Here is a 57671-nt window from a genome sequence, read left to right on the forward strand (position 1 = left end):
AGGTTGGTCATGGCCCAGCTCGGATGGTGACTGAAGATGAGCGCGACGTCGTCCGCGTGGGTTTTCAGAGTCCGCTCCAGCCAGGCCAGCTGCCGGTTGCCGACGGACCCGCGGTAGTCGCCACCGCGGTCGGTGGTGTCGAGGCTGATGCCGACGACCCCGTCGGCGATCCGGAAGAGGTAGTCCAGTGAGCCGCTGTCGAGGTTGTCGCGAGTGTATCCGTGGCCGACGGGTCCCGCACCGGTGTACGCCGGGTCCAGATGCGCGGCGACGTACGCGTGCGGGCTCACGGGGGCGCGGCGCTCGTCGGCTGTGACGGTGCGGGCCTTGCCCTTGTAGCGCTTCCATGCGGCACGGAAGCGCGCGCCCGTGGGGTCGCCCCGGCGCAGCGACTGGTAGACGGCGCCGGCCTCGGAGGCGGGCAGCGCGAACAGCTTGCGCGAGCCGGTGGCGATGTCGGCGAAGAAGCCGCCGGACGCCGAGTAGGAGCCGCCGAAGAGCCGGTCGTGGTTGCCGACGGTGGAATACCACGGAACGGCCAGGCCGGGGCTGCTCACCTCGCGGATCGCGGCCTCCAGGAAGCCGTCCAGACGCGGGAATCCCACCCGCTTGTCGATGTCGCGCATGCCGGAGTCGGGCTGCCAGTACAGGCCCAGGCCGGAGTCCTGCACGCCCTCGTACCCGCTCGGGTCACCGGTGTTGGGAGTGAAGCGGCCACCGGTCATCGCGGTCAGAAACCACTCCAGCTCGATCCGGGAGTTGTTGTCGGTGTTGTCGCCGGTGGTCATGACGAAACCGATGGGCGCCCGGGTGACCGGGCCGCGGCGCAGGGCGTTGACCTGTTCGATCAGGGAGACCGCTCCGACGGCGGTCAGCGCCTCCTGCGGACGCCAGAAACCCAGGTCTCCCGCCCGCAGGAACTCATAACGCTGCGGACTCTGCACGTCGGTGATGTGCAGGTCGGTGAACTGAACGAAGCAGGCGAGCGCCGTACGGCGTTCGGCCCTGCCCTTCTTGGCCCCGGCCAGTTCGGTACGCGTCACCCGCCGCCACCCGGGCCCGTCGGCGAGCCTGCGGTAGCCGGTCGCGCCGCGCGGCCTGGCGACGGTCCGGACCGTGGTCATGGGCGCCGTGACCGAGGGCGCCGCGGTCAGGGAGGCGGCCGGAGCGGAGGCCAGTGCGACCTCCAGCGCGACACCCGACGTAGTCATAGCGGAGGCGAGCAGGAAAGAACGGCGGCTGAGGGCGGGATCCATGATGCTCCCCGGTGGTGGCGTCGAGGCGAACGTCCACCGGGGATGTTTGACACCGGGAATGACTCCCGGCCGAACAGGAAAGAAACGCCGAACAGCTATCTATGGCACAGCCGGACTGCGTGCGGTACGGACACCCGGCGGCAGGCGACCGGACGTCTGCCGCTTTCCCGCCGTTCAGAAGGGCGCAGAACTCCGCTCCTCCCGGCCGGCGCGGTCACGCGGTGGCGCAGATCGCTCGCGACTGGAAGATCGCATCCTGTGTGTCAGAGCCGTTGTAGAAGAGCGCTTGCCAGGTGGTGTCTCCGCCGGACACGCTCGCGAGGTTCGAGAAGGAGAACGGCGGCCCCGGAACCTCGACAAAGGCCCAGCCGCCGCCCACCACCCGCTTCCCCGCGGGGCACTCGGCGACGGCGACGCAGAAGTCATTGGGCATGCAGGTGGTGGGCGGTCCTGTGACGGTCTCGTAGCCGGACACCCCCGCAGGTCCGGGTGGGCCGGCCGACCCCGGAGCACCGGGAGTGCCGGGAGTCCCGGGATCCCCCTTGGCCCCCTTCGGGCCCTGAGGACCACGCGGGCCCTGAGGACCACGTGGTCCCTGAGGTCCCCGTGTGCCTGCACGACCCCCGGGACCCCGCCGGCCCGCGTCATGGTGATCACCCCTGGGGCCCCGGCGACCCTGTTGCAACTGCCGGTCGTTGATCAGTGTGTCGTTCAGTTCGTTCTGATTCGTCTGGGGACTCACCCGCGAGTCGGTCGCCTGCCGGTTGTCAGGCGCCGCCACTGCGCCCGTCTGCACCTTCTGGACCGGCGCCAGGATGTGCGTGAGGTCCCGCATCAGGTTCTGGCTCTGGGCCTGATTCCCCTGGCCGTGCTGCCGCTGCTTGTTCTTGTTCTTCCCCGCGGGGGCAGGTCTCGGGACCGGAGACGTGGCGGTGGGAGGAAGCGTCGGGCGGTTGGAAACGGGGCGGCCGGCCATCGTGGCCCTCGCGGAGACGCCCCCCACGGTCACGACGCCGACGGTCAACACCACGCCGAGCATGGCGTTCCCGGCAAGGTTGCTGGGCCTGCGCAACTGACTCCCCCTGAATCACTGGTGCAAGCAAGACAAACTCGCCCTCAACAAGCGGAAATGCCAGAACGAGGGCTGATCTTGCGTCATCCTGATTCCTCGGCCACCCGGAAGGGAGACGGGACACGGCCGCTTTTACCTTGTCGGTTGCTGAATAGGTGTAGACGTCGCCGAATTCAGATCACCGATGCTCGGAATCTCCCATTGCTTCCGCAATGACGTAGTACGCATACTTGTCTGCGGGTTGCATCGAGGCGAGGGTTCCGGCTACACGCGTTGTTCGCCACCATGCGCCGGGCGACGCCAAGTACGTTCACAGGTACACGTAGAAGGCGGCGGGAGCACTGGCCCCACCGGCCGAGCCCACGGTCACACCGGCCGTCCCCGCGCCGCCTGGCGCCGTGGCCACGATCTGTGTGTCGGAGACGATCGAGAAGGGCGCCGGGGCTCCGCCGAAGTGCACATCGGTCGCGTAGGTGAAGCCGGAGCCGATGACGGTGACGAGATTGCCGCCGGTCACGGGCCCCTGCGCCGGGGACAGCGTCATGACCGTCGGCATGACGACGTAGGTGTAGGAGGTGAGCTCGCTCGTCGCGCTCGTTCCCCCAGGCGCGACGACCGTGACGTCGACGGTTCCCGCACCTGCGGGCGCCGTGCAGGCCAGCTGCGTGTCGGTCACCACCACGAAGACGGCCTGCACCGCTCCGAACCGGACGGCGGTGGCTCCTGACAGACCGATGCCGGTGACGACCACGGGCGTGCCGCCGGCGAGCGGGCCCTGGCCGGGTGCCACCCCCGCGACGAAGGGGATGGGGGCACTCGCGGCGGTGTAACAGTACGGCAGGGGGATGCTCACGCCTCCGGGCGTGGTGACCGCGACGAGCACAGGGCCCATGCCCGCCGGCGCGGTGGCGGTGATCTGCGTCGAAGAGTTCGTCGTGTACGAGGCGGACAGTGCCCCGAACCGCACCTGGGTGGCGCCGGTGAGACCGCTGCCGGTGATCGTCACCGTCGTGCCACCGGCTACCGGTCCCTCCCGGGGGCTCAGCGAGGTGATGACCGGCGCCGGTGCGTTCACGTAGGTGAACGGGACGAGCTGCTGGCTCGTCCCGCCGGACGCCGTGACGGTCACGCTGACGGTTCCGGCTCCCATAGGCGATATCGCGGTGAGCGTGGTGGTGGATACCACGTTCACGCCGACCGCCTGGGCGCCGCCGAATCGGACGGCGCCGACGTTCACGAATCCGCTGCCGGTGACGGTCACGGGGGTGCCGCCGACGGTCGATCCGGAGCTGGGCGTCACGCCGGTGACGACCGGAGCCATGACCTCACGTCCTTTCGATGCGGGCGCGTGCCCTGACCGGACGACGCCGGTCAAGGCACGCGTCTGTTCCAGGGAGGCCGCGAAGAGCCGCCCGCCGTACCCGGGACGGCGGCGGCGACTATGCGTACGTGAACGTCGCCGGCGCGCTGGGCCCGCCCGGAGTCGTCACGACGACGTCGGCCGCACCGACGGGATTGGTCGGGGCGAAGGCGAGGATCTGCGTGTCGGAGTTGATGGTGAAGTCGGCCTCGACGCCGGCGAACGTCACGCTCATCGCCGATCCGACGAAGCCCGTCCCTGTGATGATCACCTGGGTGCCGACGGTGCCGGTGATCGGGTCCAGAGCGGTGATCGTGGGCGTGTCGAAGAGGAGGGCGGCGTTGGGAAGGGTGAACGATCCGCCCGACGTGCGCACCTCGAGGTTCAGCGACTGGAACCAGGGCGGTGCCCCGAGCGGAGTGACGGGGGCGGGCGTCGCGACGATGGAGGCGTCGGAGGTGATGGGCAGTGCGAGTGTGGCGTCGGTCCCGGAGAACCGGACGCGGTTGGTCGTGAGCAGGGTCTCGCCGGTGATCGTGACGCCGTCCGGCGCCTGCGCCGAGTTCTCGGCCGGCGTCAGCGAGGAGACGAACGGCGAGTCGATGTAGTAGAAGGGCAGCGAGTTGCTCGTCCCGCTCGGGGCGACGACGCTGACACTCACCGGGCCACATCCGGAGGGGAGGGTGCAGGTCACGGCCGTGCCGCCGGGGTTGGCGGTCGCCGGGACCGTCCGCGAGCCGATCTTGGCCGCGGTGGCGCCGGTCATGCCGGTGCCGTTGATCGTGAGGGTCTGGCCGTAACTGCCCTGGTTGGTGCCTTGCGGGGCCGCGCTGAGCGAGGTGATGACGGGTGCCATGGGCTTTCCTTTCTCTTTTCGCCGGCACTATCGGCGCATGACGACGCGTGAGTGAACTCTTCGAGTCGGCGAGGCGCCGGCCACGGGCCGGTGGGCGCGTTCCGGGCGCCGGCGATTCGAGCCGCCGGATGTCGAGGAACACGTGGGCGCGGGGCCGGGCGTATTCGAGGGCGAGACGGAGCAGCGCCTCAGAATCGGATCGTGTATCGCGCGGCACGGGCCAGTGGGACGCCCGCCGGATCGGCCGCCTCAGGAGAGAAGCTCTGTCAGGCTCTGAAGAAGCGCGGAGAATTCCGCACTGAATATGATCGAGCGTCTTACTGTCACTGCCGATTGAACGCTCGGCGACAGGGCCTGTAAAGAGGGGGTGGCCACAAATAATGCCAGGTAATAAGACCCTGACGCGACCGGGTATTACATATGGATTGAATTACCGCCACGTCGGATTTTTCATCATATCGGGGCATCACGCGCTGCATCCGGCAGCCACCCGCCACCGGTCCCCTGCTACGCATCCCCCGAATCTCGAAGGCCCTCCACCGCCCTGGTGTCGCGCCACCAGTTCGGCCAGGCGTCCACGAGATAGACGACGAACGGGATCCACCACACCAGGTCGTTGGTGACCACGAGGATGCCGGAGGAAATCGGCCACTGGCCCGAGGAGAAGAGCCACAGCCAGCCGAGCGGGCCGAAAATCTTGCCCGCCAGCCCCACGGCCGCGATCAGGAAGCCTCGCTCGGGCCGCAACGCCACGTCCAGATAGAGCACGCCGTAAAGCGCCAGGACCATGCCCAGGGTCGTGAAGATCTGCGGATGGTTCTGGAGCGGCATCCCCGCGAACCGGAAAAGCCACTGCGCGTCCAGGGCCGCGTACGCGCCCCAGGCGATGTTGTAGGCCCCGGCGGCGGCGAAGACGGCCCGGTGCAGGCGCCGGCGTCTCACAACGGATTCCGGCCGGTCCACCCCGTGTTGGCTCGTCATCCCCGGCACACCCCTCACTTGTGATCACGACATGCTTGGCCGCGTCCGCGCCGCCGTCTCATCTCCTGTCGAGGTCCGGCCGGAACTCGTGCACCACTTCGATGAGGCCGGAGATGTGCGCGTTGAATTCGTCCAGTTCCTCGGCGGGCACCCACAGTTCGAGAATCGTCTCCCCGCCGACCTGCCGTATCGCATAACGAGCCAGGAACTCAGTGGAAACCCGAAAACACGTCACGTAGCCCACTCCGTGGCGGGGAGCATTCCAGTCGCGCGCGATCCTGATCGCGTAGTCCTCGTTGAGCACGGGATAGAAAATGGGCTGCTCAGGCAGCCGCGGCGGCCACACCCGCCACCCGGACCGCCGGACCAGTTCCAACTCCTCCGGCCCGGTCGGCCGCCACAAGGTCGTCAGTCCGCCCGGCACATTCATCCCTCCTCGCGGCCCTCAATTTAACCGATCCGACCGGGGAAAGCACCTTAAATATGGCTCAAGCGTCAGCAGTCGCCGGAAATGACACGTGGTGCCCTGCCGGGCCGGAAGCTCGGGTGGGTTCCGAGGCATCCTTCGACCCTGATCGAAAGAGTTGGCGCATAGGGTTTCCGCATCCATGGAAACGACCATTCCGAGGAGTAGCCGGATGACGAACCAGTACGCCGATGCGACTGTCGAGCACGTTTTCCAGGCCTGGGATGAGGCCTTGGGGGCCAAGGACCTGGATGCGGCGATGGCTCTGTATCACGAGGACGCCACCCTGGAGAGCCCACTGGTGTGTTACCTGCTCGGCGTCGAGGAGGGGGTGATCCGCGGTCGTGACGAGCTCCGCCGGTTCGTCGAGCGGGTCTTCGCCCACCACCCGCCGCAGCGACGCCGCTTCCGCACCGGCTTCCTGTCGGACGGGACGACCTTGACTTGGGAGTATCCCCGCCAGACGCCCGATGGCGAGCAGATGGACATCGTCGAGGTCATGGAGATTCGCGACGGGCTGATCCAGCACCACCGGGTGTATTGGGGGTGGTTCGGCGTCAATATGATCACAAATGGCATGCTTCCCCGTTAGCAGAAATCGTCAGGTCCGGACAGCCCGAAGCCGGCACCGGCGAACGAGTATGGGAAGGCCATCCTGCATGACAGGATCGAATCATGGACGAGAAGGCCGAAGGGCAACTGCGTGTTATCCGCAGGGTCGTCGCGGTCATGCAGGCGGCCGACATCCCAGCATGGCTGTTCGGGGGCTGGGGACTCGATGCGAGGATCGGCCGGATCACCCGCGAGCACGGTGACGTGGAATTCTGGGTTGAACGTATTCACGCCGAGCGGTCGAAGGAAATACTCGTGGAAGCCGGCGCCACGGCTCTGACGACTCAACCGCCAGAGGAGTCCTGCGAGTTCGCGCTGGACGATGTGCTCTTCAGCACCGCTTACTTCGACCGGCGGCCGGATGGATCGTTCAGTCCCCTGGGGCGATGGTCCGACTGGCTGTTTCCGCCGGGATCCTTCGGCGATGAGCCCGTGGCACTTCATGGCACGCCGGTGCCGGCCATGAGTGTCTCGGGCATGCTCGCCATGAAAGAGCAGTTCCCGCACCTGCGCAACGGACGGCCATGGCGGCAGAAGGACCTCGCCGATATCGAGATACTCCGGCGGCTGGCCTGCCTCGAAATCGGCGACGAGTAGCCCACCGGCACGCTCATCAAGGGCCGTTCGAATCCGTTGTCGGCGTACGTGCCGACAACGGATTGCGCCGAGGATCTTCATTGATTAGGGGATGATGCTCGGCCATTTGACTATATCGGCCAAATCACTGTTTGTGTGATAAATGTGGTAAACGAGGCCATCCGACTGGGGGACCAGGCCGTCCTGCTCACCCCCGACGACGACCCCAACCGCAAGGGATACTGAACAACCTGAGAAACGCGCTACAGGCCCGGTTCGACCGCACCGAGGACTGAACAACCGCCAGTTCATCGGTGGTGCCCGGCCGCGGCGCGCGCGGTCTCACGCGCCGCGCGGGCGAGCTTCTCGTCGTACGGCCGGCCCAGCTCACGCGCGAGCTCGATGGTGCGGTCGAGCAGCGCCAGCGCCTCGTCATAGCGGCCCGCCGCGCGGCACGTCTCGGCGTAGGTGTGCAGGCAATCGATCTCCAGCTGTACCTCGGCCAGCGGTTCCAGCAGCTCGAAGGCCCGCCGGTGGTGTTCGAGCGCTTTGGCGGGCGAGCCCGTGATCCGCAGCGCGACACCGAGATAGTTGTGGCACCACGCCTGGTTGTGCTGGAGATTGTGCTGCTCGGACAGCCGCAACGCGTCATACAGCGTTCGCAGCGACTCCGCCGGGTCGTCCGGCGCCAGTGCGAGGCCGAGGGTGACCAGCCCGGTGATCCGTGCGGGCCCGTCCGCCAGGGCGACGGATGCCCGGGCGAGTTCCACAGCTTCGCCGCGCCGCCCGAGGTGAAGTGTCACCCATCCGTCGAAGGCCAGCGCCTGGGACCGCCCCGCGTGGCGCCCGATCTTCTCGAACAGCTCGCGTGCCCGGCGGAAGTGCGTCTGTGCCGCTTCGAGGTCACCGAGATCCCGGCGCACCATGCCGATACGCAGGGCCAGGGCGGCCGCGACGTCGTCGTCCGGCCCTGACTGCTCGGCCAGTTCGTAGGCGGACAGCGCCTCGGTGAGACGTCCGGCGGTGGCCCGGACGTATCCGAGGTCCGCGAGCAGCGAAGCCCGCTGCCGGTCGCGGCCGAGACGCCCCGCGGCGGCCGCGGCGGCTTCGAGCAGGCGTGCCTGGTCGTCGGTGCCGCGGTGCCGGAAGAACCAGACCCGCATGGCCTGTGGCAGCTCGGCCACCACCTCGTCCACACCGAGCCGTACGGCGGCGTCGAAGCACGCCACCAGGTTGACGTACTCGAGGTCGAACCAGGCCATGGCCCTCGCCGGATCTCCCGGGGAGGGTTCCTTGCGGTGCGGCGACGGCAGCGCCTGATCGTGGGCGACGGCCTGCGCCAGATAGTGCGTCAGGACCCGGCGCAGGGCGGCTTCGGCCCGCGGCTCCTCGTCGGCGGCGATGTCCGCCGCGTACTGCCGGACCAGATCGTGCATCCGGTAGCGCCCGGGCGAGGGCTCCTGGACCAGGTGGGCGTCGACCAGCTCCTCCAGCGCCGCGTCGGCCCGGTCGGGCGGCATGTCGGTGAGCGCGCCCGCCACCGCCGCGTCGAAGTCGGCCCCAGGAAGCACGCCCAGCAGCCGGAACATGCGGCGCTGGACCGCGTCGAGCTGCTGCAGCGACATGCCGAAGGCGGAGTCGAAGCGGCTGGGGGTGGCGCGCAGCCGCTCGGCCAGTACGGCCACCGTCCAGCCCGGACGGTGGCGAAGCCGCGCGCCCGCCATCCGCAGCGCCAGCGGAAGTCCGCCGCACTGCCGCAGCACCTGACCCACCGCTTCCTCTTCGGTGAGCGAGAGCCCGGCCGCCCGGCCGAACAGGTGTACCGCGTCGTCGTCGGTCAACGGCTCCAGGGACACCGGCGGCACTCCGTCCAGGCTGACCAGCCGGTGCCGGCTGGTCACCAGGACCGCGGACTTCCCCGCGCCCGGAAGCAGTGGGCGCACCTGCTCCGCGTCGACCGCGTTGTCGAGCACGACGAGAATCCGCCTGCGGGACAGCTCCGACCGCCAGAGCGCCGCGCGTTCGGCGGTGCCGGGCGGGGGGTGCGTGACGTCCAACGCGTCCAGCAGCCTGCCCAGCGCGGCGTGCGGCTCCAGTGGCTCCTGACCCGGGGTGAAGCCCTGCAGGTCGAGATAGAGCCCGCCGTCCGGATAGGCGGGGACGAGCCGATGGGCCACATGCACGGCCAGGCTGGTCTTGCCCACGCCCGCCATGCCGTCGATCGCGACCGCGCCAGTGGTGCGCAGCAGTTCCTCGGCCAGCGCGCACTCCGCTTCCCTGCCGGTGAAGTCGAACAGGTCGGCCGGCAGGTCGTTGCGGCGCCGGGCGGGCGCCGCGCCGGCTTCGGCCGCCTCGGCCCACAGCGCGCGCAGGGGCCGGGGATCGCGTCTCACAGCGCGGCACAGCGCCACGACGGCCTCCCACGGCGGCACGAGCTGGCCGGTGAGGTACCGCGACAACGACGAGCTGCTCAGACCCGTCTGGCGGGCAAGGGCACGCAGGCTGAGCCCGCTCAGCTCCTTGATCCTGGCGAGCTGAGCCACCAGTCGCTCCTGGGGGCCGGACACGTGGAACACCGTACCCGTCCCGGCCCACACGGACGGATCGGCGGTACGTTCGCGCTGCTCAGCCGGGTTCCGCGTGTCCCACGGTGTCCCACGGACGATGCGGGCCCCGGCACGCCGATGGTCGTATTGCTCCTGTCGGAAACACCCGCGGCGAAGGAGAAGCGATGTCGACCGAGCGCATGCCGAACCCGGCGGCTTTGATCCCCGGGGCGATGGAGGCCCTGATGGCGGTCAACAAGGCCGTCGCGGGTGCCGGAGTGGACGGCAGGCTGCTGGCGCTGAGCCACCTGCGGGCCAGCCAGATCAACGGCTGCGCCCCATGTGTGGCAGGGGGCGTCCACCAGGCCCAGCGGCACGGGGTGACCGCGGACCAGGTGCACGCCGTCGCCGCGTGGCGGGAGACGCCGTGGTTCAGCGACGAGGAGCGCGCCGCGCTGGCCCTGACCGAGGCCGTGACCAGGCTCGCCGACCAGGCGGACCCGGTGCCGGACCAGGTGTGGGACCTGGCCGCCAAGCACTTCGACCAGAAGGAGCTGGCCGCACTGCTGCTCAACATCGCGATCGCCAACGCCTTCAACCGGCTCAACGTGCCGACCCGCCAGCAGGCGGGCCAGTGGTGACACTGCTCCCGCCCACCACCAACCCCAGCCACTCATCGCAGAGAGAGGACGTCGTCATGTCGAACACCACGAAGACCACCACCGCCAAGGGCCAGAAGTACGACGGGTTCACCGAAGAAGAGCGCGACGCGATGAAGCAGCGCGCCAAGGAGCTGAAGACGAGCGCTCGGCGGGGCGCCAAGACGGCCGACACGGAGAGCGAGGTGCTCGCGAAGATCGCCGAGATGGCGGAGCCCGACCGTGTGATCGCCGAGCGGTTGCACGCCCTGATCAAGGCCAGCGCGCCGGACCTCACGGCGAAGCTGTGGTACGGGATGCCGGCGTACGCCCGCGACGGCAAGATGATCTGCTTCTTCCAGTCCGCGGCGAAGTTCAAGGCCCGCTACGCGACGCTCGGCTTCAGCGACGAGGCGACCCTCGACGAAGGCGCCATGTGGCCGGCCTCGTACGCGCTGACCGAGATCACCGCCGACGTCGAGGCGCGGATCGCGGCGCTCCTGAGGCAGGCGCTGAGCTGAGAAGGGCTATTCGGCAATCGGGCCCAGCCCGAGAACGGCGCGCAGAGTGTTCTCCAGGTCGGTGGCGCGGTCGAAATCGCCGGCATGGCCAGTGAGGAAGGCGAAAGAGTAGCCGGCAGCGGCTCCGGCGTAGTTGCCGCCCAGGCCGCCCATCCCGTAGTCGTCGCCGTCGACGCCGAAGCCCAGCCCCCAGGTCGTCCGCGCCCCGAAAACCGCGTCCGTTCCCGAGCACTGACCGGTGGTGGCCTCGGCGAGCAGGTCGGCTGACAGCAGCCGCGGCAACGCGGAGTAGAACCCGGCGGCCGCACGGGCGGTGCCGTGGCCGTTGACCGCGGGGATCTCGGCGGCCCGCCAGGCGGCCGAGTTGACCACGGCCGGGTCCTGGGCACCGGGCGGATTGCCGATCGCACGGTGGTAGAGGTCGGGTTTGCCGTCCAGTGCGGCAGCCCGGAAGGCCGGGGTCAAGCCGGTCAGCTCGATCGCCCGTGCCTGTTCGGTGGGGCCGAGGCCGATGTGGAAGTCCAGCTCGTGGGGGCCGCAGACCTCCTCGGCGAGAAAGCGGCCGAGCGTCCGCCCGTCAAGGCGCCGGACCAGTTCACCGACGAGGTGCCCGTAGAACAACGCCGACTCGCCGTGCGCGGTGCCCGGCTCCCACGACGGCTCCTGCGCGGCGAGAAGCGCGCACATCCGATCCCAGTCGTAGAAGGTCTCGGTGGGCACCGGTTGGTCCAGCGCCACCACACCGGCCTGGTGCGACAGGACATGGCGTACGGTCGCCGGCGCGGTGAACTCGGGCCAGTAGCGCTGCACCGGAGCGTCCAAATCCAGCACGCCCCGATCCACGAGGAGCAACGCGCAGACCGCCGCGAACGGCTTGGTCACGGAGTAGGGCATGACGATGCTGTCGCGTGACCAGCCGGGCCCGCCCCACAGGTCGACGACCCATCGGCCGTCGACCTGGGCGGCGACCGCCGCCCCCGCTCCTGCGGCCTGCCGCTTCAGCACATCGGCGAACACGTCCCGCACCTGCTCGAAACCCGGTTCCACCGTTCCGTTGATCACGCCCACAAACCTAGTGTCATACGCCTGAAGCTTCGGGCTGAAGGACCCGTGGGACGAGCCCTACCGGGACCTCATCGACGCCGTGACCGCGACCAGCCACCGGCTGAGCGGGCTTCTATCCGCGCCGGCGGCTCTCCCGAAGCCGCAGGGCGATCACGGTGAGCGCCGTCACGAGCGCGATCAGACCCAGCACGACGAGCAGGTTCCGCCCGTAGTCCAGCGGCAGGAGTGAGGGGTTGTCGGCCCGTCGGCCGATGCCCGCGACCATCGGCAGGGCGAGGAAGGACAGCACGGCCGCGACGGTCAGCCCCGCCCGCACCGGCGACGGCTCGCGCAGCCTCCCGGTGGCGACGCCGGTCAGCAGGACCAGGGGCACGAGCACTCCATCGTGCGCCACGATCAACCCGCCGAACCACAGGGCCCAGCCGAGCGGGTCGGTCAGACGAGCGTCCACGACCAGGCCGGCGATCCCGGCCACGACCAGTCCGCCGCCGAGGCCGTACCCCAGCGAACGCGCCACGTTCACGCCGCCACCACCTTCGACACCCACTTGGTCTGCAGCGCGCCCGGCCTGTTCGGCGCGATCAGCCGTACGGGGAAACCGTGGTCGGGCGCGAGCGGCGCGCCGTCGATCCGCAAAGCCAGCAGCGTGAGCGGGTCGTTCCAGTGCGGTGGCCTCACCTCGCTCGACCGGTAGCCCCCGCCCCTCTCCAGCGACTCGACCGTGAGCACGGCGTCCGGCGCGACACCTGCCAGGGCGGCGAGGTCGCGCAACCGGATGCCCGACCATTCGGCCTCGGTGCTCCAGCCCTCCACGCAGGCGATCGGCAGCCGGACGGTGTGCTGCGGGAGCCGCAGCAGGTCGTCGTACGCGAGGGACAGCGGCGTGCGCACCGCGCCGGTCAGGGTGAGCCGGTATCCGGGATCGTGGATCACCGCGGTCACTCCCGCCGCGGCCGCGGACTTGTTGACCGGCAGGCCCTGCGGACCGGTATGCGGGTCGCGCGGCGCCAAAAGGGCGAACCCGGAAAGCGGCACATACGTCTCGCCCACCGTGAACAGGACGGTGAGGCCCGACGCAGCGGCCACGGTGCCGAGGAAACGCCGCCGCGTCGTGACCGCCTCCCGTGGCTCGACCTCTTCCCGCGTCCACAACTGCCTGCGCACCTTCGCCCATTCATTCACAACGTGAATGACCAGGGCCCCGTACAGGAGGTATGCCGTCCAATAGTGCGCGGCCGGAAAGGAGAACGGCCACAGGTAGGCGTACGAGACGTTCAGCAATCCGGTTGTCGATTGAAACAGCGAAGCACCGACGAGAACGAGCACGAGCGCGCGTTCCACGGCGTGAGAGAGCGACCGGAAGGGCGGCCACTGCCACAGTCTGGGATAAACGGTCCAGAGTTTCGCGAAAAGCAGCGGAATCGTCGCCAGCCCGCCGATCACGTGCAGGCCCTGCGTGACCCGGTAGAGCCCGACCGGCCGGGACGGCCACGTCAGCCGCCCGGGAGGATGCTGCATGAAGTGGCTGAACAGGCCGGTGGCGAAGGCGACGGTGAAGCTGATTCCGAGCCACAGGCCGAGCCGGGCGGCCACCCGTTCGGAGTGCAGCCCACTGGCGAAGCGGCCGGGCAGGCCGCGCATCAGCGTTTCGACGCGTTTCTTCACGGCGGAATCACGCACCTTTGTTTTCCCGGCACGGCGAATCGAGGTCCGCGCCGGGAAGGACATTCACCAGCACAATCGCGACCGTACCGCCGCCCGGGCTCGCGAATGCTTACGGAACAATGACGGGCAACCGAAGAAGGCGGCGTGGAAACCACCGGAATGCCGTCGCGCTCGCAGCCGGCGTCGCCGAGCGCCGGCTCGTCATCGACTGGGTCGACCGTCGCCCTTCGACCGCCTGGCGGTCGCCGAGCACCGGGCCGGACACACCAGCGTGCTGCGGTCAGCGCGCGGTGTCGTCGACGATCCGGCCGTCCCGGATGCGGATGATCCGATCGCAGTGCGCGGCCACCCCGTCGTCGTGGGTGGCGACCAGCAGGGTCAGCCCCTGCTCGGCGACCAGGCGATCGACCAGCTCCATCACCTCCCGGCCGGTGGCCGAGTCGAGGTTGCCCGTGGGCTCGTCGGCCAGGATCAGCCGCGGGTCGCCGATCAGCGCACGCGCCACCGCGACCCGCTGCTGCTGCCCGCCGGACAGCTGCGACGGCACGGCGTGCGCCCGGTCCAGCAGGCCCACGGCGGCGAGCAGCTGCCGGGCCCGTTCCGTACGGTCGAAGTCCAACCGGCGGGGCAGCACGGGGGCGAGGACGTTGTCCAGGACGGTGAGCGCGGGCAGCAGGTGGAACCGCTGGAAGACGAAGCCGACGCTGCGGCGGTAGACCGACAGCTCACGGCGGCCGAGCGCGGTCACCTCCCGGTCCCCGACGGTGATCGTGCCGCCGTCCACCCGTTCCATGCCGCCGATCAGGTGGAGCAGGGTGGACTTGCCGGAGCCCGAAGCACCGACCACGGCGACCCGTTGCCCCGCCGGCACGTGCAGCGACACGTCGTCGGCGGCGACGATCCGGCCGTCTCCCTGACCGAACCGCTTGGCCAGTCCCCTGATCGTCACCTCGACACCGCGCCGGGTGCCGGTCGTAGGCGTCTCCATCGTCACCTTTCCGCCCTCGCCGCGGGTTTTCGGAGCCGGTCCCGCTCGCCCACATCGTCCCGCGACCCTGACACGACCACCAGCGCCCGGTCGCGCCCAGGACCGCGCGCGGCGCGGTCGGCGTGAAGCGGGATCCACGTGCCTCATCGACGGTCTCAGTCCTCCGCCAGCACGGCGGCGAGCGGCAGCCGGCGCATGAGCTGCGCGGGGACGGCGGCGGCCAGCACCGCGAACGCGGTTCCGGCCGCGGCGACCGGAAGCGTGGCGCTCACGGTCGCCCAGGTGAGGCCGCCCAGGAACGCGGCCAGCACACCGAGGCCGAGACCGGCCCCGAGCACCGCACCGGTCAGGCCGAGCAGCGCACCCTCGGTGACGATCAGGCGGCCGAGCTCCCCGTCGGACCATCCGCACGCGCGCAGCGCGGCCAGCTCGCCGCTGCGTTCCCTGACGCTCAGGTAGAGGGCGTCCGCGATGGCGAACACGCCGAGCGCCACCGTGGTGACGGCGGCGGCCAGATCGACCCCGCGCACCTGGAGCGAGACGGCGTCGCCCAGCAGCGTGCCCTGGGCCTCGCCGTGGAACCGCCAGGTGATCACCAGCAGTGTGGACACCGCCGCAACTCCGGCCGCGAGGGCCAGCACGCCGACCAGGCTGCGGGTCGGGACCCGGACCAGGTTGCCCACCGCCATGCCGTACACCGTCCGGGCGCGCCGCGCCCGGGTGCGGGTGACCACGGGGGGACGGATCGCCGCCATCGGGTGCGCCCGCCCCGCGCGCAGCGCGGGCACCAGCCCGCCGAGCAGGGCGATCCCGCAGGCGACCGGTACGGCCAGCAGCGCGTGTCCGGCGCTCACCTCGATGCCGGTGGCGGCGGCCAGCGGCAGGGACACGGCGGCGCCCAGGACCCCGGCCACCAGGCCGACCAGCACCACCTCCCCCATCACCAGCGCGGCCAGCCGCCCGGCCGGCCAGCCCAGACAGCCGAGGACGGCCAGCTCGCGCCGCCGCACCCGGACCGACGCGGCCACCGCGTTGCCCAGGAACAGCACGCACACCACGAGGATGAGACCGAACAGCAGCGCGCTCTTCTGGTCGACGGCCCTGGTCAGCGCGACCGCCACGCCCTTGGTCGTCCAGTTCTCCAGCAGGCGCAGCTCGGGGCGGCCGAACACGCCGGCCGGCAGCTCGACCGAGCGCGGGGCCGGGGAGGAGCCGATGGTGATGTCCACCTCGAGCCCGGTCGTGGTGGCGATCTTCTCGGCGACCGCGCGGATCCGCTCCTGAGACAGATCGTCCAGCCCGGTGACCCCGGCGACCCGCACCCGGATCGCGGAGACCGGCGCTTCCTGCGCCGGGTCGTCGCCGCGGATGAGCAGGGGCAGCGCGGTCAGCGTCGTCAGGAGCTGGGGCGGGGTGGCCAGGTAGCCGCCGGGGTTGCCGTTGGGCAGCAGCGGGCGGTTCCCCAGCGCCGCCCGCGCGGCCCGGTCCGCGCCGGTCGCGCTCGCCGGCTGATACGTCTCCAGCGGCACCGCGGACAACGCGGAGAACTCGGTCAGCCCGGCCGCGTCGAATTTGCCCACCACCCGCGGGAACGCGTATACGGACACGCCACCGGGGCCGGCCAGCTCGCGTTTGGCCAACGGCCGGAGCGCCCGATCGTGCGCGAACAAGGGGGCCGAGGTGTCCACGAGGGAGTTCTCCTGCCGCCACACCTCGTCGAGGTCGACGGTGACGGGATCCGGCTTCAGCACTCCCTCTCCGCTCCCATAGCGTGGGCGGCCGGACTGGATGACGCGGTCCACGTTGAGCCACGTGTCGCCGGGGTCGGTGATCGGGCGCTCGCCGACCTGCCGGTAGACGCTCTCCGCGTCGACGCGCACGGTCGACGTGCGCCGGGCCGGCTCCGCCCGTAGCCGCTTCCACAGCTCATCGCCGCGCAGACTCGCGATCTCCGGCGGCAGGTCCAGCCGGGAGACTCCGGCGGTCAGCTGCTCGTCGATGTGCGCGGTCGACGAGAGCAGCATGGGAACATCGGCGAACAGCGCCCACCTGGTCGGCGTCGGGCCGTCGGTCGCGCGCAGGTGACGCCCGGTGACCACGGCGCGATCCAGCCCGACCAGTTCCGCCTCCTGCACGGGATCGACGGCCGCCAGCAACAGCGGCACGGGCCAGCTGACGGGGAGCGTCAGGCGCGGCAGCCGGACCTGTCTGGGAATGATCCCACCGCCAGCGTCGCCGAGCCGGGTGCGGAAACCGCCGTCCGGCAGCATCTGGTAGACGTCCACGCGGGACCGGTCCGCCGCCGTCAGGTAGGTGCGTCCGGGCTCCCGCTTGCGCGTGGTGGGACAGATCGGCTGAATCCGTCCGTCCGGGAGGACTTCGGCCGCCGGGTGGCCGGACGACATCCCCGGGCGGTCACATACCGCGTCGTCCACCCGCACCTTCCGGCCCTCGTAGCGGTAGCCGGCGAACTCCACGAAGTTCGTCTTGCTCGTCGTGAACCGCGGCCACAGCACGGGGTTGCGGGTCACGTACACGTACCTGTCACCCGGGTCGTCGATCGTCGACAGTCCCCGGTCGCTGGTCCACGTCCTGTCCACCTTGAGCAACTGCCGTCGCGCCCCTCGGTCGAGCTGCTCCGTGAGGTCGATCTCGGCGGTCGCCGTCACGTCGACGTACCCCACCATCGCCACCGGAGCGGCCACCTCGACGCCGGGCAGCGCGAGTATCCGCCGCCACTGGTCGAGCGTGATGCCGCCGAACTGGCCGGAAAGGAAGTTCGGACGCACCTGCCCGTGCGTGAGCTCCTGCGCGTCCCGGCTCCCCTTGGGCCGCACCAGCACGTCGTACGTGCTCCGGTAGTTGTCGTCCACGGTCCCGGTCACGCGCAGGCGTGAGGTCTCCACCGAGCCGGTGAGCAGGGTGAACCCGCTCGTGGCCAGCAACACGCCGAGCAGCATCGTCATCGAGCGCACCGACTGGCGGCGTAACTGGCCGATCATCAGCCTCAGCATGAATCCCCATCAAACGGCCACATTCGCCGGATCACAACACCCGGAGGACGCTTTCGGCGACATGTTCGCGACATTCAAGACTTCGCCGCCTACCTGAGGCTCATGGCGGATGACTTCGATGCCGATCGTGCCGAGCACGAACGGCAGGTCTCCGAGGGGAGGCGGTTCCTCGATGGCCGCTGGACCCGTATGTACGTTGGCGAATTTTCTCAGAACTTGGGCAGCATGGCTAAAAAGCCCCGTTCAAGGACGATGTCACCCGCCGAGATGGCAATCGCTCGCTCTCCAGATCCGCGCCACCCGCCTTTACGATGTGCCGGTCACGCAGAAGCGGACTGGGGAGGTTTGGGGGGGAACATGTCGTCACCAGACTGAACCCCAGTAAATGTCGTATCGGGTCAGTAGGCTGTGCGTCCCGTGTAGCGCCGTACCGCCTTCCCCGGGAGAACCTCGTGCGACTGTTAGCCTCCACCGCCATTCTCGGCCTCATCGCGACCGGCCTGACCGCCGTTCCGGCCCAAGCCTCCTCCTCTCCCAAAGTCGCGTACGGCTGGGCCTGGCCGGACGGGAAGGGAAAACTCCGTATCGTGCCGCGCGCAGCCAAGCCGGTCACGATGCACTACGGGATCAGGAGTTTCGCCCTGAAGCCTATGGCCGGAGCCAAAGAGATCCGGCTTGACTACTCCTCGGCCTCCTTCTACCGGACAACGGTCACATGCGAGGCCAAGGACAACGCAGGCAAATACGCCGTAAGCGCCAAGGGCCTCGGCAAGACCGCATGTGCTCCTCGCGACCTCGCTTCCGTTTTCACTCTCGGCCCCACACTGGTCCGCATTGTTTATAACGGCACCAGGGCCACTACGATCCATCAGTTCTGGGCCGGTGTCGCGACTGAGAGAGGCAAGGTCGCCTTCGGCACCCTTCGGTATCTCGGAGACGGAACTCCGGACCCCAGCATCAGCGGCATCGTGACCTTCACCCCGGAGGGCGGTCAGCCGATGAAACTCGGGTACGACTGGATGGTTGGATTCGTTCGAGTCACTGAGGCATGTAACGCCGACTGGCTCACCCGTACTGATCCGCGCATGCCCGACGAGGAGGGCGTGGGCTCAATAGCCTGCAGTCCCCGTCAGATGACCGCGGTTCTCAAGCGCCTGAAGCACCCCGTTCTCGCCAAGATTCACTACTCCCCTTTGGCGGGAAGTATGGACCAGCTGTGGGAAGTCAGCCCCGAAGCCCGACAGTCCGGTGGAAGCTGATATATCGCCTGCTGAGCCCCAAGCGTCGGCAGCTCCGTGACGGCAACGTCCACCACCGAAGGCATCTCAGGTCTCGGTCGGCACCGGGTCGAGCCGGTCGGGAGGCGGACTGGGGCGGTCGCGGTCAGGGCCCTGTGGCAAGGGTGACAAGCAAAAACCCTCCCGGATGCTCCCGGGAGGGCCTCTGAGGTGGAGCCGCCTAAGGGAATCGAACCCTTGTCCCCTTCATTACGAGTGAGAGGCAGTGTCTAGGTCGGCGGGCTCGCGCCCTGATCGGGCGGTAGGTGCGGGCCGGTGGGGTGTGAGTGCGTAAGGCGGTGTTGCTGTACGGCGCTGCTGTACAGCACTCCCCGTGAACTGCGGTGCCGTCCTCTGGTCAGCGCTCGCGATGCAGAGCCCAACTCCCCCGGACCCTGCTGAGGTCAGCGGTGCTGGGGCGGTTGTCGGCGCGCGGTCAGGGTGGCCGACGTTGTCGTCAGATCAGCCGTGGCGCTGAAGAATATCGATGGCTTGCAGTACGTCGGTAACCACATGGTCGGCCTGGTGGTCGACTCCGGGTCAGGTGCCTCGGTTAATCCAGATCGTTCGAAGGCCCACGGCGCGTCCGCCGGCTATGTCAGCGGTTGGGTTGTCACCGATCATCCATCCACCCTCGGCGAGAGTCGCGCCGCAACGCTCAGCCGCGATGGCTTCCACAAGTATGGTGGCCGTTCGCAGCTTCGATCGCCAACACATCCTGCTTGACTCGCGAGTCATCGACTACCCACGGATGGCACTTTGGCAGGGCTTAGGAGAGGCTCAGATCTTTACAACTGAGCAGCACGCCCATCCGATCGAGAATGGTCCCGCACTGACGTTCACTTCCCTTGTTCCAAATGTCCATCACTCTAATGGTCGAGGCGGGCGAGTATTGCCACTCTTCCGGGACAATTCTGCGCTGCCCGCCCCCAACCTCGCTCCCGGCCTCGTCCGCCTGCTGTCTCACCACTTCTGCCTTCCCGTCGCGGCTCCGGATGTGCTCACCTACATCGCCGCGGTGACCGCGCACGGCGGATATACCGCGCGCTTCGCCGAGGACCTGCGGACTCCCGGGGTGCGGGTGCCGCTCACGGCTGACCCCGAACTGTGGGCGCAGGCCGTACGACTCGGCCAGCGGGTGATCTGGCTTCATACCTACGGCGAACGCTTCGCCGATCCTGCCGAGGGCCGCCCCGCCGGCCCGCCCAAGCCAAACCCGGCCCAGCGCGCCTACAGTGGCGGCGTACCTCAATCGCTGGCTCGCCGAGGTCGTCAAGCCCAACCGCGCACCGACGACCTACGCGGGTTACGAGGCGCTCGTCCGTCTCTACATGATTCCCGGGCTCGGCAAGAAGCGGCTCGACAAGCTGACCGTGCACGAGGTGCAGACCTGGTTGAGCACGCTTCCGATGCTCTGCACCTGCTGCGATCAGCAGAAGGATCTCAAGCGCCCGGAAGCCAAACGGTGCTGTTCCAAGGGCAAGTGCTGCAAGAGCTACCCGTCTCGGGGCACCATCGCCAGTATTCGCCGGGTCCTGCGATCCGCCATCGGTCAGGCCGTCCGCGAAGAACTGCTCGCCAAAAACGTAGTGGCGCTGACCACGCTGCCTAGCGCGAACAAGAGCAGCAAGAAGCGGAAGCATGACACGTGGAGCGTCGACGAGGCGCGCCGGTTCCTCGAACACCTTCGGGCCGTGGAAGAGCCGCTCTACGCCGCCTTCGTGCTCACGCTGGTGCTCGGTCTCAGACGGGGAGAGGTCCTCGGTTTGACCTGGGACTGTGTCGACCTGGCCGGCCAAGAGCTATGGGTCTCTCATCAGCTCAACCGCGTGCGAGGCGAGCTTCTCCACCGGGACACCACCAAGACGGAAGGCTCGGCTGCCTCGCTTCCGCTCCCCGGGCTGTGCGTGACCGCACTCAAGCACCGTCGCCGTGTCCAGGACGACGCGCAGAAGGAAGTGGGAGAGCGCTGGAAGGACTCGGACCTCGTCTTCACCACGAGGTACGGCACGCCGATCGAACCGCGGAACTTCAACCGCTCGTTCGAGATGCGCTGCCGGAACGCCGAAGTCCCGCGCATCCGCGTGCACGACACCCGGCACACTTGCGCCTCACTCCTGGCTGCGCTCGACGTTCACCCACGCGTCGCAATGCGCGTCCTCCGGCACTCGCAGATCTCGGTGACGATGGACGTCTACACGCAGGTCCCAACCCCGGAGACGCGTAAGGCTCTCGACCGGCTGAACAAGAGTCTCGGCCGAGAGCTACCTTGACGCGATTTAGCAGGCTCACCGACTACAACACACTGCTGGGCCCTCCATCAATGGGAGGGCCCAGCACACGATTCGCCCTGGACGGCACCGACCATGCCAGTCACAAGGAGCAGGGCAGCATGATCCGCCACTACATCATCTGGCGCAACCGCCATGCCGACGACCGGCGTCTACGCGCCGTCGTCGACAGGGCGAACGTTGCCTGCTACGGCACTAGATAGACCACTCCAGCGGAGGTGAGTCGGCCCACCGGTCAGCGCTTTCCCATGGGGGCCGGCAAGGTGGCAGTCGAGCCAAGACATCGCAGGTCTACCGCACGGTCCTGGCATAGCCACCTGCGCTCATGCCGAACCGCCGCCGAAAGTGCCGGTTGAGCTGGCTCTGGTCGCAGTAACCGAGCTCGGCGGCGGTCTCTGCCACGGGTCGTCCCGCTGCCAGCATGGACTTGGCGCCGGCCAAGCGCAACAGGGTCCGGTAATGGTGCGGTGGAACCCCGTAAGCCTGCCGGAAACTCCTGATCAAATGGCGTTTGCTGCAACCGGCGACTGCCGCGAGGTCGTCGAGCTTGATGTTGGAGTTCAGTTGGCTGTGGAGCATCTCCCGTACTTGACGAAGCGCTCGAGGACGCAGTGTCGGACTCGCTGCGCCGGGAGCATCCGCATGCCTGGTGAGCAGGACGTTCAGCAAGCGGATCAGCGACGACTCGAGATCCAACTCGTCCTCGCCGTGCGCCAAATCCCTGTGCAGCGCAGCGATGCCGTCGAAGAGGCCGCGGTCTGAATAGGTCACCTCGTGAAAGCGCGGCCGGCCTGTGCCGACCGGCATGAGATCGGCGTCGAGGAACATCAGTTGCACAATGGCCTGGCCGTCAGCGGCGGCTTTGTCCTGTTCGAGGCAGCTCACGACCTCATGGGGCTCGATCACCGTCACCGCGCCAGGAACAGGGGGGCTCTGGGTTCGCCCGAGGTACTGAAAAGGGGGTGCGGAGCCACCATGCGTGATCTTGACGGTGTACCCGCCGTTCACAGCGGTCGGGAAGTCACCATCGGCAGCGCGCACAACCAGGCTCTCGACTCCGAACCGTGCTCTTCTGCGACGCCCATCGGTTGCGGACTCAGCCATGTCACTTTCGCCCTAGTTCGGGTTGTCCGATTGATCTTACAGTTCCCGGTAGACAAGTGCACCCGTCGGGCTAGGGAGGCATGACAGTCGATGGTCGAGCCAGTCGTCCTCCCCCTGCCGCAAGACCGCGGGACGAACACCTGACGAGATTTGTGCACCGCCGCGGAGATCGCCGTCCACACCGACCCAGGTGTCGGGCGGCCGTCCCTGGCCCATCAGGCTCGCGGCCACGACCGCCGATTCCATGCCTACCGCCAGTTACGACACGCGCTATGTCGACACCGATCTCGAAAGGGCTCCGATGAGCAAGCCGTACAGCGACGCCGCCAACATCCCGGTCAACGCGTCGCAACCCGTCCTCACCTACCACCCGGTCACCCTCGACGTTCCCGGCCGGCCCGTGCCGCTGGAGGTCAAGGTGTCGATCCCCGCGACCGGCACCGACCTGCCGCTCATCCTCCTGTCCCACGGGCACGGGCTGGCGAACTTCCTGTCCTCCTACAACGGCTACGGGCCGCTGGCGAACTTCTTCGCCGCCCACGGGTTCGCGGTCATCCAGCCGACCCACCTGGACTCGACGGCCCTCGGTCTGCGCGACACCGACCTCAAGGACGCGCCCCTGTTCTGGCGTGACCGCGCCACCGACATGCACAACATCCTCGACCGCCTCGACGACATCGAGGCCGCCGTCCCTGGTCTTGCCGAACGGCGGATCGACAGGGACCGTGTCGGTGCCGTAGGGCACTCTCTGGGCGGCAACACCGTCTCCCTCCTCCTCGGAGCCCAGATGCTGGACCCGGACGACGACCGGCCGAAGGACCTCTCCGACTCCCGTGTCAAGGCGGGAGTGCTCATTGGAGCTCCGGGCATCGGCAACGACGAACACTTCGCCGAGTGGGCCAAGACGAACTACCCGGTGCTGTATTACACCGACTTCAAGCAGATGACAGGCACCGGCCTGATCATCGTGGGCGATCAGGACCTCAACCCCAACTTCTCCAATCGGCTCAGCTACCGTGCTGACGCTTACTCGGCCAGCCCCGGCGGCAACAAAACCATGGTGACCATGTACGGCGCTGGTCACATCTTCGGTGGCATATCCGGATATGACGCGGCGGAGACGAACGACGAAAATCCCGAGCGCGTGGCGACTCTGCGGGCTCTCGTGTGGGCCTACTTGCGCAGCCAGCTCTACTCGGCCGACCCGTCCTGGAAGAACGCGGTGAACGCCCTGGAGAACGGTGAAGACCCGATGGCCCAGGTTGAAACGAGGTAGTTCCGCGCGGTGGGCGGCGGCGCGACGGCCGCCGCCCACCGCACTTCATCGCACCGAGACCTTCCACCCCAGCACGGATCGCCCAGGAGCAACCGCCATGTGGACCACGTTCGCCGCAACCGTCGGCGGAAGCGCCGCCGGCCTCACCGGCCTCACCTTCATCGTTGTCGCCTTCCGCTTCGACGTCGTCGCCACCTCCAAGGAATACCGCAACCGCGCCGCGCAAACCGTCTCCCTGTTCCTGACAACCACAGTCACCGCATCGCTGGTCACCCTGCCGCAGCCGACCTGGGCACTCGGGGTCGAACTGTTGGTCGCCGCAGCGGCAAGCGCAAGTCTGCTCTCGGTGCTCGACCACGCAGCCCGCCGCGGCACGTCCCAGCATGCGCGGCCCATCCTCGTCGTCGCGCTCGTCGTGTTCGCGGCAGGTATCGCCGCCGCCGGACTGTTCGCCACCGTCGGCTCCACCAACGGAATGGGCTTCTACGCCGCGAGTTCGCTGCTCGGCCTGATGTGGGGCGTCTACGGGACGTGGGTCTTCCTCACCCAGGCGGGCACAGATCAGATCAACACGGTAGCAAACGTGCATGACCAGCCCGGCACCGTGCCGGCCGCCTGACCGGCCCCACACAGTGAGGCGATGGGGTGTGTCCAGTTAACGGTGTAACTCGATCTTCATTGGTTATCGGGAAGTCGGGGTCAGACGGCCTTCGAAGGTGATGGCGAAGGCGTTCAGCGCGGCCTTCCACCGTGTGATCCAGCGCTTGCGGCCATTGCCGGTCGGGTCCAGGCTCATGATCGCCATGTAGACGCACTTGAGCGCGGCCTGCTCGTTCGGGAAGTGACCAAGGGCCTTGACCGCCCGCCGGATCCTGGCGTTGACCGACTCGATCGCGTTGGTCGAGCAGATCACCCGGCGGATCTCGGCATCGAAGGACAGAAAGGGCACGAACTCGGCCCAGGCGTTCTCCCACAGCTTGACGATCGCCGGATACCGGCCGCCCCACACCTCGGCGAACTCGTAGAACCGTTCCAGAAACCGTTCCAGCGCGGCGGCCTCGGTCGGCGCCGTGTAGACCGGCCGCAGCGCCTTAGCGATGGCGTCCCAGTGCTGGCGGGCGGCGTACCGGAACGACGCGCGCAGCAGGTGCACCACGCACGTCTGCACGACGGCCTGGGGCCTGACGGCCTCGATCGCGTCCGGCAGGCCCTTGAGCCCGTCGCAGACCACCATCAGAGCATCGGCCACGCCCCGGTTCTTGATCTCGGTCAAAACGTGCAGCCAGAACGTGGCGCCTTCACCGCCGTCACCGGCCCACAGTCCCAGGACGTCGCGCTCGCCGTTGACGGTGACCGCCAGCGCCACGTAGATCGGCCGGTTGGCGACGTGCCCGTCGCGGATCTTCACGTGGATCGCGTCGATGAAGATGACCGGGTAGACCGGATCCAGCGGCCGGTTCTGCCACTCGGTCATGCCCTCGATGACCTTGTCGGTGATGGTGGAGATGGTCTGCTTGGAGACCTCGGCGCCGTAGACCTCGGCCAGGTGCGCGGAATCTCCCCGGTGGTCAGGCCCTTGGCCGCCAGCGAGATGACCATCTCGTCGACGCCGGACAGCCGCCGCTGTCGCTTGCGTACGATCTTCGGCTCGAAGCTGCCGTCGCGGTCGCGCGGCACGGTGATCTCGACCGGTCCCACGTCGGTGAGGACGGTCTTGGCGCGAGTGCCGTTGCGGGAGTTTCCCGCTTCGCCGGCGGCTCGCTCGTGCTTGTCGTAGCCGAGGTGGTCGGTGATCTCACCTTCCAGCGCCGACTCCATGACCAGCTTGGTCAGTCGACCCAGCAGCCCGTTCTCACCGACCAGGTCCAGTCCTTCGGCGCGGGCCTAGTCGATCAGACGGCCGACGAGCTCGCGATCCGATGCTCCGGGCTCCTTGGGCGCCACCGCGGTGTCATCCAGGTCGATCTCCGTCGATGCCTGGATCACAGTACTCATCAGGGGTGTTCTCCTTGATCAGGAGTTACACCGAAAACCGTACAGTCCCCATCGAGGCCCAGTTCACCGCCCTGCGCTACTTCGCACTGGACGGGACGGACCACGCCCCATAAGGAGCAGAGCAGCATAATCCGCCGCCACATCATCTGGCGGAACAAGCACGCCGCCGACGAACGCCTACGCGAGGTGGTCGACAGGGCAAACGTTGCCTGATGCGGCACTAGGTGGCCGGTAAGCGAGACGACTCTCTGGCAGCCAGTCGCGCGGCCTAACGCGACTGTCCCATAGCACTGCTCGGGGCAGGGGGTTGCAGGCATGCCTACTCAGAAGCTCGGCGAGGACCCCCGGTTCCTCGTTGCTGTATGCGTTGCTGTACGGAGACCAAAAAGGCCCTCCCGGTAGTCCGGGAGAGCCTCTGAGCTGGAGCCGCCTAAGGGAATCGAACCCTTGACCCCTTCATTACGAGTGAAGTGCTCTGGCCGACTGAGCTAAGGCGGCACGCCGCGAACGGCTTCGCACAGTCTACAGGGTCGTCACAGTTCTCGCGCACCCGTCGCCACCCGGGAGCGTCGCGCCCTCGGAGCGCGTCCGGGAGACCGGCACAATCACGAAGATCGGTAAAACTTCTCCAGCCGCCCGATGAGCCTCTCTTTGCCCTATGACCAGCGGAAACAGGGCGTACCAGGCACATCTGTCACAGGAAAAATCCCGTGTCCCGCATGACGGCGCCGACGAGCCGCCAGACATTTGGCCTCATCCTTCGCCACCCTGGCCGGCAGGTCTCCGCCCGCCCCCGGCAGGCGGCATGCTGGTCTTCGTCACGCAGGCCGACGGCAGGGGAAACGACGGGTATGCGATCGGGTGGGCAGAAAGCGAAGGTCACGCCGCCTCGTACTCAGTACGGCGGCAGTTCGAGCCGGCGAATGGCGGTCGCGGCGTTGGCCGCGCTGCTGCCGTTCACGGCGTGCTCCAGCCACACGCCGGCCGCCACGGAGCAGCCGAGCACGGGGGCGAAGTCACAGCCGGCCGTCGAGGCCCCCACGGCCGAACTGCGCCCGTTCTACGCCCAGCGGCCCGCCTGGCGGGGCTGCGGCGACGGCTTCCAGTGCGCCAGAATCCAGGTCCCCCTCGACTACCAGAAGCCCTCCGGCGAGCGCATCGAGCTCGGCGTGATCCGCCTGCCGGCCACCGGCAAGCGCGCCGGTTCCCTGCTCATCAACCCCGGCGGGCCGGGGGGTTCGGGCATCCAGTACGCCCGGGCGGCCCGGTCCGTGGTCAGCGACAAGGTGCGCGCGCAGTACGACATCGTGGGCTTCGACCCGCGCGGCGTGGGCGAGTCGACCCCCGTCACGTGCATGACGGCCTCCCAGCTCGACGCGTACATCGGGACGGACACGAGCCCGGACACGCCGGAGGAGGTCACGACACTCGACAAGGTGTCCAAGCAGTTCGCCGACAGCTGCGGGGCCAAGTCGGCCCGTCTGCTCCCCCACGTCGGCACGGCCGACGCGGCCAGGGACATGGACGTCCTGCGCGGCGTCCTCGGCGATCCCGGGCTCACCTACCTCGGCAAGTCGTACGGCACCTACCTCGGCGCGATGTACGCCGATCTGTTCCCCACGCGCGTGCGGGCACTCGTGCTCGACGGCGCGGTGGACCCGGCCGTGCCGTCGCTGAAGTCCAACGAGGTGCAGGCGAAGGGCTTCGAAGTGGCGCTGAAGGCCTTCGTCGAGGACTGCTTCCTCAACGGCTCCTGCCCCTTCAAGAGCCGTACGGTGGACGGCGCGATGCGGGAGATCAGCGACCTGTTGACGAAGGCCGACCGGCAGCCGCTGAAGAACGACCTCGGCGACGGCCGCGTGGTCAACGAGGCGTGGACGGTGATCGGCATCGCCACCCCGTTGTACGAGCGCGCGGCCTGGCCCCGGCTGCGTGAGGCCCTGGGCAAGGCGATCGACCAGGGCGACGGGACGGACCTGCTCCGGATGGCCGACCTGCTGGTCGACCGGCGGTCCGACGGCTCGTACTCGAACCAGACCGAGGCGAACATGGCCGTCAACTGCGTGGACCACCCGTTCCCCAAGGCGCTGGGCGCATACCGGCGGGCCGCGGGCGAGGCCGCCAAGGCGGCGCCGCACTTCGGGTCGTTCGTGATGTGGGGCTCGCTGCCCTGTGCTTACTGGCCCGCGAAGTCCGTCGGCACCGACAAGCCGCTCAAGGCCGCCGGCGCGCCGCCGATCCTCGTCGTCGGCACCCTGCGCGACCCCGCGACGCCGTACGAGTGGGCTCAGGGGCTCGCCAAGGAGCTGACCTCGGGCGTGCTCCTGGGGTACGACGGCGACGGGCACACGGCCTACCGCAGCGGCTCCTCCTGCGTGGACAACGCGGTCGACGACTACCTGCTCGCGCTGCGCGCTCCCAAGAACGGCACCATCTGCCCGAAGACGGGCTGAAAGGACCGCGCCCTTCAGGGCCTCGAATGGTGTAGCTCGGTGATCGTCACAGTCGTGTCGAAGCCGAGCACGGGATCGGGCGCGCCGGACAGCAGGCTCTCGTACAACGGCCTGTGGCGCGCCGTCTTCCTGGGCGTGCGGCCGTCGTGGCCGTACGCCGCGAGCAGGGTTCCCGTCCGTGCGGCGAAGCCGGTGTTGGCGGTGTGGTCGACGACCACCTCCACATCGGTCTCGCCGAGGGTGAAGGTCGTCCCCTTGCTGCTCTCGCCCGTGAGCCAGCTCGATCGGAGCGAGGCCAGACCGATCCTGCCGCGGGAGCGGTACTCACAGGTGGCCCAGGCGCTCGCGCCGCCGTCCATCTCGCTGAGCGAGGTCAGCGCCACCGGCTCGACGAAGCGGGCGAGCATGCTGAGCTGGTTCACCCCCGAGTCCATCCAGCTCGACACGTATGACGCGAACGCCTGCTCGCCCCGCAGGACGTACGGGTCGTAGAAGGCCGAGGTGACCCGGGTGATCGGACCCCACTCGGGATGTGCCGCGATCTGCTCGGCCGCCCAGCGGACCTCGGGCGCGAACGCGAAGTGGTGCGCGGTGAACACCCGGCCGCGGACATCGACCTCGCCGTCCAGCGCACGGAGCCGGGTGAGCGCGGCGAGGTCGTGTACGAGCGGCTTCTCGACCAGCACTCTCGCGGAGGACGCGGTCAGCGCCTGTGCCGCCAGCTCCTCATGGGTCTGCGTCGGAGTGGCGATCACGATCAGGTCCGCCCGGTGCGCGTCCAACGCCTCCGCGAGGTCGCGGTAGTGCGGGGGCGTGGTGCCGCGGAACGCGGGCGGCTCCGTGACCTTGGGATCGACGGCGAACTCCAAGGCGACCTCGGGTCGCTGTTCGAGCACCGCGAAATGGCTGCGGGAGGTGATCCCCAGCCCGACGAACCCAACCCTGATCCGATCGTCCATGAAGGGCGTCCTCCTCGCGCTCCAACGCGTCCCCAACCGTACAGGGGAGTACAGAGCTGTCCTCAACTCCTTTTTCGGGCATCGTCGAGCCGGGCACGGGCAACCGCGGCTTCTTCTACGTGTCGGCGCCGCCGCCTGGCGTCACGAGCGTGACCTTCGACGCCCCTTCGGTCGGTTCGACCACGTGCCCGTACGTTAACTCCCGCCAGTGGTGAAATTTTCATTTCCCGGCAAGGATCGGCGGCCTCCTCGGCGGGGCCGCGGGCGCAGTTCAGCACAGGTGACCGGTGGTGACCGCCGAACGGGAGCAGGCCCGACACCTTGACCCTTTTCCGCTGATGAGGTTGGCTCCGCCGCATGGCAGGGTCCCTCATCCGGTAATTGTTAGCGCTCACATTAACTTTCGAGTTGTCAGCGCTCACGTCACGCGCTCACGTCACGCGCGCAGGTCACACGCTCACGTCGCAGCGCGAGGAACGCGAACGGTTGGAGCCCTGCCCACGGTCAGGACGCGCACCACCAGCGTTTCAGGAGGCGCATGTGAGATACACGCTTTCACTGTCCAGGCGCACAGTCGCCTGGATCGTGGGCCTGCTTTGTGTCATGGCGTTGCTCCCGGCCACCGCGGCCAGGGCGGACAATCCGATAATCCAGACCATCTACACCGCGGACCCCGCCCCGCTCGTCTACAACGGCCGGGTCTACCTCTACACGGGGCACGACGAAGACGGCTCGACGTACTTCACGATGAAGGACTGGCGGGTCTGGTCGTCGGCCGACATGGTGAACTGGACCGACCACGGCTCCCCGTTGAGCGTCTCCAGCTTCAGCTGGGCGAAATCCGACGCGTGGGCGGGCCAGGCCGTCTACCGGAACGGCAAGTTCTACTGGTACGTGCCCACCACCAACCGGTCGACCGGCAGGATGGCCATCGGCGTGGCCGTCTCCGACAGCCCCACCGGTCCCTTCAAGGACGCCATCGGGCGTCCGCTGGTCGAGAACGGCGAGATCGACCCCACCGTCTACGTCGACGACAACGGGCAGGCCTATCTCTACTGGGGCAACCCGAACCTGTGGTACGTCAAGCTGAACGCCGACATGATCTCCTACTCCGGCAGCCCGACCAAGGTCAACCTCACCACCGCCGGGTTCGGCACCCGCACCGGGGACGCCAAGCGACCGACCCTGTTCGAAGAGGGCCCCTGGTTCTACAAGCGGGGCAGCCTGTACTACATGGTGTTCGCGGCCAAGTGCTGCTCGGAGTTCATCGCGTACTCGACCTCCTCCAGCCCGACCGGGCCGTGGACCTACCGGGGAACGATCATGCCCACGCAGGGCGGCAGCTTCACCAACCACCCGGGGATCATCGACTTCGCCGGCGGGTCGTACTTCTTCTACCACAACGGCGCGTTGCCGGGCGGTGGCGGTTACACCCGTTCGGTCGCCGTGGAGAAGTTCACCTACAACGCCGACGGCACGATCCCGACGATCACCATGACCTCGACGGGGGCGCCCCAGATCGGCACCTTGAACCCCTACGTCCGGCAGGAGGCCGAGACCATCGCCTGGGAGTCGGGCGTCGAGACCGAGCCGTCCAGCGAGGGCGGCATGAACGTCGGCTTCATCGAGAACGGCGACTACATCAAGGTCAAGGGCGTCGGCTTCGGCACCGGCGCGAAGACCTTCACCGCGAGGGTCGCCTCGGGATCCAGCGGCGGAAAGATCGAGGTGCGCCGGGACGGCGCCACCGGCACGCTCATGGGGACGTGCGACGTCCCGGGCACCGGCGGCTGGCAGACCTGGACGACCGTCTCCTGCCCGGTGACCGGCGCGACCGGCACCCACGACCTGTACCTCAGGTTCACCGGCGGCAGCGGCTACCTGTTGAACATGAACTGGTGGCAGTTCGACGGGGGGACGACGACCTCGCCCTCGCCGACGCCGCCGACCTCGCCGACGCCGCCGACCTCGCCGTCGCCCACGCCCCCCACTTCGCCGTCGCCCACGCCCCCGACCTCACCGTCCCCGACGCCCCCGGCTTCGCCGTCGCCGGGTGGCGGCGCCTGCAGCGCGAGCTACCGCACCACCAACTCGTGGGGCGGCGGCTACCAGGGCGAGGTCACGGTGACGGCCGGCGGCTCGCCGATCAACGGCTGGACCGTCAAATGGAACCTGAGCAGCGGCCAGACCATCACCCAGGTCTGGAACGGCACGCTGAGCACCACCGGCTCCACGGTGTCGGTGAGCAACGCCTCCTACAACGGCTCGCTGGGGGCCTCCGCCTCGACGACGTTCGGCTTCACCGCCGGCGGCTCGCCGTCGACGCCGACCCTCACCTGCACGAGTCCGTGACCCCGGCGGCGGAGTGCCGCTGACGGACGAGCGGCGAATCCACGAAGCCGAGCGAGCGCCGGTCGCCGCACGACGACGTGGGTTCGCCGCCACCGCCTGCCCGCGGAGACGGCCCGAGGACGCGTACGGCACGCACATTCCGCGGTTGAGACGGGGACGCCCGCCTCGGCAAATCCCGTCACACGCGCCGGCGAGCGGCTCGCTCGATGATCGTCGCGCCGGTCTCGGACTCCAGCGCCGGGGTGTAACCGGCGGTGCGCAGCCGGGTCAGGGTCTCCTCCTCGCCCGCCGCACTGATGAGCACAGTCGAGGCGATTTTGCGCAGGCCCAGCGCGCGCAGCGCCTGAGATCGGGCGAGTTCCTCCACGAGCGCTTCGTCGTCGCAACGGATGCAGCACCCGGAACGCACCACCCGAACCCGCCCGTGCGTACGGGCGGTGTCCTTGATCATGTACTTCAACGGCTGCGGCAGGGGCGCCTCGGCCACCTCTGCCAGCCGTTCCAGCAGTGCGCCGGCCTCATGCCCCCCGTCGAAGGCACGGCGTACGGTCGAAGCGGTGAAGCGCCAGACCACGGCGTGCCCCTCCGACTCGCGGTCGGCGACGCCGTCGAGCAACTCGGCGAGCTCGGGGCCGGGCATCCCACGGACCACGGCCGTGAGGTCGGTCTGGAAGAAGGCGGTGGCCCGCGCGGGCGGGAGCATGGCCGCCAGGGCGTCGGCCAGCGCGGGCTGCGGCGACGTCCACGCCTCACCGGTGAGCAGCAGATCGCGAGCGACACGGCCGACGCCGGTGAGGGCGCCCCCGGCGACCAGGCCGAGCATCTCGGCCTCACGCACGACGGCGCCGACCAGATCGTCGTCCGCTCCCGACTCGGCGAAGTGGTGCGGGCGGTGCCAGGCCGCCCGCTCCGTCACGTACGGCAGGCCGGCGGCGGAGACGCCCTTGCCGGCGGGCACCGCGGCGAGTGCCTCGAGCACGGCATACCTGATGCCGACCGCGTTCGGATCACTCGGTTCGGTGAGAGCGATGGGCGTCCCGGCCTCCTCCGGCCAGTGGGTGTAGACCGCCGGAGTGGTCGTCCAGGTGGCGACGATCCTGGTCAGCCGCTCCACGGGAGACCGCTTCAGCCAGTCGTCGTACTCCGTCGTGGGCAGCAGGCTCACGACCGGATCCGGCAGCTTGCCGCGATGGCCCTTGGGCCGCGGCACCGGCTCGGCGTGCAGGCCGAGCAGCCTGGCCTGCACGGACAGGTCGAGCCATAGCCGGGTGACGTCCTCGGGCGCACCGGCCGATTTGGCTGTCCGCCTGGTGTCGCGAACCGCGAGACCGCCGGACTTGCGCAGGACGGGAGGCTGCTCGGCGCACGCGGCGAGCACACGTTCGATCTGGGACAGCGCCGTGGTGGCCGCGGCCTGGGCGGAACCCTCGGCCCCGGCGGCCAAGGGTAGGCCGACCGGGGGCAGGCCGGCCTGGGGCCGCGGCGGCTCCGGCTCGAACGGGACGCGCAGCTCGCCGAGGGCGGCCACGGCGACCTCGATCGGCACCTCCGCCATGTCGTGCGGCCCGGCGGGCAGGAGGAGCCCGCGCGCGGCCAGCCAGTCGGTGTTCGGGTCGCCGGAACCGCCGGGGCGGAAGGCGTACTTCGGCGTGTGCTGGTAGAAGCCGCCACGAGCCTGATAGGCGTGGGTGAGCATCCGCGATCCGTGCCCGATGATGTCGAGCAGCCACTCCCGGGCGTCCGCCGGGGCCTCCGCGAGCAGGGCCCGCACGCGCTCGGGATCGGTGAGCAGGCCGAGCACGTTCCGCTCCGCGGCCTCCCGCGCTCTGGCCTTGGGGAACCCCAATGCCTCGGCGATCGCGTGCACCTCGGGAGCGTTGAAGTGGAGCCCGATGAGCTCGGCCGCCGGGCGGCCGAGCCCCGCCTCCTCGGCGAGGTGCGCGTGGACGCCGGTGGACACGATCACCTGGTCGCCGTGCGGAGGAAGCACCAACGCCAGGTCGGCGAGCGTGTCCAGAACGGCCGCGGCGTGCGCCCGCAGGGCGTCATCGCTCCCGGCCAGCAGGTCGAGCACGTCGGCACGGGGCACGGCTCTTGTGGCCGGGTCTCCGTCGTGCCAGAGGTTGAGCAGCGGGCCGTGCCGCCGCGCCGCCAGCCACGCGACGGCCGCCAGCGTCTGGTGCTGGGGAAGCGTGCAGAGCCGCGCCAGCGAAAGCGCCGCGCGCGGCTGAAGCAGCAGCCGGGCGAGGTCCTGCGGGGGTATGTCCTCGTCGGAGGCGAAGCCGACCCGGGCGAGGATCAGCCGCCGGTCCTCCGGCGACTTCGTCTTCAGCCACGTCGCCAGGCGTCGCCGGGTGCTCACCACCGCAGCGTATTACGCCGCATCCGGCGGCAGGACCGGTCGCCGGTCAGGGCCCCGATGCGCGCCGCCGACTGTGGCCTCGGGCTGCCGGACCCGCCGGTTCCCCGGCGAACGGCACGATCCGTGCCGCGCCGAGTCTCCCGGGCGGTGCCAGCCCTACCCCTCCGGATCGCTCACGGCCACCGTCTGCGTGTCGCCGTACATCGCGTCGTGCTGTTTCCGGGGGGCGCAGACGCTGGCCTTGGAGCAGGCGCAACGGCGGCCGCCCTCGTTCAGGCGGACGATGACCGAGTCGGACGGCACGTTGTGCCCCACCACCGTGCCCGGGCCCTGCGGGGTGTCCACCGCGAGGCCCGTGCGCGGCGCCGACGCCCGGAACTCCTGATAGAGCGGGTGCTCGTACTTCAGGCAGCACATCAGCCGGCCGCAGGCGCCCGCGATCCTCAGCGGGTTGACCGGAAGGTCCTGGTCCTTGGCCATCCGCACGGAGACCGGCTCGAAGTCCTTGAGGAACGTCGCGCAGCACAGGTCGCGTCCGCAGGGGCCGATGCCGCCCTGGAGCCGGGCCTCGTCACGCGGGCCGATCTGCCGCAGCTCGACGCGGGCCCGCAGATTGCGGGCCAGGTCGCGCACGAGCGCGCGGAAGTCGACCCGGTGGGGCGCGGAGAAGTACACGGTGTAGACGTTGTCGGCGTCCAGATAGTCGACGCCGACCACCTTCATCGGCAGCTCGTGCCGCTTGATCAGGCGCTTGGACACGCTGCGGGCCTCCGCCCTGCGGCGGCGGTTGGTCTCGTCGCGGGCCAGGTGCTCCTCGGCCGCGATGCCCTGGCAGACGGGCAGGCCCTCGACGTCCTCGCTCACGTACTGCGGCGCCCACACGCACTCGGCGACCTCGGGCCCGGAGTCGGTCGGCACGAGGACCTTGTCGCCCACCTTGGGAGAGTGGCCGCCCGGATCGAGGTAGTAAAGCCGTCCGTAGCGGGTGAAGCTCACGGCCATCATCATGCCCAAGCGTCGGCCCTCCTCGATCCCGTACGGCTAACACGTCCGAACCCACCATACGTGCCGTACGGCACCGGCAATCATCGCCTGTGGACAACCTCCGGCGGACCGGGAGACCCGGCCCGCCGGAGGACGCCGCCTGCGGGCCGCCTACCAGGCCGCCGGCCGCGCGACGCCGCCACCGTCCCTGAACAAGCCGCCACCGTCCTTGAAGGAGCCGCCACCGTCCCTGAACGAGCCGTCACCGTCCCTGAACAACGCGTGGTAGCCGGATTCCGTCACCTGTCCCGTCTCGTCCGGCCCGACCACCAGCACGAACCGCCCGGTGCCGTCCAGGTCGAGTTGCTCGAAGGGAGGCCGTCCGTCCTGACGGCGATAGAGGGTCCGCACGAACCGGCCGGTGCCGGCGTCGTACGCCACGACCCCGGCGACGGCTCCCGCAAGCGCTGTCCCATCCTGCGTCCGCGCCGGCTCGCCCCCCGCCAGCGCGGCCAGGACGCGTCCTCCGTCAGGGGTGAGGGCGATGTCGTAGACCCCGCCCATCGTCTGGACGAACGATTCCCCGAGGGTGATCGTCCGCACGTCGTCGAGGCTGCCGGGGCTGCCGCTGTCGAGCACCCACACCGTGCGGGAGGCCGAGCATTCCCAGGCATCCTCCGTCGCGCCGTGCGTCGTGCCCGTGGCCGGGCGCTCCGCCGCCCCACCCGGCAACACACACGTCCACCCCTCGGGCAGCGGCGGAGCCGAGGGCTCGGACGGCACCGCCCGTTCTCGCGGTATGGGCGCCGCCTCCGGAGCCTGCACGATCGGGAACGGTGTCCCCGGTTCGTGCGGCTTCACCCGAGGCTTCTTCCTGGCGGTGGCCTCCTCCCCCGGTGGTTCCACGGTCGCGGCGGGCCTGTCCGGCTTCGCCGTCACTCCCGAATCCCGCGGCGCCGGTTCCTCGAGCAGCGGCTCCCGTGACGCGGACGGCGCGGTGGTCGCCTCGTCCGGCTTGGCCTCCGGTGTGGCCTTCATCGAAACGACCCGGGCCATACCGGCCCGGCGGAACACGAGGGTGCGCCCGTCCTCACTCATCGAGACGTCCTGGACGGTCCATGGGCGTGCGGACGTCCAGGTGCGGCTGTCGCCGGTCGCCGTGTCCGTGACGACCAGGGAGGCGCCTGCCTCGCTCGGCGTACAGGAAGACAGCCCGTAGGCCAGCGTCGAGCCGTCCCCGTTCACCGCGAGCGAGGTGACGGCGGTGCCCTCCGGCGGCGTGAACGGGAGCGCGCCGATGGAGCCGACCTCTCCGCTGTCGCCGAGACGGAACCGGTAGAAGCGGGACCGGCACCCGCCTTGCTCGGTCACGGCGTAGAAGAGCCGGTTGTCCCGGGTGGCCTGCACCCGGGTGAACCGCTCGCCCTCCGGCCCCGGCACCGTGGCCGTCACGTGGCCGTCGGCGACGCTCCTGACCGCCATGTCCCCGGAGCGGATCTGCACGAGGAAGGACGGCTCGGCGGCGGGGCCCGCCGTCGAGCCGGCGGCCGTGTCCGTCGTCCCGCCGCCGTGGCGGGCGACGGCCGCCCCACCCGCGACCGCGACCGTCACCGCGGCCGCCGCCGCGACGGGAAGCAACCAGGCGTTCGCCCGCCTGGAAGCGGCAGGCGTACGGCGGGCCGCGGCGACGGCCGGGTTGAACGGCGGGACGGCCTCGACCGTCCCCCCCACCGCGTGGGCGGCGTCCTGCAACCGGCTGATGACGTCGTCGTTCATCGGGTCTCTCCCAGGAGGCGGCCGAGCGCGTCGAGCGCCCGGGAGGTGGTGGACTTGACGGTGCCCCGGCTGATCTTCATGACCCGGGCCGTCTCCTCTTCGGACAGCTCGGCGTAGTAACGCAGGACCAGGGCCTCCCGCTGGCGCCGGGGCAGGCGGTGGAGTGCCTCCATGACCTCCCGTCGCTCCGCGCCGAGGAGCGCGGCCGACTCGGCCGACCAGACGGGCGGGTCGTACGTGCCGGCGAACCAGGACGGCAGCCGCCGCCTGCGCAGCACGGAGCGGGCGTTGTTCAGCACCGCGGCGCGCACGTAGACGAGCGCCTTGTCCCGGTCACGCAGGCCGTCGAACCGCCGGTGCAGGCCGAGGAACGCCTCCTGCACCACGTCCTCGGCGCTCTCCCGGTCACCGACCATGATCAGGGCCAGCCGGGTGAGGCCGAGGGCGTGCTCGGCGTAGAGCCCGCTGATCGTGTCGTCGGCGCCCGCCGACAGGGGCGGGACGCTCACGGGCCCCCCGGATTGCTCATCGAGATCGAGCGTTTCGGCCTTCATGTACCAGAGACGCCGTACGCCCGCCGGGGTTGCTCGCCTCCTACGCGGGAGAGCGGAGAGCGAGCGTCATGGCCTCGACCGCGATCTGCGGGTTCACGTTGGCCGCCAGCCGCTCCCGGCACTTCATGATCGCGTCCGTACGGCGGAGCGTCTGCTCGGGCGTGGACGCCCGCGCCACGGCCTCCACCTCGTGCCTGCGGTCCTCGTTGGCCAGCTCGACCGGGGCGCCGAACTGCACGGCCAGCACGTCACGATAGAACGCCACCAGTTCGAGCAGCGCGAGGTCGAGGGAGTCGCGCTTGATGCGGGTCGCCCGCGACTTCTGCATGGTCTCGAGCTCCTTGAGCGCCCCCGCGCCGCCCCGCACGAGGCCCTTGTTGAGCCCCTTGCCGGACGAGCCCTCACCGTAGACCTTGCGCAGTTCGGCGGTCTCGGTCTCGTTGAGGGCGGTCGTGGCCGCGTCGGCGTCCTCGGTGGAGGTCTTCACCAGCCGCTCGGCGGCGGTGATGCACTCCGCCACGCCGGTCAGCGACCGGGGGATCGACAGCACGTCGTCGCGCCGGCGCCGCACCTCCTCGTCCAGCGCGAGCCGCCGGGCCCGGCCGATGTCTCCCTGGGCCGCCCGCGCGGCGTCCAGGGCCACGTCGTGGGGCACCCCGTCGCGGGTCACCAGCACGTTCGCGACCGCCTCGGTGGAGGGCGTGCCCAGCGTCACGACCCGGCAGCGCGAGCGGATCGTGATGATCATGTCGTCCGGGGAGGGCGCGCACAGCAGCCACACGGTCCGCGGCGGCGGCTCCTCGATGGCCTTGAGCAGCGCGTTGGCCGCCGCCTCCGTCACCCGGTCGGCGTCCTCGAACAGCACGATCCGCCAGCGGCCGAGGGTGGGCGCCCCCGCCGCCTTGAGCACGAGTTCGCGCGTCTGCCGCACGCTGTACGACAGACCCTCGGGCCGTACGAACGTGACGTCCGGGTGGGAGCCCACCTCGACCTGGTGGCAGTCGTCGCAGTGGCCACAGCCCTGGTCGCGGCACAGCAGCGAGGCCGCGAACGCCGTGGCGGCCGCGGACCGCAGGGCCGGCCCGGTGAACAGCCAGGCGTGGGTCATGCCCGCGCCGCGCCCTCCGGCGACGGCCTCCGCGGCGGCCGCCGCCGCCCGCCGCATCACGTCGATCGGCCGGTCCTGCCCGATCAGATCCCCGAAGACGGTCATGTGCGGTTATCCGAAGTCACGGATGGCGGGCATCGTGCCGGTGGCCTCCTCGGCCTCCTGCGGCACCGGGTCGGGCAGGATCTCCCGCACCCGGTCCTGGATCAGGCGCGTCACCTCACGCTGGTCCAGCGTGCCGTCCACCACGAGGTACCGCTCGGGGTCGGCCGCCGCCAGGGCCCTGAACTCCCGGCGCACCCGTTCGTGGAACTCCAGCGGCTCGGCCTCGATGCGGTCGGCCGGCGAGGCCATCCGCTGGAGCCCGACCGAAGGGGGCACGTCGATGAGCACGGTCAGGTCGGGGACGAGCCCGTCCGTCGCCCACTTGTTGATCCTCGCGACGTCCTCCTGGTCGAGCGACCGCCCGGCGCCCTGGTAGGCCAGCGACGAGTCCACATATCTGTCGCAGACCACCGTCGAACCCCGATGCAGGGCGGGCCTGATGACCTTCTCCACGTGCTCGGCCCGATCCGCCGCGTACAACATCGCCTCGGCACGCGGGGACAGGCCCTGGTGGGCCGCGTCCAGCAGGATCGCCCGCAACCGCATGCCGACCTTGGTCGAGCCCGGCTCGCGGGTCTGCACCACGTCGTAGCCCTGGTCGCGCAGCCAGATCGCGAGCAGCCGCGACTGGGTCGTCTTGCCCGAGCCCTCGCCGCCCTCGAAGGCGATGAACAGCCCGCGCCCGGGGTCCGCCTCCTGCGGGACGACCCGCCGCCCGCGCAGGGCGTTCAGCAGGTCGACCGCGATGGGAACTCCCGGCCGGTCGTCCATGTGCCGCAGCGCCACCACCCCGACCGCGATCGCCAGCAGCGCGCCCAGGAGCAGCACGAGATTGGTGCCGTCGAAGCGGTAGCTGAGCCCGGCGATCCGCAGGGCGTGCGCGCCGAACAGCGCCGCCAGCGTGGAGGCCACCGCCACGACCAGCAGCAGCACCACCCGGGCCAGCGACTGCAGGAAGGAGAACGTGCGGCCGCGCAGCCCGTCCTCCACCTCCAGGCCGATCACGGTGTAGCCGATGATCCAGGCGATGCCGGCGCAGGCGCCCAGCACCACGGTCAGCACGACCACGACGACCAGGTTCTGGATGAGCGCGACGGCGGCCAGCGTCAGCCCCGCGAGCATGATCGACAGGCCGAACAGCCGCCGCCGGGACAGGCCCTTCAGCAGCCGCAGGCCGAAGAACATGCCGAACGCCATGCCGAGGAAGACGGCGCAGAACACCGCGCCGTACCCCGCGTCGCCGCCGCCCAGGGCCTGCACGTACGCCTTGGCGACCCCGATGACCGCGCCTCCGGCGGCGAACGCGCCGAGCATTCCGATGATCAGGCCGCGCACGATCCGGTCGCCGCCCACGAACCGCCAGCCCTCGGTGATCTGCCGGAGCACCGACGGCGCGGACACGTGCTTGACGTGGTTCTTCGGGATGGCCCGCAGTGTGAAGACCATCACGGCGGAGGCGAGGTAGGCCAGGGCGTTGGCGTACAGCGCCACGCTGGTGGCCGCGACGGTGAACGAGGGGATGGCCGCCGAGATCGTCGTGACCACGCCCGACACGATCGCGAACAGCGCGGCGGCCACGGGGGCGGTGCCGTACGTGACGAGAAGGTTGAGCTGGTTGGCCTCCTCGAGCCGCTCCTTGGGCACGAGGTTGGGCACGGTCGCGTCCTTGGCGGGCACCCAGAAGAGGTTCACGCACTCGACCAGGAACGTCGCGACGATCACCCACTGATAGACGCCGACCAGCGGGATCGACAGCACCACCGCGAACCTGGCGAGATCGGCGACGACCATGGTCAGCCTGCGGTCGAACCGGTCGGCCACGGCTCCCGCGAGCGGGCCGAGCAGGATCGCGGGCAGCATCTTGGCGATGAAGACGCCGCCGATGGCCAGGCTCTGCGCCTGGAAGCCGGACCCCGCGGTGAGGTTACCGGCCAGGGCGGTCAGCGCGATGATGTTGAGCCAGTCGCCGAGGCTGCACGTCGCCATCGCCGTCCACAGCCTGCGGAACGGCGCGTTCGCCAGCACGTGCGGCTGCTTGCGTCGCGCGGCGGCCCGGGCAGGGATGCTCATGATGTCAGCGTATCCAGGGTGTTCGCTGGGCTGGGAGACGGACGAGCCGGCCGCTCGGGCCTGCCCGTCGCCTGAGGGTATTACGTCCGCTCCGTCCTCGCTGTCGAGATGGCGCCAATGATCTGCCCGATTCCGGCTCTCTGCGCGAAACGGCCGGGCCGGGGATGGCGGGCGGCGTCAGGCGCGCAGCTCGATGAGGGTGATCTCGGGCGGCGCGCCCACCCGGACCGGCGGTCCCCAGAAACCCGCGCCCCGCGTCACGTAGACCTGGGTGTCGCCGCCGCCCCTGCGCGGCACGCTCGCCAGCCCCGCCACCACGGGCTGCTGCAGCGTCACCAGCAGGTTGAACGGCGCCATCTGCCCGCCGTGGGTGTGCCCGGACAGCTGGAGATCGACGCCGTGGGCGGCGGCCTGCGTCACCTGGACGGGCTGGTGGGCCAGGAGCACGACGGGCCGGTTCGCGTCGCGGCCCCCGAGAGCCCTGTCGAAGTCCGGGCCGTCGCCCGACGGCGCGCCGTTCAGGTCGTTGACGCCCGCGAGGTCCAGTACGGCCCCCGCGTGCCGGATCTCGACTCGCTCGTTGCGCAGCGGCCGGACGCCCAGCGAGCGCAGCTCCTCGATCCATTCCAGGGGGCCGCCCGCGGTGTAGTACTCGTGGTTGCCGGTCACGAAATACGCGCCATAACGGGATTCGAGGGACCGCAGGGGCGTGGCGAGACGACCCAGTTCGGCGACCGTGCCGTCCACCAGGTCACCCACGATCGTCACGGCGTCGGCCTCCAGGCCGTTGATCATCCGGACGATCCGCTCGGTGTGGCCCCGACCGGTCAGCGGGCCGAGATGGATGTCGCTGACGACCGCGATGCGCAGCCCGCTCATCCGGGGGTCGAGCCGGGGCAGGCGGATGGGCACCCGCTCGATCACCGGATCGCCGAGGGCGCGGCTCACGCCGTAGCCCACGGTCGCGAGCGCTCCCGCGGCCACGACGGCGGAGGCCGTACGGGAGATGAACAGCCGCCGGTCGATGGCCGGCGCGTCCGCCGCGGTCCCTGCCGGCACCGGCCTGCCAGTTGTGGCCGAGCCGCGCGAGGGGGAGCCTCCCTGGGCCGGCGCGCCGGCGAGGACCACCTCGTCCGCCGGCGCGGCCTCCCCCTCGGCCCGCTCGCCGGGGGCCGCGGGACCCGCCGTACGGCGGCGCCTGGACAGGAGGAACGTCGCGATCGCCCGGGGCACCTCCATGACCAGCCCGAACACGAACAGGTAGAACATCAGGGCCAGCCACAGGTAGCCGGGCCAGGCCACCGCGCGCTCGACGTCCATGCCGAGGCCGAGCCGGCTCCCGGCGAAGGTCACCACCATCAGAGCGGCCAAAGCCACGAGCATCCACGTCAGCACCCGGCGCGAACGCGCCCCCGGCGCCGTCGACGCCCTGACCAGCCGCCACCACAGATACAGGTGAACCACGACCACGGCCGTCAGGATCATGCCTGCGAATCCCACCAGAACTCCCCTCGACCGGCTGGCGATCAAGGGCCGGCTGACGACGATGCTACGAGCCCACGCCGACCGCCACGTTCCCGGGCGCGACGACGAGAAGGGCCCGACGCCCGCTGAAATTTTCACCGTCGAGTCGGCCTCATGCCGTGCCACCGCCGGTGATCTTTGCCCGCCGCGCGGAACGGGCGGACGATCGCGGCGGAAGCGTTCTGGAGACGATGCCTCCGGCAGATCTCCGGGGGCCGGACGACACGAGGTGACACATGAGAAGCCCCCGGCACCTGGCGTGGATGGCCGCAGGAGGGATGGCCGTCGCGGCGATCGCGCTGCACGGCACGCCCGCCGCGGCGGTGGACGCCACGCCCTCCCCCACCCCGCGGACCAGTGTGAGCCCGTCGCCGAACGGCGATCCGGCCGTGCCGACCACGCCCCCGAACGTGCGGCTGTGCCCGCCGCCGGTGCCGGCCGGCACCACCGAGGGATACGTCGGCCTGTGCTGGAGCCCGTCCACCGACGACGCCGGCGTCACCGGCTACGAGGTCTACCGGCTCACGGCCGACGGCTTCGTCAAGACGACGTCGACCACCGGCACCACCGTCGTGATGGGCGGCCTGGGGTACGGCCGGACCTACACCTTCTACATCGTGGCCAAGGACGCCGACGGTCACACCAGCCCGCCGACGGCGCTGATCAACGCGCAGGCGGTGACCGGCATGGTGGTCAGCCCGAGCCCGGTCACCGGAGACACCACCTCGCCCAGCAAGCCCACGGGACTGCGCGACGGCTGCGTGGCCGACTTCCCCGGCACGGGGTTCTGCTGGCAGGCGTCGACCGACAACGTCGGCGTGACCGGTTACGTCGTCTTCCGGCTGACCGAGACCGGCTGGGTGCGGGCCGGCGCCACGTCCTCCCCCTACTTCATGGAGGGCAACCTGGTGACGGGCCACAAGTACACCTACGTGGTGGTCGCCAGGGACGCGGCCGGCAACCTCAGCCTGCCGTCCGACCCGTTCACCACTGTGGCCCAGCAGGGGTTCCCCACGTACAGCCCGTCACCCAGTCCCGCGGTGAGCCCCTCGGTGACCCCCGCTGTCACCTGCGAGGTCGACTACAGCCAGTCGGCGTGGAGCACGGGCCTCACGGCCGACCTGGTGGTCACGAACACGGGCACCACGCCGATCTCGGGCTGGACACTGCGGTTCGCCTTCCCGTCGGCGGGCGAGCGCATCGTCCAGGGCTGGTCGGCCGTCTGGAGCCAGGCGCCGGGGATCGGGGTCACGGCGGCCAGCCTGCCCTGGAACGCCACCCTCGCACCCGGCGCGTCCGCGCGCATCGGCTTCAACGCCTCCCACACCGGCGTCTCCGACCCGCCGAGCGCCTTCACGCTCAACGGCGCGACCTGCGCCAAAGCCTGACCCGCGCACCGCGCCGGGGCGGCGGCCTGCGGCCGCCGCCCCGGCGCGGTTGATCACGACTTCGCGGCGGGCTTCTTCGTGGTGGCCCTGGTCCGGGTGGTGGCGCGCTTGGGCGCGGGCGCCCGCTCCCGCCGCTCGGCCAGCAGCTCCGCCGCCCGCTCCAGCGTGATGTCCTCGACCGTGTCGCCCTTGCGCAGGGACGCGTTGGTCTCGCCGTCGGTGACGTACGGGCCGAAGCGGCCCTCCTTCACGACGACCGGCTTCTTGGAGTTCGGGTCCTCGCCCAGCTCGCGCAGCGGCGGCGCGGCGGCGGCACGGCCGCGTCCGCGGGACTTGGGCTGGGCGAACAGCTCCTTGGCCTGCTCGATCGTGATCGTGAGCAGGTCCTCCTCGGAGGTCAGCGACCGCGAGTCGGTGCCCTTCTTGATGTAGGGCCCGAACTTGCCGTTCTGCGCGGTCACCTCCTCGCCGTCGAGCTCGCCGACCACCCTGGGCAGCTGCAGCAGCTTCAGCGCCTGCTCCAGCGTGATCGTGTCGAGGTCCATCGACTTGAACAACGAGCTGGTGCGCGGCTTGGGGGCGTCCACCTTCTTGGTTCGCTTCTTGCCGTCGGCCGGCGCCGGCTCCTCGGGCAGGATCTCCGTGACGTACGGGCCGTACCGGCCGTCCTTGGCCACGATCCTCCGGCCGGTCGCCGGGTCGACGCCCAGCTCGCGGTCGCCGCTCGGGCGTGAGAACAGCTCCTCGGCCTTCTCCGCGGTCAGCTCGTCGGGCGCCATGTCCTCGGGGATGTTCACCCGGGCGCCGTCACGGTCGAGGTACGGCCCGTAGCGGCCGACCCTGATCACGATGTCCGTCCCCCTGATCGGGAACGAGCTGATCTCCTTGGCGTCGATCTCGCCGAGGTCGGTGACCATCTCCTTCAGGCCCTCGTCGCCGTCCCCGCCGCCGAAGTAGAACCGGCGCAGCTCGGGCACCCGCTCGGCGCGGTCGTTGGCGATGTCGTCGAGGACCTTCTCCATCTCGGCCGTGAAGTCGTAGTCGACCAGGTTGCCGAAGTGCTGTTCGAGCAGGTTGACCACGGCGAACGCGAGGAAGGACGGCACCAGGGCGGTGCCCTTCTTGAACACGTAGCCCCGGTCGAGGATCGTTCCGATGATCGACGCGTACGTCGACGGCCGCCCGATCTCCCGGTCCTCCAGCTCCTTGACCAGCGACGCCTCCGTGTACCGCGCGGGCGGCTTGGTCGAGTGCCCGAGCGCGGTCAGCTCGGCCGCCGTGAGCCGGTCGCCCTCGGCCAGCGTGGGCAGGCGCTTCTCCGAGTCGTCCCGGTCGGTCGAGGGGTCGTCCGCACCCTCCACGTACGCCTTGAGGAAGCCGTAGAAGGTGATCGTCCGGCCCGTGGCGCTGAACTCGACGGCCTCCTGGGCACTGGACGTGCCGCCGACCTTGACCGACACCGACTCGCCGACGGCGTCCTTCATCTGGGAGGCGACCGTACGCTGCCAGATCAGCTCGTACAGCCGGAACATGTCCCCGGACAGGCCGGTCTCGCCGGGCGTGCGGAACTCCTCGCCGGACGGCCGGATCGCCTCGTGCGCCTCCTGGGCGTTCTTGACCTTGCTGGTGTAGGCACGCGGCTTGTCCGGCACGTACGCCGAGCCGTACAGCTTGACCGCCTGGTTGCGGGCGGCGGCGACGGCGGTCTCCGACAGCGTGATGCTGTCGGTACGCATGTAGGTGATGTAGCCGTTCTCGTACAGCCGCTGGGCCACCTGCATCGTGTACTTGGCGGAGAAGCCGAGCTTGCGGCTCGCCTCCTGCTGCAGGGTGGTCGTCCGGAACGGCGCGTACGGCTTGCGCGTGTACGGCTTGCGCTCGACCGAGCGCACCGCGTAGGACACGCCTTCGAGCCGGGCGGCGAGGGCCGTCGCGGCGGCCTCGTCGAGGTGGAGGACGTCGGAGCCCTTCAGCCTGCCGGTGGAGGCGAAGTCGCGGCCCTGGGCCACGCGCTTGCCGTCCACACCGGTCAGCGTGGCGGAGAACGTCCGCGGGTCGTCGCCGGCCCGGCCGGTGTCGAACAGCGCCTGCAGGTCCCAGTAGTTGGCGGCGGTGAACGCCATCCGCTCCCGCTCGCGCTCGACCACCAGCCTGGTGGCGACCGACTGGACACGGCCGGCGGACAAGCGCGGCTTGACCTTCTTCCACAGGACCGGGCTGACCTCGTAGCCGTACAGACGGTCGAGGATGCGCCGGGTCTCCTGGGCGTCGACGAGGCGGAGGTTGAGCTGACGGGGGTTGGAGACCGCGTCCCTGATCGCGTGCGGGGTGATCTCGTGGAACACCATGCGGTGCACCGGGATCTTGGGCTTGAGCACCTCGCGCAGGTGCCAGGCGATGGCCTCGCCCTCCCGGTCCTCGTCGGTGGCGAGGTAGAGCTCGTCGGCTTCCTTGAGAAGCTGCTTGAGCTTGGACACCTGCGACTTCTTGTCCGGGTTCACGACATAGAGCGGCTCGAACTCGTGGTCGACGTTCACCCCGAGACGGGCCCAGGCCTCGTTCTTGTACTTCTCCGGGATGTCATCGGCCTTCTCCGGAAGATCACGGATGTGACCGATGCTCGACTCGACGATGTAGCCGCGCCCGAGGTACCCGGCGATCGTCTTCGCCTTCGCGGGCGATTCCACGATCACCAGGCGGGTTCCGCCGGCGTTGCCGTTGTTGGCTGGCACGCTGCTTCCTACCTCGCTGTCCGCTGTCATTCCCCGTGCTGCCGGGCTTTGCTCTCCCGGCTCATGTGACACCCTCGTCGTCCGGGCCGGGGGCCGTTACCCCCTTCGGGCGCCGACGAGGCGCCGCTTTGAAGGTACCTGCCGCCGGACGTTCCTCCCCCTCGGGCTACCCGGTTATGTCCGGGAATGTAACCCGCCTGGCGCTGTTATCCACGGAGACGCAGAATAGAGCCCAACGAGTTCCCTAGCACGCCCTGGAGACCAATGGCTGTGCTCGACTACTCCTACCTGGACCTGTATCTCCCTCGTGACACCCCACGAGAGGTGGCGAGGCAGATGCTCACGGAGCATGCTGAGCACGGAGACTGGGAACTGGAGCGGCTACGCCTTTATCCCGACGGCAGCAGGCGCGTCCGGCTGCGTCGGAAGATCATACGGGCCGCCCGGACCATGTGAGCCACCGGGACGCGGGCGCCACGGTCAAAAGGGCTTTGCCCGTCCCCGATGCCGTCGGCGTTCCGAGCGTCGCTCGTAACACTACCGGGCAAAAGGGCTTTGCCCGCCCCGGGCCGCGCCCCCGGAACGGGCAAAGCATTCGTGCCTCCCTCCACTGGCGGTGGGGGGGCGTTCTGGTCGCCCGCGCCGGGCGACACCGCGAACGGCCGGATCGCCGCCGCAGGCCCTGGGTCGTGTCGCAGACACTCCCTCGCGCGGGCGAGTGATATCCCTCGCCTCCGTCAGCCGCGCGCCGCCGGGTCACCTCCGCACGGCCGTCGCCGCCGGAGGCGTTCCCGCGCCGTCACACGCGGCCGTACGGCTACTTGCGGCCGAACCGGAAGCGGCGGGTGACGGCGAACAGGCTCGCCGAAGCGGCGAACATGGCGCCGAGGGCCAGAGCGAGGAACGAGGCCGGGTTCATCCCGGTCAGGCCGACGGGCTGCTCGGCGCTCATCAACTTGAGGCCGCTCAGCTTGCCCAGCGGCAGCACGTCGGTGGTCTTGCCGAGGTCGCCGGCCGGGAGGTCGCGCGCCGTGTCGGCGACGGGCAGCGAGGCGGTCGCGTCCTCCAGCGTCTGCTTGGCAGGCAGCGTGCGGGTGGCGTCGTCGACGGTGCCGGTCGCCTTGGAGACGGCGGCGGGGGTGCTGCCGCCCTTCGTGCCCTTCGCCGCGGGGGCGCCGGGCAGGCTCGGCGTCTCCGGCAGACCGAGCATGTTCGGCAGGTCGCCGACGACCGGAGCGGAGGGAGCGGCGGCGGCGCTCATCGGCTGCACCGTCTGCTTGCCCGAAAGCACCGACGCGCCCGGCATCGCGGGCATGACCCCGCCACGAGCGGCCTTGTGCTCCGCGTGCGCCCAGTAGCCGTGGCGCTTCCAGCCGCCCACCTGGGCGCCGCCCAGGCACCCCGCGGCGGCGTCGCCGAGCACGGCGACCGAGTTGCCGCAGACGTTGATCGGCGCCGTGATGGGCGCGACGATCTGGTTGCCCGCGAGGATGCCGTGCTTGCCCGAGGTGATGTTGCCGCCCGCGCCGACACCGCCGCCGAGGACCGAGGCGCCGCCGCGGCAGCCCGCGTGGGACCGGCCGATGACGCTCACCGCGTTGCCGCAGACGTTGATCGGCGCCGTGATCGGGGCGACCACCTGGTTGCCGCCCAGGATCGAGCCGCGGCCCGACGTGACGTTCCCACCGGCGCCCCAGCCGCCACCGTGCCTGCTCCAGCCGCCGATCACGGTCGCGCCGCCGCGGCAGCCCGCGAAGGCGTGACCCACGACCGCGATGGCGTTGCCGCACACGTTGATCGGCACGGTGATCGGCGCGACCACCTGGTTGCCGCCGCCGACGCTGTGCACCCCGCTGGTGCGGTTGCCCCCCGCGCCGCCACCGGACCATCCGCCGTGCCCGTGACCGCCGTGACCGTAACCACCGTGACCGCCGTGGCCCCAGCCACCGTGACCGCCGTGACCGGGCGTGGATCCGCCCGTGCAGCTGCCCGAGCCGTTGCCGCACACGTCGGCCGGCGTGACGATCGGCGTCACCACCTGGGTGCCGCTGCCCACCGAGTAGCGGCCGTCGTTGTCGTGGCCGCTCGAGCCGGGACGGTGCCAGTTGCCGCCTCCGTGGTGGCCGCCGTACCCGCCGTGGCCTCCGTGGCCTCCGTGGCCTCCATGGCCCCCATGGCCCCCATGGCCGCCGTGGCCTCCGGAGCCGCCCGCGGACGAACCGCCGTGGCAGCCCGAGAACGCCTTGCCGACGACCGCGACGGAGTTTCCGCAGACGTTGATCGGCGCCGTGATGGGCGCGACCACCTGGTTGCCGCCCAGGATCGAGGAGCGGCCGCTGGTACGGTTGCCGCCCGCACGGACGCCGTCACGACCGCCGCCGACGAAGGCACCGCCACGGCACCCCGCGGTGGCGTCGCCGAACACGGCGATCGAGTTGCCGCACAGGTTGATCGGCGCGGTGATCGGTGCGACCACCTGGTTGCCGCCTCCGATGCTGTGCACGCCGCTGGTGCGGTTGCCGCCCGCGCCTTGGCGCCGTCCCGAGCCCTTGACCTCCGCGCCGCCCCGGCAGCTCGCGTCGGACCGGCCGATGACCGACACCGCGTTGCCGCAGGCGTTGATCGGGGCGTTGATCGGGGCGACCACCTGGTTGCCGCCGAGAATGCTGCCCGCTCCGGAGGTCTTGTTCTGCCCGGCGTCCACGCCCGCGCCCTGCACGGCCGCGCCGCCCAGGGAGGAGGCCCGGGAGTCGCCGGCGACCGCCACCGCGTTGCCGCTGATGTCGATCGGCAGGGTCACCGGGATGTCGACCTGGTTGCCGCCGAGCACCGAATGGCTGCCGTCGGTGTCGGCGAAAGCCGCACCGTTGCCAAGAGCCATGACGCCGGCGGCCAGAAATGCCGCGGAGGCCGAGCCCTTCGCCCACGTTCGCATGATGAATGCTCCTAGTGGTTCTTCTAGGGGGTTACCTGACAGCTCGCGACACAAGTCCAGGCTTTTCGAGCACAGCGGAGCCGTGGACGGTCACGAGGATGGAAGATTCCGCGTCACCCGCGGGAGCCTGCCGCTCGGGCACCACGAGCGAGGGCAGGCGGTGGCACCGGTCGCCGTACGACGGGAACCGGCGCGAAAGGCGGGATCAGTCAGGAGAGAAAGACGGGTCGTCCGCCGCTGTGCGGACCACCGGGGGAACAACCGCCGCCAGTGGGGCGGGCAGCGTGGTGAAGCGCGGTTGGTACACAACCCGCGCGACTTCCCCGAACAGGGGGTTTCCACCGCTCGACTGCGGGATCAGGCCCTGGTTCGCGGGCGCGTGGTCCGCAGTGGAGGGCGGCGGGAGCAGCGGCTTCGACTGGCTGGTGAGCCCGTCGACCGTGCGCCCCGCCATCGCCTCGGCGTTCACCGAGACGTCGTTCGTCGCCGTGGGGAAACCGTCGGCACTCTCCCCATGGGACTCGGCCTCGCCCGGCAGGGGCGGCAGACCGAGGTCCGGACCGGTGAGACGGTCGGAGAGAACCGACCCGGCGACGTCATGTGAGGGTGCGGCCCCGGCCGCGGACGACGCCGCGCCGAAGACTCCGAAGACCACACCGAGCAGCCATCCGGCGGCGATCAGCCCGCCGATGACCAGCAGGCGAACCGGACGGGAGCCGACCGCGAACCGCGCCATCCGGCCCCGCTCCGCGGTGCCGGGAGACGCGACGCGCACGCCGGGAACGGCGGAGGACCTGTCGGCCCTCCACTGCTCCTGCGACGTGCGCGTCACGCGACCTCCCCAAACCGCTGGATCCACCGTCCGCTGGGTTCACCCAGTGCGGAACCAACCCCAACGGACAGTCACTGTAGCGGCACGGAAGGTGATCGCAAGGGCTTTCTCAGCAGTATTCGAGGAAACGGTCAAGGACCCGGACGCCAAACCGGAGCGAATCAACCGGAACTCGCTCGTCGATGCCATGGAACATCCCGGAGAAGTCCAAGCCTTCGGGAAGCCGCAGCGGCGCGAAGCCGTACCCGCTGATGCCGAGACGGCTGAACGCCTTGAGGTCGGTGCCGCCGCTGAGCGTGTACGGCACGGCCCGTGAGCCCGGGTCCTCCTCGTGCAGGGCGTCCGCCATCGCCTTGACCAGCGAGCCCTTGAAGGGGGTCTCGACCGCCACGTCGTGATAGACGAACTCCCGGGTCACGTTCGGCCCGAGCAGCTCGTCCACGGTCTGGAAGAACTCGTCCTCGTAGCCGGGAAGGAACCTACCGTCCACGTGCGCGGTCGCCACCTGGGGGATGACGTTCGCCTTGTAACCGGCCTGGAGCATGGTCGGGTTGGTCGTGTTGCGGAGAGTGGCGCCGATCATCCGGGCGAGCGGCCCGAGGGTGGCCACCGCCGCCTCCGCGTCCTCCGCCTTGACCTCCGTGCCGAAGACCTCCTCGAAGAACGCCTGCACGGTGGGCGTGAGCCGCACCGGCCACTTGTGGCGGCCGAGCCGGCCGACCGCCTCGGCCAGCTCGGTCACGGCGTTGTCGTCGTTGAGCATCGACCCGTGGCCGGCTCTGCCCTTGGCGGTCAGGCGCATCCAGGCGATGCCCTTCTCCGCGGCCTCGATCAGGTACAGCCGGCCCTTGTCTGTGGTCACGCTGAAGCCGCCGACCTCGCCGATGGCCTCGGTGCAGCCCTCGAAGACCTCCGGATGCCGCTCGGCCAGCCACTGGGCGCCGTAGTGCCCCCCGGCCTCCTCGTCGGCGGTGAAGACGAGGACGACGTCCCTGGGCGGCCTGCGCCCCTCGCTCAGCCGCCGCCGCACGACGGCGAGGATCATCGCGTCCATGTCCTTCATGTCGACCGCCCCGCGGCCCCAGACGCAGTCGTCGGCGATCTCGCCGCTCAGCGGGTGGTGGGTCCAGTCGGCGGCGTCGAACGGCACGACGTCCAGATGGCCGTGGAGGACCAGGGCGTCCCTGCTCGGGTCGGTGCCCTCGACCCGGGCGACCACGTTCGCCCGGCCGGGGTCGGACTCGAGGATTCGCGGCTCCAGGCCGACCTCCGACAGCTTTCCGGCCACGTACTCCGCGGCCTCGCGTTCCCCGGGCCCCGCGTTGTCCCCCGCGTTGACCGAGTCGATGCGGATCAGGTCGCGGCACAGCTCGGCGACCTCGTCCTCCCCGTAGCGTGGGGTCATTGCGCCTCCTCCTGCCGGCGGGCCCGTCCGAGAGCCCGGCCCGCCTTTCACGTCGTACGGCTCGCGCCTCCATCCTGCCGCCGTACAGGCGTCACGTTCACCCCCGGGTTCCGCCGATCCGTGCCCGGCCGGTTCCCGGTATGAAGCAGAGCGGAGAGAGTGCTAACCTGTATCCGCCGACGCGGGATGACGATCCTGCGTGAGGCACCACGTCCGGGTGGCGGAATAGGCAGACGCGCTAGCTTGAGGTGCTAGTGCCCAGTGATGGGCATGGGGGTTCAAGTCCCCCCTCGGACACAAATCTCTCATCATGTGAGGGCTGAGAATCATCTCGGCCCTCACTTTCGCTTTTCCGGGGCGATAGGTCAGCCGCAGACCGAGGCGCTGGTAGACCGGCGTCTTGAGATCGACCGGAGCCTCGCTGATGGCTCTGTCCTCGCGCGGGTAGACGTTGCGGAGTTGTTCCAGCTTGTTGCCGATCGCGTACTCGCGGGGGAAGGTGCAGCGGAAGATCCTCCGGACGACCGGAGCGGCATACGGTCGTCGCACGGCGGGCGGCTCATCTCCAGCACGAGCCGAAGCAGCGCCCTTCCCACCTCCGGCGACAGCTCGTCCGGGAAGTCCGGCAACTCGACGTCGACGTCCCGTCCCGGATCCTGCCGCCCCGTTTCCCGATCAGGCCGACCCCAGCGGCGAATAGTCCTTCGCGAACCGCGTCCGCTTCAAAGGAGGCCGTGGACAACCTGCGGGTTCCCGATCGCAGGTCATCAGTGGCGGGCGACGCTCCGGCAATCCATGTGCCGGCCTTCTTCAGTCGCCGGCGGCCGGCGCCTCATCCGCGCCGAGAATCCGCAGGATGTCGACCAGCGTCGACAATTGCTCGGGAGTGAGGGGTCTGAACAGCTCTTCGGCCGCCAGTTCATAGCTGGTCGTCCAGTCCTGGGCCAGGGCGGCCCCTTGCTCCGTTACTCGGAGGAGTACGGACCGGCGGTCGTCCGCACTGGTCTGGCGTTCGAGCAGGCCGTCGCGGACGAGCGCGTCGACCAGGGTGGAGGCGGTCCCCTGGGCGATGCCGACCGCGAGAGCGAGTTCGGTCAGCCGGACAGGCTGCGAACGCGCCACCTCCACCACCAATCGGGACCGCGGCGTCGACACCCCGTGCTCGCCCAGACGCTCGTTGAAGTGACGTACGAGAACCTTCGCCGTACGGCTGAACTCGTCGGCGACCTGTGCCGCGGTCAGGCCCTGGTTCGCGTGTGGCATCGCCCACCTCCCACTTGACGCACCCATTGTACGAGGTTACATTGACGTCAATGCATTGATACCAAACCATTTGATGTCGATGTATATACGCGGAGCGGCCGGTTGCGTGCCGAGCGACAGCGGAAACCGGGCTTGCACGAAGAGTGCGTTCTCAATCACCAGGAGTCGAAAAATGAAGATCTTCATCACCGGCGGCAGCGGATTCGTCGGTGGAACCCTCGTCCATCGCCTCGTCGCCGAAGGACATGAGGTCATGGCACTGGCCAGATCGGGCTCGAGCATCCAGCGGGTACGCGCCGCCGGAGCCGATCCCGTCCCCGGCGATCTAGCCGAGCTCAGCCGGGCCGACTCCCCCGCGCCGACGTGGCTCGCCAAGCTGCGCGAGGTCGACGCGGTCGTGCACATCGCGGCCCAGATGGAGTTCTGGGGGCCCGACTCGCTCTTCGAACAGGCCAATCACGTGCCGACGGTCGCCCTGCACGCCGCGAGCGTCGCGGCCGGGGTGCGACGCTTCGTGCTCATCAGCGCCGCGTCCGTCTCCACGGGCAGCCAACGCCGCCCCGTCGTCGACGAGTCGACACCGGAAGGCCGGCCGAACATCGCCTACAGCCGCGTCAAGCTGGCCACCGAGCGCGCACTCCTGAACGCCCGCAGCGGGAAAACCGAGCTGGTGGTGCTGCGCCCGCCGTTCATCTGGGGCCGCGGCATGACGACACTCAACGAGATGGTCGAGGTCGCCGAGGCCGGACGGTTCGCCTGGATCGACAACGGCAAGCACATCGTCGACTTCGTGCACGTCGAGAACCTGGCCGGTGCCGCGATCCTCGCGCTCACACGGGGCCGCCACAAGGGGGTCTACTACGTGACGGACGGCACGCCGATGCCCATCCGGGACTTCCTCACTCCCCTGCTGGCGACCCGCGGCGTGGATATGTCCAAGAGCCGCAGCGTCCCCCTGGCGATGGCGGCGCCCTTGGCGGCGATGATGGACCGCACGGCACGCCTGCTTCGCCGGAATTCGGCGCCGCCGCTGACGAACTGGCTCGTGAGCTTCACCGGGCGTGACCGTTCCTACGACATCACCACCGCGAGGAAGGAGCTGGGCTACTCGCCTGACGTGACGCTGGAGAAGGGCCTGGCGGAGATGCGCTTCTCGTGAGGTGACGACCTCGCGGTCTCCCCGCCTTCGCCGTGGATGCGGTGCCTCCCGTTTCCCGTACGCGGTCCCTTGACGCCCTCGGACACAAACCTTTTGCACATGTAGAGGCCAGGGGCGACCTGAGCCTCCACAAGTCGTTTCTGGGGTCGGTACGTCAATCTGAGCCTCATCTGTGAGTAGATATCGGCTTTGTCGACCAGATCGGCTTCTTGGAGGACCTTCACGAGGTCCCCGAGCGCTGTGACGATCGCATCGATCTCCTCCTTGCGCAGGCTGGCGCCGCCCGCTCGCCTGGAGCAGTCGAGCCTGCACGGCGACGCGCTGTGGCCGGGTCTCGGCGATCATTTGGGGACCAGCGCCGGATCGGCACGCGCCTCAAGTGCCGCTCGGTGCTGAGCAAGCTTGCGGTCACATACAGCGATCTCCATTCGAGCCGCTTCGCTTGAGCTTCCGTTCGAGTTGCCGGGCGGCGATGCCGGTGTGCCGCTGCCGTCAGCATGGCACGCGTCGCACCTGCCCTCAGCGGAGGCGAACGATGACGAAGAAGACCGCCCACCTTATGGACGTCATACGGTGAGGCGGTCTCACGCGGCATTCCCGTCCCTCCCGCCGTCCAGCACGGCGAGGGGGCGGACGGGAGCGCCTGTCGCGCCCACGACGGGGAGCGGGGCACATACGAACAAGAACTCCGTAACCCCGCTCGCGCCGAGCTCCTCCAGGTTCATCACCTCGATGATGTTGATGCCTCGCTCCGCCAGCAGGATGCGGTGCACGGGCAGCATCGAGTGGCCGGTCTCCGCCTCGATGCGCTCCAGGGCGATGGTGTCACCGCCGACGGCGCGTACGCCGCACTCGGCGAGCCAGTTCGCACCCTCGGGGACCAGTCCTGGCACCCCGGTGCCGGTCGCGACGTACGCGCAAGGGTCGTGCCACAGTTGCGGCCAGCCGGTACGGATCAGTGCGACGTCGCCTGGACGCGGCTCCACTCCGGTCGCCATCAGGTCCGCCTCGGTGATGGCCTCTGCGGGGCCGAGCCGGGCGACCCGCCGCAGGCGCGGGATGTCGAAGAGCACTCCCCGGCACACGATTGGAGGAACCTGCTCGATGCCGTGGACGCGGTACCGCCCGCCGGTCACGGCGGTCGCCGCCTCGATCCCGCCATACATGAGGCCGTCGGCGGCGACGTGGCACAGGGCGTCCATGTGCGTGCCGACGTGTCCACCGAGCACGATCAGCTCGGCCGAGCCGGTGATGCCGTCGGGGCGCGGCGGCCCGTCGCCGTGGCGCTGGGTCAACGCGAGATGGAAACCCGGGTGAGTCGGTGAGCACGGCATGCCAGCCTGCAAGGGTTGCGCCAGGTCGATGACGGTCGGTTCGCCCTTGGCGAGGATCTCCAGCAGTTGCATGTGATCTCCCGTGGCCTCAGCTCAGGTCCTTGGCCCGCGTCTCCGGCAGCGTGATGACCGCCACGCTGGAGACGACGAGCATGAGCACGACGTAGGCGGTGAACACCGACCTGCCGACATGTTCGCCGACCCATGTCTGCAAATAGGGTGCGGTGCCGCCGAAGAGGGCGACCGCGACGGAGTACGGCACCGCGAGCCCGAGCGTGCGGATCCTGGTCGGAAACATCTCGGCGTACACGGCGGGCAGGATCGAGACGCCCGCGCCGATGAAGACCATGGCACCGGCCATGGCGAGGCCGAGCTGCCACGCGCTGTCGCGCACGAACGCCTGCAAGGGGAACAGCGACACGGCGGTGCCCACAGTGGAGACGAGGAGCACCGGCTTGCGGCCGACGCGGTCGGACCACCGGCCCCACAAGGGCATCACGGCCATGAACAGCACGCTGGCGCACACGCTCGCCAGCAAGGCCGCGCTGGAGGGGATGCCAAGCGAACTGATCGCGTAGGCGGGAGCGGAGATGACCCAGGCGTAATACACCACGGTGAACCCGACAGACAGGCCGACCACCTGGAGCGCCTGCTTGCGGTACCGCACGATGTCCCGCCACAGTCGAGGTCGCTCGGCCTGGTCGTGCCGTTGATGGGTGTACGTCTCGCTCTCCTCCATCGTGCGGCGCATGTAGGACGCGACCACGCCGAGCAGTCCCCCGAGGATGAACGGGATACGCCAGCCGAAATCACTCATCTGCTGGGACGTGAGCGTGAGTGACAGCAGGAGCCCCAGCAGCACGCCCGCAGTGTTGCCGAAGACGCTGGCGATGTAGATCAGGCTCGACCACTGGCCGCGCCGCTCGGCGGGCGCCGACTCCGACAGGTAGGTCTGCGCCGAGGGCAGCTCGCCCCCGCACGCGAGGCCCTGGATGACCCGCGCCAGCAGCAGGATCAGCGACGCCCATGCGCCGATGGCGGCATAGGTCGGCGCGATGCCGATCACCAGGCTCCCGGCCGCGATGCCACCCACAGTCAGCGACATGGTGAGCCGTCGGCCGGCGCGGTCGGCGAGCCAGCCGAAGAGCAGCCCCCCGACAGGCCTGGCGACGAACCCGGCCGCGAACACGGCCAGGCTGGACAGCATCGCCGACAGCTCGTCGCCGCGGTCGAAGAACTGGGTGGCGAAGAACGGCACGAAGATCGCGTAGATCCCCCAGTCGTACCACTCCAGCGCGTGCCCGAGTCCCGTACCGACGAGCACTTTGTTGCGGACGGCGGAAGAGGAGGCGGGCCGTGCGGCGAGGTCGGTCATGGCAGGTCCTTCGAAGGAGCGGGAACGCGGTCGAGCCGGTGCCGGGCGAGTTCGGCCAGCAGGGCGGCTCCGTCGGGCACCACGGCATCGTCGAACACCGCGCGCGGGCTGTGGTTGAACGGCGCCTTTTCCGGGTCGGCCCCGGGAGGTAGGGCGCTGAGCGCCAGGAAGGCTCCCGGCACCTCGGCGAGCACCCGTGAGAAGTCCTCCGACCCGGCGATGGGGTGTTCCATGGCGACGTGCCGCGCGCCGTCGAATGTCTCGGCGATGACGTCACGGGCGAACCCGGTCTCCGCCGGGTCGTTGACGGTCGGCGGTCGCTCCGGGATGTACTCCACCTCGGCGCCGACCCCGTGCGCGTCGGCGATGCCGGTCAGCAGCCGGGGCACGAGATCGTGCGCGCGAGCGGCGGCGTCGGCGGAGAAGCTGCGGATCGTCGCCTCGAACCGGGCGGTCTCCGGGATGACGTTGCGCCGGCTGCCTGCCCGCACCACGCCGACGGTCAGCACGACCGGGTCGAAGACGTCGAATCGCCGGGTGACCATCGTCTGTAGGGCCGTGATCATCTCGGCCGCCGCGGCGACGGGGTCGTGCGCCCGGTGCGGTGTCGAGCCGTGGCCGCCTTCGCCGCGCACGGTCACCAGCAGTGACGCCGAGGCCGCCAGCATCGTCCCTGGCCGACTGGCGAAGCTCCCCGCGGAAGCGAACGCCGGGAAGACGTGCAGCGCGTACGCGGCGTCGGCACGGGCTCCGGCCGCGTCGAGCACGCCCTCGTCGATCATTGCTCGAGCGCCCTCCCAGCCTTCCTCGCCGGGCTGGAACATGAACACCACGTCGCCCGCGACCCGTTCCCGGTGCGCGCAGAGCAGCCGTGCCGCGCCGACCAGCATCGCGGTGTGCAGGTCGTGCCCGCAGGCATGCATCGCGCCGTCCACCGTCGACGCGTAGGGCAGCCCGGTCGCCTCGTGCACCGGCAAAGCGTCCATGTCACCGCGCAGCAGCACCACACCGCCGCCGGCGCCCGCATTGTCCGCGCCCGCCTTGTCGGCCCGCCTCACCCTTCCCGCTCGGCCCCGCAGCACCGCCGTCACCGACGTCGTCCGGCGCCCGGTCGTGATCTCCAGCGGCAGCCCCGCCAGCGCCGCGAGCACCTTCTCCTGCGTCCGCGGCAGATCCAGCCCGACCTCCGGCTGCCTGTGCAGCTCACGCCGCAGCCGGACCAAATCGTCCGCCATGTTCCGGGCATCCTCGACCAGCGACAACCCACACCTCCCTCAGTCACTCACCGCACATCAGTGTGCGATCTCGACCTTAGAAAGCCGTAAAATCACATGATTCGTGCATTCATGGCGGAAAAAAAGGTAGATCCGTGCATATCGCAGACCTCGACGAGCGCGACCTCGAGCTGCTGCACGGCCTGCAGATCGCGCCCAGGGTCGGCT

45 protein-coding genes, 2 tRNA genes and 2 pseudogenes (2 of these 49 only partly in view) are annotated in these 57671 nt (G+C 69.8%); 17 read left to right on the forward strand and 32 right to left on the reverse strand.

All coding sequences use genetic code 11. From position 1 onward, the window contains the following. Positions 1-1256 carry the 5' portion of a TIGR03767 family metallophosphoesterase gene (locus tag AB0O28_RS28515; RefSeq protein ID WP_363645410.1) on the reverse strand. It extends 403 nt beyond the left edge of the window, so 1256 of the gene's 1659 nt are visible here — the first part of the coding sequence; it begins with the start codon at positions 1254-1256; its stop codon lies beyond the left edge, outside the window. Between the two features lie 214 nt (positions 1257-1470). After that, positions 1471-1731 (reverse strand): hypothetical protein, encoded by a 261-nt coding sequence (locus AB0O28_RS28520; protein WP_363645412.1) that lies wholly within the window; start codon positions 1729-1731, stop codon positions 1471-1473. A 478-nt stretch (positions 1732-2209) separates the two neighbouring features. Between AB0O28_RS28520 and AB0O28_RS28525 the strand changes: the two genes are divergently transcribed. Next, complete coding sequence (locus AB0O28_RS28525) at positions 2210-2332, forward strand: hypothetical protein (protein ID WP_363645414.1); 123 nt, start codon at positions 2210-2212, stop codon at positions 2330-2332. A gap of 306 nt (positions 2333-2638) precedes the next feature. On the opposite strand, the gene AB0O28_RS28530 is transcribed toward AB0O28_RS28525, so the two are convergent. The 4 genes from AB0O28_RS28530 to AB0O28_RS28545 all read right to left on the reverse strand — a co-directional run bounded on the left by AB0O28_RS28530 (position 2639) and on the right by AB0O28_RS28545 (position 5949). After that, a complete protein-coding gene (locus tag AB0O28_RS28530; RefSeq protein ID WP_363645416.1) occupies positions 2639-3649 on the reverse strand; it encodes an IPT/TIG domain-containing protein in 1011 nt (336 codons plus the stop codon). 118 nt (positions 3650-3767) lie between these two features. Next, positions 3768-4544 carry an IPT/TIG domain-containing protein gene (locus AB0O28_RS28535; RefSeq protein WP_363645418.1) on the reverse strand — a complete coding sequence of 259 codons (777 nt, stop codon included), beginning with the start codon at positions 4542-4544 and terminating at the stop codon, positions 3768-3770. Between the two features lie 507 nt (positions 4545-5051). Continuing rightward, the gene (locus AB0O28_RS28540; protein WP_363645420.1) at positions 5052-5486 is read right to left on the reverse strand and encodes a hypothetical protein; all 435 of its coding nucleotides are present in this window, start codon (positions 5484-5486) and stop codon (positions 5052-5054) included. Positions 5487-5583: 97 nt separating this feature from the next. Continuing rightward, complete coding sequence (locus tag AB0O28_RS28545) at positions 5584-5949, reverse strand: ADP-ribosylation/crystallin J1 (RefSeq protein WP_363645616.1); 366 nt, start codon at positions 5947-5949, stop codon at positions 5584-5586. A 214-nt stretch (positions 5950-6163) separates the two neighbouring features. On the opposite strand from AB0O28_RS28545, the gene AB0O28_RS28550 reads away from it, so the two are divergent. Further along, entirely contained in the window at positions 6164-6583 is a 420-nt protein-coding gene (locus AB0O28_RS28550) for a nuclear transport factor 2 family protein (RefSeq protein WP_363645422.1), read from the forward strand. Between the two features lie 83 nt (positions 6584-6666). Further along, a complete protein-coding gene (locus tag AB0O28_RS28555) occupies positions 6667-7200 on the forward strand; it encodes a hypothetical protein (RefSeq protein WP_363645424.1) in 534 nt (177 codons plus the stop codon). Positions 7201-7487: 287 nt separating this feature from the next. Here AB0O28_RS28555 and AB0O28_RS28560 read toward each other — a convergent pair whose 3' ends face one another. Continuing rightward, complete coding sequence (locus tag AB0O28_RS28560; RefSeq protein WP_363645426.1) at positions 7488-9746, reverse strand: tetratricopeptide repeat protein; 2259 nt, start codon at positions 9744-9746, stop codon at positions 7488-7490. 164 nt (positions 9747-9910) lie between these two features. Between AB0O28_RS28560 and AB0O28_RS28565 the strand changes: the two genes are divergently transcribed. Together AB0O28_RS28565 and AB0O28_RS28570 are read left to right on the forward strand one after the other, a co-directional pair. Next, on the forward strand, positions 9911-10366 hold the full coding sequence (locus AB0O28_RS28565) for a carboxymuconolactone decarboxylase family protein (protein ID WP_363645428.1): 456 nt from the start codon (positions 9911-9913) through the stop codon (positions 10364-10366). Positions 10367-10422: 56 nt separating this feature from the next. Then, positions 10423-10884 (forward strand): DUF1801 domain-containing protein, encoded by a 462-nt coding sequence (locus AB0O28_RS28570; RefSeq protein ID WP_363645430.1) that lies wholly within the window; start codon positions 10423-10425, stop codon positions 10882-10884. Positions 10885-10890: 6 nt separating this feature from the next. Here AB0O28_RS28570 and AB0O28_RS28575 read toward each other — a convergent pair whose 3' ends face one another. The 5 genes from AB0O28_RS28575 to AB0O28_RS28595 form a co-directional block, all read right to left on the reverse strand. Beyond that, a complete protein-coding gene (locus tag AB0O28_RS28575; protein WP_363645432.1) occupies positions 10891-11946 on the reverse strand; it encodes a serine hydrolase domain-containing protein in 1056 nt (351 codons plus the stop codon). Positions 11947-12061: 115 nt separating this feature from the next. Then, on the reverse strand, positions 12062-12472 hold the full coding sequence (locus AB0O28_RS28580; protein WP_363645434.1) for a hypothetical protein: 411 nt from the start codon (positions 12470-12472) through the stop codon (positions 12062-12064). Then, positions 12469-13614 carry a molybdopterin-dependent oxidoreductase gene (locus AB0O28_RS28585; RefSeq protein WP_363645436.1) on the reverse strand — a complete coding sequence of 382 codons (1146 nt, stop codon included), beginning with the start codon at positions 13612-13614 and terminating at the stop codon, positions 12469-12471. Before AB0O28_RS28585 ends, AB0O28_RS28580 begins: the two co-directional genes overlap by 4 nt. 280 nt (positions 13615-13894) lie before the next feature. Next, on the reverse strand, positions 13895-14602 hold the full coding sequence (locus AB0O28_RS28590) for an ABC transporter ATP-binding protein (RefSeq protein ID WP_363645438.1): 708 nt from the start codon (positions 14600-14602) through the stop codon (positions 13895-13897). Between the two features lie 155 nt (positions 14603-14757). Further along, on the reverse strand, positions 14758-17604 hold the full coding sequence (locus AB0O28_RS28595) for an ABC transporter permease (protein ID WP_363645440.1): 2847 nt from the start codon (positions 17602-17604) through the stop codon (positions 14758-14760). 464 nt (positions 17605-18068) lie between these two features. Here AB0O28_RS28595 and AB0O28_RS28600 point away from each other — a divergent pair, with 464 nt between their 5' ends. Beyond that, entirely contained in the window at positions 18069-18875 is an 807-nt protein-coding gene (locus AB0O28_RS28600) for a hypothetical protein (RefSeq protein ID WP_363645442.1), read from the forward strand. Between the two features lie 558 nt (positions 18876-19433). Here the strand turns inward: AB0O28_RS28600 and AB0O28_RS28605 are convergent. After that, a complete protein-coding gene (locus tag AB0O28_RS28605; protein WP_363645444.1) occupies positions 19434-19631 on the reverse strand; it encodes an HAD hydrolase-like protein in 198 nt (65 codons plus the stop codon). On the opposite strand from AB0O28_RS28605, the pseudogene AB0O28_RS28610 reads away from it, so the two are divergent. Then, a pseudogene (locus AB0O28_RS28610) lies at positions 19576-20046 on the forward strand (type ISP restriction/modification enzyme); the annotation flags it as partial. The gene AB0O28_RS28605 and the pseudogene AB0O28_RS28610 sit on opposite strands and share 56 nt — an antisense overlap. Positions 20047-20128: 82 nt before the next feature. Beyond that, positions 20129-21166 carry a site-specific integrase gene (locus AB0O28_RS28615; protein WP_363645446.1) on the forward strand — a complete coding sequence of 346 codons (1038 nt, stop codon included), beginning with the start codon at positions 20129-20131 and terminating at the stop codon, positions 21164-21166. Positions 21167-21475: 309 nt separating this feature from the next. Here AB0O28_RS28615 and AB0O28_RS28620 read toward each other — a convergent pair whose 3' ends face one another. Next, on the reverse strand, positions 21476-22096 hold the full coding sequence (locus tag AB0O28_RS28620) for an AraC family transcriptional regulator (RefSeq protein ID WP_346230975.1): 621 nt from the start codon (positions 22094-22096) through the stop codon (positions 21476-21478). A 436-nt stretch (positions 22097-22532) separates the two neighbouring features. On the opposite strand from AB0O28_RS28620, the gene AB0O28_RS28625 reads away from it, so the two are divergent. Both AB0O28_RS28625 and AB0O28_RS28630 read left to right on the forward strand, forming a co-directional pair. Further along, complete coding sequence (locus AB0O28_RS28625) at positions 22533-23564, forward strand: chlorophyllase (protein WP_363645448.1); 1032 nt, start codon at positions 22533-22535, stop codon at positions 23562-23564. Positions 23565-23661: 97 nt separating this feature from the next. Continuing rightward, entirely contained in the window at positions 23662-24183 is a 522-nt protein-coding gene (locus AB0O28_RS28630) for a hypothetical protein (protein ID WP_355047073.1), read from the forward strand. 63 nt (positions 24184-24246) lie between these two features. On the opposite strand, the pseudogene AB0O28_RS28635 reads toward AB0O28_RS28630, so the two are convergent. Beyond that, positions 24247-25559, reverse strand: a pseudogene (locus AB0O28_RS28635) (IS256 family transposase). A gap of 421 nt (positions 25560-25980) precedes the next feature. Next, positions 25981-26057: transfer RNA gene (locus AB0O28_RS28640), tRNA-Thr, on the reverse strand. Between the two features lie 425 nt (positions 26058-26482). Here AB0O28_RS28640 and AB0O28_RS28645 point away from each other — a divergent pair. Next, positions 26483-28012, forward strand: a complete 1530-nt coding sequence (locus AB0O28_RS28645) for an alpha/beta hydrolase (protein ID WP_363645450.1) — start codon at positions 26483-26485, stop codon at positions 28010-28012. 14 nt (positions 28013-28026) lie between these two features. Here the strand turns inward: AB0O28_RS28645 and AB0O28_RS28650 are convergent, their stop codons facing one another. Next, complete coding sequence (locus AB0O28_RS28650; RefSeq protein WP_363645452.1) at positions 28027-28971, reverse strand: Gfo/Idh/MocA family oxidoreductase; 945 nt, start codon at positions 28969-28971, stop codon at positions 28027-28029. A 603-nt stretch (positions 28972-29574) separates the two neighbouring features. Here AB0O28_RS28650 and AB0O28_RS28655 point away from each other — a divergent pair. Next, a complete protein-coding gene (locus AB0O28_RS28655; protein ID WP_363645454.1) occupies positions 29575-31323 on the forward strand; it encodes a family 43 glycosylhydrolase in 1749 nt (582 codons plus the stop codon). A 178-nt stretch (positions 31324-31501) separates the two neighbouring features. On the opposite strand, the gene AB0O28_RS28660 is transcribed toward AB0O28_RS28655, so the two are convergent. From AB0O28_RS28660 to AB0O28_RS28690, 7 genes are all read right to left on the reverse strand, one after another. After that, the gene (locus tag AB0O28_RS28660) at positions 31502-33685 is read right to left on the reverse strand and encodes a helicase-associated domain-containing protein (protein WP_363645456.1); all 2184 of its coding nucleotides are present in this window, start codon (positions 33683-33685) and stop codon (positions 31502-31504) included. A gap of 156 nt (positions 33686-33841) precedes the next feature. Next, complete coding sequence (ricT, locus tag AB0O28_RS28665; protein ID WP_363645618.1) at positions 33842-34693, reverse strand: regulatory iron-sulfur-containing complex subunit RicT; 852 nt, start codon at positions 34691-34693, stop codon at positions 33842-33844. Positions 34694-34840: 147 nt separating this feature from the next. After that, on the reverse strand, positions 34841-36445 hold the full coding sequence (locus AB0O28_RS28670; RefSeq protein ID WP_363645458.1) for a hypothetical protein: 1605 nt from the start codon (positions 36443-36445) through the stop codon (positions 34841-34843). Continuing rightward, positions 36442-36954 carry a SigE family RNA polymerase sigma factor gene (locus AB0O28_RS28675; RefSeq protein ID WP_363645460.1) on the reverse strand — a complete coding sequence of 171 codons (513 nt, stop codon included), beginning with the start codon at positions 36952-36954 and terminating at the stop codon, positions 36442-36444. Before AB0O28_RS28675 ends, AB0O28_RS28670 begins: the two co-directional genes overlap by 4 nt. A gap of 85 nt (positions 36955-37039) precedes the next feature. Next, on the reverse strand, positions 37040-38212 hold the full coding sequence (locus tag AB0O28_RS28680; RefSeq protein WP_363645462.1) for a DNA polymerase III subunit delta': 1173 nt from the start codon (positions 38210-38212) through the stop codon (positions 37040-37042). 6 nt (positions 38213-38218) lie between these two features. Beyond that, positions 38219-40282, reverse strand: coding sequence for a dTMP kinase (tmk, locus tag AB0O28_RS28685; RefSeq protein ID WP_363645464.1), 2064 nt, complete (start codon positions 40280-40282; stop codon positions 38219-38221). Between the two features lie 177 nt (positions 40283-40459). Further along, on the reverse strand, positions 40460-41782 hold the full coding sequence (locus tag AB0O28_RS28690) for a metallophosphoesterase (protein ID WP_363645466.1): 1323 nt from the start codon (positions 41780-41782) through the stop codon (positions 40460-40462). A gap of 260 nt (positions 41783-42042) precedes the next feature. On the opposite strand from AB0O28_RS28690, the gene AB0O28_RS28695 reads away from it, so the two are divergent. Next, positions 42043-43194, forward strand: coding sequence for a cellulose binding domain-containing protein (locus tag AB0O28_RS28695; protein ID WP_363645468.1), 1152 nt, complete (start codon positions 42043-42045; stop codon positions 43192-43194). Between the two features lie 53 nt (positions 43195-43247). On the opposite strand, the gene topA is transcribed toward AB0O28_RS28695, so the two are convergent. Next, positions 43248-45926, reverse strand: a complete 2679-nt coding sequence (gene topA / locus AB0O28_RS28700) for a type I DNA topoisomerase (protein ID WP_363645470.1) — start codon at positions 45924-45926, stop codon at positions 43248-43250. Between the two features lie 270 nt (positions 45927-46196). Here topA and AB0O28_RS28705 point away from each other — a divergent pair, with 270 nt between their 5' ends. Continuing rightward, a complete protein-coding gene (locus tag AB0O28_RS28705) occupies positions 46197-46382 on the forward strand; it encodes a DUF5703 family protein (protein ID WP_142624889.1) in 186 nt (61 codons plus the stop codon). A gap of 361 nt (positions 46383-46743) precedes the next feature. On the opposite strand, the gene AB0O28_RS28710 is transcribed toward AB0O28_RS28705, so the two are convergent. The 3 genes from AB0O28_RS28710 to AB0O28_RS28720 form a co-directional block, all read right to left on the reverse strand. After that, a complete protein-coding gene (locus tag AB0O28_RS28710; RefSeq protein WP_363645472.1) occupies positions 46744-48861 on the reverse strand; it encodes a chaplin family protein in 2118 nt (705 codons plus the stop codon). Between the two features lie 205 nt (positions 48862-49066). Further along, the gene (locus AB0O28_RS28715) at positions 49067-49693 is read right to left on the reverse strand and encodes a hypothetical protein (protein ID WP_363645474.1); all 627 of its coding nucleotides are present in this window, start codon (positions 49691-49693) and stop codon (positions 49067-49069) included. Between the two features lie 109 nt (positions 49694-49802). After that, complete coding sequence (locus AB0O28_RS28720; protein ID WP_363645476.1) at positions 49803-51098, reverse strand: M20/M25/M40 family metallo-hydrolase; 1296 nt, start codon at positions 51096-51098, stop codon at positions 49803-49805. A 211-nt stretch (positions 51099-51309) separates the two neighbouring features. On the opposite strand from AB0O28_RS28720, the gene AB0O28_RS28725 reads away from it, so the two are divergent. Further along, positions 51310-51395 (forward strand) — tRNA-Leu (locus AB0O28_RS28725). Positions 51396-51908: 513 nt separating this feature from the next. On the opposite strand, the gene AB0O28_RS28730 is transcribed toward AB0O28_RS28725, so the two are convergent. Then, positions 51909-52361: a MarR family transcriptional regulator gene (locus AB0O28_RS28730; protein WP_363645478.1), complete on the reverse strand. Its 453-nt coding sequence runs from the start codon at positions 52359-52361 to the stop codon at positions 51909-51911. 172 nt (positions 52362-52533) lie between these two features. On the opposite strand from AB0O28_RS28730, the gene AB0O28_RS28735 reads away from it, so the two are divergent. After that, positions 52534-53520, forward strand: a complete 987-nt coding sequence (locus AB0O28_RS28735; protein WP_363645480.1) for an NAD(P)-dependent oxidoreductase — start codon at positions 52534-52536, stop codon at positions 53518-53520. Between the two features lie 584 nt (positions 53521-54104). On the opposite strand, the gene AB0O28_RS28740 is transcribed toward AB0O28_RS28735, so the two are convergent. The 3 genes from AB0O28_RS28740 to AB0O28_RS28750 are packed head-to-tail and all read right to left on the reverse strand — an operon-like array spanning position 54105 to position 57464. Next, entirely contained in the window at positions 54105-54926 is an 822-nt protein-coding gene (locus AB0O28_RS28740) for a cyclase family protein (RefSeq protein WP_363645482.1), read from the reverse strand. 16 nt (positions 54927-54942) lie between these two features. Then, positions 54943-56229, reverse strand: a complete 1287-nt coding sequence (locus tag AB0O28_RS28745; RefSeq protein WP_363645484.1) for an MFS transporter — start codon at positions 56227-56229, stop codon at positions 54943-54945. Continuing rightward, on the reverse strand, positions 56226-57464 hold the full coding sequence (locus tag AB0O28_RS28750) for a M20 family metallopeptidase (protein WP_363645486.1): 1239 nt from the start codon (positions 57462-57464) through the stop codon (positions 56226-56228). The genes AB0O28_RS28745 and AB0O28_RS28750 overlap by 4 nt, the downstream gene beginning before the upstream one ends. Positions 57465-57598: 134 nt before the next feature. Here AB0O28_RS28750 and AB0O28_RS28755 point away from each other — a divergent pair, with 134 nt between their 5' ends. Next, on the forward strand, positions 57599-57671 hold the beginning of the coding sequence (locus AB0O28_RS28755; RefSeq protein WP_363645488.1) for an Lrp/AsnC family transcriptional regulator. The gene runs 956 nt beyond the window's last position; the window shows 73 of its 1029 coding nt (coding positions 1-73); it begins with the start codon at positions 57599-57601; its stop codon lies off the right edge, out of view.

The sequence above is a fragment of the Microbispora sp. NPDC088329 genome (assembly GCF_040685655.1).
In the GTDB taxonomy this organism is placed as follows: Bacteria; Actinomycetota; Actinomycetes; order Streptosporangiales; family Streptosporangiaceae; genus Microbispora.

Coding starts and splice junctions, on each gene's coding strand:
- AB0O28_RS28605 (WP_363645444.1), bottom strand. CDS start 19,631: ATGACTCGCGAGTCAAGCAGGATGTGTTGGCGATCGAAGCTGCGAACG.
- AB0O28_RS28645 (WP_363645450.1), top strand. CDS start 26,483: ATGGCGGTCGCGGCGTTGGCCGCGCTGCTGCCGTTCACGGCGTGCTCC.
- ricT (WP_363645618.1), bottom strand. CDS start 34,693: ATGATGATGGCCGTGAGCTTCACCCGCTACGGACGGCTTTACTACCTC.
- AB0O28_RS28535 (WP_363645418.1), bottom strand. CDS start 4,544: ATGGCACCCGTCATCACCTCGCTCAGCGCGGCCCCGCAAGGCACCAAC.
- AB0O28_RS28710 (WP_363645472.1), bottom strand. CDS start 48,861: ATGCGAACGTGGGCGAAGGGCTCGGCCTCCGCGGCATTTCTGGCCGCC.
- AB0O28_RS28555 (WP_363645424.1), top strand. CDS start 6,667: ATGGACGAGAAGGCCGAAGGGCAACTGCGTGTTATCCGCAGGGTCGTC.
- AB0O28_RS28730 (WP_363645478.1), bottom strand. CDS start 52,361: ATGCCACACGCGAACCAGGGCCTGACCGCGGCACAGGTCGCCGACGAG.
- AB0O28_RS28630 (WP_355047073.1), top strand. CDS start 23,662: ATGTGGACCACGTTCGCCGCAACCGTCGGCGGAAGCGCCGCCGGCCTC.
- tmk (WP_363645464.1), bottom strand. CDS start 40,282: ATGAGCATCCCTGCCCGGGCCGCCGCGCGACGCAAGCAGCCGCACGTG.
- AB0O28_RS28680 (WP_363645462.1), bottom strand. CDS start 38,212: ATGACCGTCTTCGGGGATCTGATCGGGCAGGACCGGCCGATCGACGTG.
- AB0O28_RS28695 (WP_363645468.1), top strand. CDS start 42,043: ATGAGAAGCCCCCGGCACCTGGCGTGGATGGCCGCAGGAGGGATGGCC.
- AB0O28_RS28625 (WP_363645448.1), top strand. CDS start 22,533: ATGCCTACCGCCAGTTACGACACGCGCTATGTCGACACCGATCTCGAA.
- AB0O28_RS28650 (WP_363645452.1), bottom strand. CDS start 28,971: ATGGACGATCGGATCAGGGTTGGGTTCGTCGGGCTGGGGATCACCTCC.
- AB0O28_RS28735 (WP_363645480.1), top strand. CDS start 52,534: ATGAAGATCTTCATCACCGGCGGCAGCGGATTCGTCGGTGGAACCCTC.
- AB0O28_RS28720 (WP_363645476.1), bottom strand. CDS start 51,098: ATGACCCCACGCTACGGGGAGGACGAGGTCGCCGAGCTGTGCCGCGAC.
- AB0O28_RS28595 (WP_363645440.1), bottom strand. CDS start 17,604: ATGATCGGCCAGTTACGCCGCCAGTCGGTGCGCTCGATGACGATGCTG.
- AB0O28_RS28550 (WP_363645422.1), top strand. CDS start 6,164: ATGACGAACCAGTACGCCGATGCGACTGTCGAGCACGTTTTCCAGGCC.
- AB0O28_RS28590 (WP_363645438.1), bottom strand. CDS start 14,602: ATGGAGACGCCTACGACCGGCACCCGGCGCGGTGTCGAGGTGACGATC.
- AB0O28_RS28565 (WP_363645428.1), top strand. CDS start 9,911: ATGTCGACCGAGCGCATGCCGAACCCGGCGGCTTTGATCCCCGGGGCG.
- AB0O28_RS28530 (WP_363645416.1), bottom strand. CDS start 3,649: ATGGCTCCGGTCGTCACCGGCGTGACGCCCAGCTCCGGATCGACCGTC.
- AB0O28_RS28655 (WP_363645454.1), top strand. CDS start 29,575: ATGGCGTTGCTCCCGGCCACCGCGGCCAGGGCGGACAATCCGATAATC.
- AB0O28_RS28745 (WP_363645484.1), bottom strand. CDS start 56,229: ATGACCGACCTCGCCGCACGGCCCGCCTCCTCTTCCGCCGTCCGCAAC.
- AB0O28_RS28570 (WP_363645430.1), top strand. CDS start 10,423: ATGTCGAACACCACGAAGACCACCACCGCCAAGGGCCAGAAGTACGAC.
- AB0O28_RS28750 (WP_363645486.1), bottom strand. CDS start 57,464: ATGGCGGACGATTTGGTCCGGCTGCGGCGTGAGCTGCACAGGCAGCCG.
- AB0O28_RS28670 (WP_363645458.1), bottom strand. CDS start 36,445: ATGAACGACGACGTCATCAGCCGGTTGCAGGACGCCGCCCACGCGGTG.
- AB0O28_RS28740 (WP_363645482.1), bottom strand. CDS start 54,926: ATGCAACTGCTGGAGATCCTCGCCAAGGGCGAACCGACCGTCATCGAC.